This is a genomic window from Myxococcus sp. CA051A, assembly GCF_013336705.1.
GTDB classification, from domain to species: Bacteria; Myxococcota; Myxococcia; order Myxococcales; family Myxococcaceae; genus Myxococcus; species Myxococcus llanfairpwllgwyngyllgogerychwyrndrobwllllantysiliogogogochensis.
The window spans coordinates 591,038-633,352 of sequence record NZ_JABUMS010000005.1; the positions used below are offsets into that span (position 1 = coordinate 591,038).

Annotated in this window: 22 protein-coding genes; 9 read left to right on the top strand and 13 right to left on the bottom strand. The window is 68.1% G+C overall.

What is annotated here, in order from left to right:
* The 3 genes from HUA74_RS18480 to HUA74_RS18490 all read left to right on the top strand — a co-directional run.
* Window positions 1–18,023, top strand: an 18,023-nt coding sequence (locus tag HUA74_RS18480) for a non-ribosomal peptide synthetase (protein WP_174455528.1), incomplete at its 5' end; no start/stop codon positions are given.
* 303 nt (window positions 18,024–18,326) lie between these two features.
* A complete protein-coding gene (locus HUA74_RS18485) occupies window positions 18,327–19,139 on the top strand; it encodes a GNAT family N-acyltransferase (RefSeq protein ID WP_174455529.1) in 813 nt (270 codons plus the stop codon).
* 55 nt (window positions 19,140–19,194) lie between these two features.
* A complete protein-coding gene (locus tag HUA74_RS18490; RefSeq protein ID WP_174455530.1) occupies window positions 19,195–19,929 on the top strand; it encodes an iron-containing redox enzyme family protein in 735 nt (244 codons plus the stop codon).
* Window positions 19,930–19,990: 61 nt separating this feature from the next.
* On the opposite strand, the gene HUA74_RS18495 is transcribed toward HUA74_RS18490, so the two are convergent.
* Window positions 19,991–21,085, bottom strand: coding sequence for a helix-turn-helix transcriptional regulator (locus HUA74_RS18495; protein ID WP_174455531.1), 1,095 nt, complete (start codon window positions 21,083–21,085; stop codon window positions 19,991–19,993).
* Window positions 21,086–21,489: 404 nt separating this feature from the next.
* Here HUA74_RS18495 and HUA74_RS18500 point away from each other — a divergent pair, with 404 nt between their 5' ends.
* A complete protein-coding gene (locus tag HUA74_RS18500; RefSeq protein ID WP_305794690.1) occupies window positions 21,490–21,843 on the top strand; it encodes a DoxX family protein in 354 nt (117 codons plus the stop codon).
* A gap of 106 nt (window positions 21,844–21,949) precedes the next feature.
* The gene (locus tag HUA74_RS18505; protein ID WP_217443488.1) at window positions 21,950–22,858 is read left to right on the top strand and encodes an alpha/beta fold hydrolase; all 909 of its coding nucleotides are present in this window, start codon (window positions 21,950–21,952) and stop codon (window positions 22,856–22,858) included.
* Between the two features lie 170 nt (window positions 22,859–23,028).
* Here HUA74_RS18505 and HUA74_RS18510 read toward each other — a convergent pair whose 3' ends face one another.
* Window positions 23,029–23,847, bottom strand: a complete 819-nt coding sequence (locus HUA74_RS18510) for an AraC family transcriptional regulator (RefSeq protein WP_174455532.1) — start codon at window positions 23,845–23,847, stop codon at window positions 23,029–23,031.
* Between the two features lie 930 nt (window positions 23,848–24,777).
* Between HUA74_RS18510 and HUA74_RS45165 the strand changes: the two genes are divergently transcribed.
* Entirely contained in the window at window positions 24,778–26,352 is a 1,575-nt protein-coding gene (locus tag HUA74_RS45165; RefSeq protein ID WP_217443505.1) for a hypothetical protein, read from the top strand.
* Window positions 26,353–26,553: 201 nt separating this feature from the next.
* Here HUA74_RS45165 and HUA74_RS18520 read toward each other — a convergent pair whose 3' ends face one another.
* From HUA74_RS18520 to HUA74_RS18530, 3 genes are all read right to left on the bottom strand, one after another.
* Window positions 26,554–27,642 carry a hypothetical protein gene (locus HUA74_RS18520; RefSeq protein ID WP_174455533.1) on the bottom strand — a complete coding sequence of 363 codons (1,089 nt, stop codon included), beginning with the start codon at window positions 27,640–27,642 and terminating at the stop codon, window positions 26,554–26,556.
* A 201-nt stretch (window positions 27,643–27,843) separates the two neighbouring features.
* The gene (locus HUA74_RS18525; protein WP_174455534.1) at window positions 27,844–29,199 is read right to left on the bottom strand and encodes a PQQ-dependent sugar dehydrogenase; all 1,356 of its coding nucleotides are present in this window, start codon (window positions 29,197–29,199) and stop codon (window positions 27,844–27,846) included.
* Between the two features lie 368 nt (window positions 29,200–29,567).
* On the bottom strand, window positions 29,568–30,509 hold the full coding sequence (locus tag HUA74_RS18530) for a hypothetical protein (protein ID WP_174455535.1): 942 nt from the start codon (window positions 30,507–30,509) through the stop codon (window positions 29,568–29,570).
* A 424-nt stretch (window positions 30,510–30,933) separates the two neighbouring features.
* Here HUA74_RS18530 and HUA74_RS18535 point away from each other — a divergent pair, with 424 nt between their 5' ends.
* The 3 genes from HUA74_RS18535 to HUA74_RS18545 all read left to right on the top strand — a co-directional run bounded on the left by HUA74_RS18535 (window position 30,934) and on the right by HUA74_RS18545 (window position 34,949).
* Entirely contained in the window at window positions 30,934–32,352 is a 1,419-nt protein-coding gene (locus HUA74_RS18535) for a kelch repeat-containing protein (protein ID WP_174455536.1), read from the top strand.
* Between the two features lie 86 nt (window positions 32,353–32,438).
* Window positions 32,439–33,758, top strand: a complete 1,320-nt coding sequence (locus HUA74_RS18540; protein ID WP_174455537.1) for a carboxypeptidase-like regulatory domain-containing protein — start codon at window positions 32,439–32,441, stop codon at window positions 33,756–33,758.
* Window positions 33,759–34,025: 267 nt separating this feature from the next.
* Complete coding sequence (locus HUA74_RS18545) at window positions 34,026–34,949, top strand: fibrinogen-like YCDxxxxGGGW domain-containing protein (RefSeq protein ID WP_141641107.1); 924 nt, start codon at window positions 34,026–34,028, stop codon at window positions 34,947–34,949.
* A gap of 250 nt (window positions 34,950–35,199) precedes the next feature.
* On the opposite strand, the gene HUA74_RS18550 is transcribed toward HUA74_RS18545, so the two are convergent.
* The 8 genes from HUA74_RS18550 to HUA74_RS18585 all read right to left on the bottom strand — a co-directional run bounded on the left by HUA74_RS18550 (window position 35,200) and on the right by HUA74_RS18585 (window position 42,067).
* Window positions 35,200–36,525 (bottom strand): tetratricopeptide repeat protein, encoded by a 1,326-nt coding sequence (locus HUA74_RS18550; RefSeq protein WP_174455538.1) that lies wholly within the window; start codon window positions 36,523–36,525, stop codon window positions 35,200–35,202.
* 49 nt (window positions 36,526–36,574) lie between these two features.
* A complete protein-coding gene (locus HUA74_RS18555; RefSeq protein WP_174455539.1) occupies window positions 36,575–36,952 on the bottom strand; it encodes a hypothetical protein in 378 nt (125 codons plus the stop codon).
* Window positions 36,953–36,969: 17 nt separating this feature from the next.
* Complete coding sequence (locus HUA74_RS18560) at window positions 36,970–37,767, bottom strand: DUF2092 domain-containing protein (protein ID WP_174455540.1); 798 nt, start codon at window positions 37,765–37,767, stop codon at window positions 36,970–36,972.
* 172 nt (window positions 37,768–37,939) lie between these two features.
* Window positions 37,940–39,328 (bottom strand): MATE family efflux transporter, encoded by a 1,389-nt coding sequence (locus HUA74_RS18565; protein ID WP_174455541.1) that lies wholly within the window; start codon window positions 39,326–39,328, stop codon window positions 37,940–37,942.
* A gap of 154 nt (window positions 39,329–39,482) precedes the next feature.
* Entirely contained in the window at window positions 39,483–40,295 is an 813-nt protein-coding gene (locus tag HUA74_RS18570) for a DedA family protein (RefSeq protein ID WP_174455542.1), read from the bottom strand.
* 16 nt (window positions 40,296–40,311) lie between these two features.
* Complete coding sequence (locus HUA74_RS18575) at window positions 40,312–41,331, bottom strand: hypothetical protein (RefSeq protein ID WP_174455543.1); 1,020 nt, start codon at window positions 41,329–41,331, stop codon at window positions 40,312–40,314.
* 27 nt (window positions 41,332–41,358) lie between these two features.
* Window positions 41,359–41,829, bottom strand: coding sequence for a cyclic nucleotide-binding domain-containing protein (locus HUA74_RS18580; RefSeq protein ID WP_174455544.1), 471 nt, complete (start codon window positions 41,827–41,829; stop codon window positions 41,359–41,361).
* 37 nt (window positions 41,830–41,866) lie between these two features.
* A complete protein-coding gene (locus HUA74_RS18585) occupies window positions 41,867–42,067 on the bottom strand; it encodes a hypothetical protein (RefSeq protein ID WP_174455545.1) in 201 nt (66 codons plus the stop codon).
* Between the last annotated feature and the right edge of the window lie 248 nt (window positions 42,068–42,315).

A 42,315-nucleotide genomic window follows, 5' to 3' on the forward strand; every position in this document is an offset into this window, starting at 1 on the left:
GCATCGTCAACCGCCTCCTGTGGATGCAGCAGCAGTACGGCCTGTCTCCCGACGACTCCGTCCTTCAGAAGACTCCCTTCTCCTTCGACGTCTCCGTCTGGGAGTTCTTCTGGCCCCTCATGACGGGTGCTCGCCTCGTCCTCGCGAAGCCTGGCGGACACCAGGACCCCGCCTACCTCGTCCGCCTCATCTCCGAGCAGCGCATCTCCACCCTGCACTTCGTCCCCTCCATGCTCCGCGCCTTCCTGGAGGAGCCGGGACTCGAGAAGCTCTCGGGCCTGCGTCGCGTCGTGTGCAGTGGTGAGGCTCTCTCCTCGGAGTTGGTGGCTCGCGCCCACTCGCGCCTGCCGGCCTCCGCCGAAGTCCACAACCTCTACGGCCCCACCGAGGCCGCCGTCGACGTCTCCTTCTTCCACTGCGCTCGCGGTTCCTCCCGCTCCTCCGTCCCCATCGGCAGGCCCGTCGCCAACACCCGCCTCTACGTCCTCGACTCCCTCGGCCAGCCCACTCCCATCGGCGTCCCTGGTGAACTCTTCATCGGTGGCGTCCAGGTCGGTCTCGGCTACTGGCGCAAGCCCCAGCTCACCGCCGAGCGCTTCATCCCCGATGCGTTCTCCGACGCTCCCGAGGCTCGCCTCTACCGCACCGGCGACGTCGCTCGCTGGCTGCCTGACGGCACCCTGGAGTACCTCGGCCGCTCCGACTTCCAGGTCAAGCTGCGCGGCTTCCGCATCGAGCTGGGTGACATCGAAGCCGCTCTCCTTTCTCACCCCTCCGTCCGCGACGCCGTCGTCCTCGTTCGCGAGGACGTCCCCGGCGACCAGCGCCTCGTCGCCTACGTCACGGGAGACGCGGAGCCGTTGACGGTTGAATTGCTGAAGACCCATCTCCAGCCGCGCCTGCCCGAGTACATGGTGCCGTCGGCCTTCACGCATCTGGGCGTGCTGCCGCTGTCTCCGAGCGGCAAGGTGGACCGAAAAGCCCTGCCCGCTCCTGAGGCGCCCGTCGCGCAGCCCGGCAGGTACGTGGCGCCCCGGACACCGCTGGAGGAAACACTCGCCACGCTCTTCGCGCAGGTGCTCGGCATCGAGCGCATCGGGATTCACGACGGCTTCTTCGAGATGGGCGGCCACTCGCTGCTCGCCACGCAGGTGGTCGTCCGCGTCCGGGGCGCGCTGGGCCTGGAGCTGCCCCTGCGCACGCTGTTCGAGGCACCCACCGTGGCCGCGCTCGCGGCGCGTCTGGATGCCCGATCCCAGGGCACGAGCCCGAGCGGGGAGCAACCGCCCCTGGTTCGTGTGGACCGCACGGGACGACTCCCACTCTCCTTCGCGCAGCAGCGTCTGTGGTTCCTGGATCAGCTCCAGCCGGGCATGGCGCTCTACAACATGCCCGTGGCGCTGCGCCTGTCCGGACGTCTGGAGCACACCGCGTTCCAGCAGGCCGTGGACGAACTGGTGCGCCGCCACGAGTCCCTGCGCACCACGTTCCGCGTGGTGGAAGGCGAGCCTCATCAGGTCATCCACCCCGCCCTGCCCGGAAACCTCCGGGTGGTGGACCTCTCGGGCCGGTCCGCCGAGCAGCGAGCGGAAGAGACGACGCGGCTCGCGATGGAGGACGCGAGCCGTCCGTTCGACCTCGCCTCGGGTCCCCTCATGCGCACCACGTTGCTGGTTCTGGAACCGAACGAGCGCGTGCTGCTCTTGTGCATGCACCACGCCATCTCCGACGGCTGGTCCCAGACGGTGCTGGTGCGCGAGCTGGTCCAGCTCTACGAGGCTTTCCGCCAGGGCCTTCCGTCTCCGCTGCCGGAGCTGCCGATTCAGTACGCGGACTATTCCCTCTGGCAGCGCGACTGGCTCCAGGGCGCGACGCTCCAGACGCAGCTCGACTGGTGGAAAGGCCGGCTCTCGGGTGCCCCGGGCATGCTGGACTTGCTCACCGACAAGCCTCGCCCGGCGGTGCTCTCGCACCAGGGCGCCAGCATCCCCCTGAGCCTGTCACCCGCGCTCAGCAACGCGCTGGAGGCCCTCGCTCAACGTGAGCGCGTCACTCCCTTCATGCTGTTGCTGGCCGGGTTCCAAACCTTGCTGCACCGGTACTCAGGGCAGGACGACATCCTCATCGGCTCGCCCATCGCGGGTCGCCACCATGCCCGGACGGAGGGTCTTATCGGCTTCTTCGTCAACACCCTGGTGCTGCGCGCCCGCTTCACGCCGGACCTCACGTTCCGGGGCCTGCTGGCCCAGGTCCGCGACATGACGCTCGGGGCCTACGAGCACCAGGACATCCCCTTCGAGCGACTGGTGGAGGAGCTTCAGCCGACGCGTGACTTGAGCCGCACGCCGCTGTTCCAGGCCCTCTTCGCCCTCCAGAACATGCCGACCGCGGAGATGGCACTGCCGGAGCTGACGCTGCGAAGCGTGGACGTGGAACACACCGCCAGTCGCTTCGAGCTGGAGTTGGCCCTGACCCGAACGACGGAGGGCTACAGCGGAATCCTGTCCTTCAACACGGACCTGTTCGAGCGCCCCACCGCCGAGCGCTTCGTGGCGCACCTGCTGCGCCTGCTGGAAGCGGCCGTCGCGGAAGCGGACGCGCCGCTCTCCTCCCTCTCGCTGATGACGGAGGCCGAACGCCAGCGAGTCCTCGTCGAGTGGAATGACACCCGCGCGGACTACCCGTCCGAGGCCACCCTGCCCCTGCTGTTCTCCGAGCAGGTCCGGCGCACGCCCGAGGCCATCGCCCTCCAGTTCGAGGGCCAGCACCTCACCTACGCGGAGCTCGACGCCCGCTCGAATCAGCTCGCTCGACACTTGCTGTCCCTGGGCTTGGGGCAGGAGCCGCGCCTCGCCGTATGCATTCCGCGCGGCCTGGAGCTCTACGTGGCGCTGCTCGGCATCCTCAAGGCCGGCGGCTGCTACGTCCCGCTCGATGCGAGCCATCCGTCGCGGCGCATCGCGTTCATGCTCGAGGACTCCAGCGTCGCCGGTGTCCTCACCGTGAGCGCGGTCCAGGGCGTGATTCCCTCCGGGCCCTGGCCCGTGGTGGTGCTCGACACCGACTCTCCCCTCATCGCGAGTCGGTCCTCGGAGCCGCTCTCCGTACCGCTCTGCTCGGACAACCTCGCGTACGTCACGTACACGTCAGGCTCCACCGGCACACCCAAGGGCGTGGCCATCACCCATCGGGGCGTGCTGCGACTCATCTTCGGCGCGGGCTTCGCGTCTCGTGAGCCTGGCGAGGTCATCCTCCAGGTGATTCCGCTGACGTTCGACCCTTCAGCGCAGGAGATCTGGAGCGCGCTGCTTTCGGGAGCGCGGCTCGCCGTGTATCCGCCGGGGACGCCAGAGGTGACGGAGCTGGCCCGCGTCATCGACGAGCACCACGTCACCACCGCGCAGCTCGCCAGCGCCCTCTTCGACGTCATGCAGCGGCATGAACCGGAGGCCCTGTCCCGACTGCCCCGGCTGTGGGTGGGAGGCGACGTACTGCCCGTCCCCACGGCTCGCGAGCGGCTGGCTCGAGGGCTCTCGCTCACCAACGTATACGGCCCCACGGAGGCCACCGTGGTGACGACGCTGCAGGTGCTGTCACCGGGCATGCCCCTGGGCGACTCCATCCCCATCGGCCGCCCCATTCCGAACACCCAGGTCTACGTCCTCGACGCCTCGCTGCGGCCCGTCCCGGTGGGCGTGCCCGGCGAGCTGTTCATCGGAGGCCCGGGCCTGGCACGTGGCTACCAGGGACGTCCCGCGCTCACCGCCGAGCGCTTCGTGCCGCATCCCTTCTCCACCACGCCCGGTGAGCGCCTCTATCGCACGGGAGACCGCGTGTGCTGGACGCAGGACGGTGTGCTCCGCTTCCTCGGACGCATCGACCTCCAGGTGAAGTTGCGCGGCTTCCGCATCGAGCTGGGTGAAATCGAGTCCTCCCTCCGCGCGCATCCCGAGGTGCGCGAGGTGGCCGTCGTCATTCGGGAGGACGTGCCCGGCGACAAGCGCCTGGTGGCCTACGTCGCCACGACCGACGGCAACCCGCCCACCGGCGAGGACCCCAAGGCGTGGCTGCGGCAACGGCTGCCCGAGTACATGGTGCCCGCGCACGTCATGTACCTGTCCGCCCTGCCTCAGACGACGCACGGCAAGGTGGACCGCAAGGCCCTGCCGGTTCCGGAGACGTCCGTGACGACGACACCGGAGGATGCGGCACCGCGAAGCCCGCTGGAGGCCCAGCTCGCGACCATCTGGGCGGAAGTCCTGCATCGCGACACCGTGGGCCGCCACGACAACTTCTTCGAGCTGGGCGGCCACTCGCTCATGGCGACGCAGGTGGTGTCGCGCATCCGCGCCGCGCTGGGCGTGGAGCTTCCGCTGGCCAGGCTGTTCAGCGCCCCCACGGTGGTGGAGCTGGCGGCGAAGCTCGGTTCGGCCACGAAGGTGAAGGCCCCGGCCCTCACGCGCGTCCCGCGCACGGACGACCTGCCGCTGTCGTTCGCCCAACAACGCCTGTGGTTCATTGACCAGCTCGAGCCGGGGTCCACGCTGTACAACAGCCCGCTCCCCCTGCGCCTGGAAGGCACGCTGGATGAGCGCGCCCTCCGTCAAACCTTCGACGAGCTGGTCCGGCGCCACGAGTCGCTGCGCACCACGTTCAGTTCCGAGGCGGGCCAGCCCGTCCAGAAGATCAGCCCCGCGACCTTCGTGCCCGTGCAGAAGGTGGACCTGTCGGACATGGACCCGGAGGACCTGCGCACCGCGGAGGCCTACCGGCTGGTGAACGAAGAGGCCCGTCGTCCGTTCGACCTGGCACGGGGCCCGCTGCTGCGAACGCTGTTGCTGAAGCTCCGGCCCCAGGAGCACATCCTGGTCCTCCACGTGCACCACATCGTGTCGGACGGCTGGTCGCTCGGCGTGTTCGTGCGCGAGATGACGGCGCTGTACGAGGCCTTCCGTCGAGGGCTCCCGTCGCCGCTTCCTGAGCTGTCCATCCAGTACGCGGACTACGCCGTCTGGCAGCGCTCATGGTTGCGAGACGACACGCTCACGGAGCAGGTCGGCTGGTGGAAGCAGCAGTTGGAAGGAGCGCCCTTCGCGCTGGACATGCCCACGGACAAGGCGCGTCCGGCGGTGTTCAGTCACCGGGGGGCCCTCGTCGATGTGCGCCTTCCGCTGAAGCTCTCCCAGGCCGTGGAGGCGCTGGCGCACAAGGAAGGCGCCTCGCCCTTCATGGTGCTGCTGGCCGCGTTCCAGACGTTGCTCCACCGGTACTCGGGGCAGGATGACATCCTCGTCGGCTCGCCCATCGCCAACCGCAACCTGGGGGACACGGAGGGGCTGATTGGCTTCTTCGTGAACACGCTGGTGCTGCGCGCGCGCTTCGGCCCGAAGCAGGGCTTCCGCGAACTGTTGGCGCAGATGCGCGACAGGACGCTGGGTGCGTACGAGTACCAGGGCGTTCCCTTCGAGAAGATGGTCGAGGAGCTCCAGCCGCGGCGTGACGCGAGCCGCACACCGTTGTTCCAGGCCATGTTCACGCTCCAGAACGCGCCGCTGCCGGAGATCGTCCTGCCGGAGCTGTCCGTGTCTCCGGCCGACCTCGACGAAACGGGCCTCGCCCTGGTCGAGCTGGGCCTGGACCTGACCCGAACCCCCGAGGGCTTCAACGGTGCCTTCAGCTACAGCACCGACCTCTACGAGCCCGCGACGCTGGAGCGCTTCTCCCTGCACTTCCTGATGTTGCTGCGAGCCATCGTCGCGCAGCCGGAGACGCCGCTGTCGGAGCTGCCGTTGCTGTCACCGGAGGAGCGCCAGCAGTTGCTCCTGGAGTGGACGGGCGAGCGCGAGGAGCTGCCCGCCGATGCGCGCATCCACGCGCTCATCGAGGCGCAGGTGGCCAGGACTCCCGACGCGGTGGCGGTGGTGTCGGGCGAGGACTCCGTCACCTATCGCGAGCTGGAGGCCCGGGCCACGCGGCTGGCGCGGCGCCTGCGCGAGCTGGGTGTCGGACTGGAGACGCGCGTCGCCGTGTGCATGGAGCGCTCGGTGGAGTTGCTGGTGTCGCTGCTCGGTGTGCTCAAGGCCGGTGGCGCCTACGTGCCGTTGGACCCGGAGTACCCGGCGGAGCGACTGGCCTTCATGTTGGAGGACAGCGGCGCGCGCGTCGTGGTGTCGCGCGGACCAGCGCGCGAGAAGCTGGGAGACCTGGCCGGGCGCGACTGGCTGGACGTGGACACCGTGCCTCGCGAGGGTGACGTGGCGGCGCTCACGGTGGACGTGCCTCCGGAGGCGGCGGCGTACGTGCTGTACACGTCCGGTTCGACGGGGCAACCCAAGGGCGTGGTGGTGCAACACCGCTCGTTGGTGAACTTCACGCGGGCGGCGTGGAAGACCTATCCCGTGGAGCCGGGCGACCGGATGCTTCAGTTCGCGTCCATCAGTTGGGACACGAGCGCGGAGGAGATCTATCCCTGCCTCACGCGAGGCGGGACGCTGGTGCTGCGCACGCCGGACATGTTGGACGCGCCGGCGGTGTTCCTCGCGAAGTGCGAGTCGGCGGGTGTGACGCAGCTCAACCTGCCCACGGCGTTCTGGCACGAAATCACCGCGAGCCTGGAGGAGGGCCGCGCCCGTCTGCCGAAGCAGCTCAAGTGGGTGGTGATTGGCGGTGAGCGCGCGGCCCCCGAGCGATTGGCCGCATGGCGGCGCGGCGCGGGCATGGCCATTCCCCTGCGAAACACCTACGGGTTGACCGAGGTGACGGCGGTGGCCACTGCGGTGGACCTGATGGCGGTGAGCAACGACGAGGGCGCGCGGGAAGTGCCCATCGGTCGACCGCTGACGAACGTGACGACGTACGTGCTCGACAGCGCCTTCGAGCCCACACCGACGGGCGTGGTGGGCGAGCTGTACATCGGTGGCGAGGGCGTCGCGCGCGGCTACCTCGGACGCGCGGACCTGACGGCGGATCGCTTCACCCCCAATCCCTTCGGCCAGGGCGAACGGCTCTACCGCACGGGCGACAAGGCCCGCTGGAAGCGGGACGGGGGCCTGGAGTACCTCGGTCGAGGCGACACGCAGGTGAAGCTGCGCGGAGTCCGCATCGAGCTGGGTGAAATCGAAGCGGCGCTCCGCGCGGTCCCCGAGGTGCGGGACGCGGTGGCGCAGGTGCGTGAGGACGTCCCCGGCGACAAGCGCCTGGTGGCGTACGTGGTGCCCTCCGGGGCGACGCAGGACGCGGTGCCGGAGCTGGACGTGCTGGCCTTGCATGACCAGCTCCAGCGGCGGCTGCCCGCGTACATGATGCCGGCGGCCTTCGTGCCGCTCGCCGTGTTGCCGCTCACGCCCAACGGCAAGGTGGACCGCAAGGCCCTGCCCGCGCCGGATGCGAACCTCCACCGCGTCACCCGCGCGCACGAGCCACCCGCGACGCCCATGGAGGAGCGACTGGCGGAGCTGTGGCGCGAGTTGCTGCGAGTCCCCACGGTGGGCCGTCGCGACAACTTCTTCGAGCTGGGTGGCCACTCGCTGATGGCCACGCGGTTGGTGGCGCGCGTCCGCGACGAGTTCAGCGTGGAGCTGGGACTGCGGGCCTTCTTCGAGGCCCCCACGCTGGCGGGGCTCGCGGAGCGCCTCACCAGCGCGACGTCGAGCAGCTCCCTGCCGGAGCTGGGACGGCGTCGTGGACAAGGCTCCGCGCCCCTGTCCTTCGCGCAGCAGCGTCTGTGGTTCCTGGACCAGCTCCAGCCGGGTACGTCGCTCTACAACATGCCCGTGGCGCTGCGCCTGTCCGGACGTCTGGAGCACACCGCGTTCGAACGAGCCGTGGACGAACTGGTGCGCCGCCATGAGTCCCTGCGCACCACGTTCCTCGCGGTGGAAGGCGAGCCTCATCAAGTCATCCACCCCGCCCTGCCCGGAAACCTCCGGGTGGTGGACCTCACAAGCCGGTCCGCCGAACAACGGGCCGAAGAGACAACGCGGCTCGCGATGGAGGATGCGAGCCTTTCGTTCGACCTCGCCTCGGGTCCCCTCATGCGCACCACGTTGCTGGTGCTGGAGCCGAACGAGCACGTGCTGCTCTTGTGCATGCACCACACCATCTCCGACGGCTGGTCCCAGGCGGTGCTGGTGCGCGAACTGGTCCAGCTCTACGAATCGTTCCGTCAGGGCCTTCCGTCTCCGCTGCCGGAGCTGCCGATTCAGTACGCGGACTACTCCCTCTGGCAGCGCGACTGGCTCCAGGGCGCGACGCTCCAGACGCAGCTCGACTGGTGGAAGGGCCGGCTCTCGGGTGCCCCGGGCATGCTGGACCTGCTCACCGACAAGCCTCGCCCGGCGGTGCTCTCGCACCAGGGCGCGAGTGTTCCTCTGAACCTGTCACCCGCGCTCAGCAACGCGCTGGAGGCCCTCGCTCAACGTGAGCGCGTCACTCCCTTCATGCTGTTGCTGGCCGGCTTCCAGACCTTGCTGCACCGGTACTCGGGGCAGGACGACATCCTCATCGGCTCGCCCATCGCGGGTCGCCACCACGCCCGGACGGAGGGCCTCATCGGCTTCTTCGTCAACACCCTGGTGCTGCGCGCCCGCTTCGCTCCGGACCTCACGTTCCGGGGCCTGCTGGCCCAGGTGCGCGACATGACGCTCGGGGCCTACGAGCACCAGGACATCCCCTTCGAGCGGCTGGTGGAGGAGCTTCAGCCGACGCGTGACTTGAGCCGCACCCCGCTGTTCCAGGCCCTCTTCGCCCTCCAGAACACGCCAGACGCGGAGATGGCGCTGCCGGAGCTGACGCTGCGAAGCGTGGAGGTGGAATACACCGTCAGTCGCTTCGAGCTGGAGTTGGCCCTGACCCGAACGCCGGAGGGCTACAGCGGAGGACTGGCCTTCAAGACGGACCTGTTCGAGCGCTCCACCATCGACCGACTGGGGGCGCACCTGTTGCGCCTGCTGGAAGCAGCCGTCGCCGACGCGGACGCGCCGCTCTCCACCCTGTCGCTGATGACGGAGATCGAACGCCAGCGAGTCCTCGTCGAGTGGAATGACACCCGCGCGGACTACCCGTCCGAGGCCACCCTGCCCCTGCTGTTCTCCGAGCAGGTCCGGCGCACGCCCGAGGCCATCGCCATTCAGTTCGAGGGCCAGCACCTCACGTACGCGGAACTCGACGCGCGCTCGAACCAGCTCGCTCGACACTTGCTGTCCCTGGGCTTGGGGCAGGAGCCGCGCCTCGCCGTGTGCATTCCGCGGAGCCTGGAGCTCTACGTGGCGCTGCTCGGCATCCTCAAGGCCGGCGGCTGCTACGTCCCGCTCGATTCGAGCCATCCGTCGCGGCGCATCGCCTTCATGCTCGAGGACTCCAGCGTCGCAGGTGTCCTCACCGTGAGCGCGGTCCAGGGCGTGCTGCCCTCGGGTGCCTGGCCCGTGGTGGCGCTCGACACCGATGAGGTGCGCATCGCGACCCAATCCGAGGCTCCGCTCTCAGTACCGCTCTGCTCGGACAACCTCGCGTACGTCACGTACACGTCGGGCTCCACCGGCATGCCCAAGGGCGTGGCCATCACCCACCGGGGCGTGCAGCGGCTCATCGCCGGCATGGGTGTCTCGTCTCGCGAGCCCGGCGAGGTCACCCTCCAGGTGACTCCGCTGACGTTCGACCCCTCAGCACTGGAGATCTGGAGCGCGCTGCTCACGGGAGCGCGGCTCGCCGTGTACCCGCCGGGGACACCGGAGGTGGCGGAGCTAGCCCGCGTCATCGACCAGCACCACGTCACCTCCGCGGTGCTCGCCACAGCCCTCTTCGACGTCATGCAGCGGCACGAGCCGGAGGCCCTGTCCCGACTGCCTCGGCTGTTGGTGGGAGGCGACGTGCTGCCCGTCCCCACGGCTCGCGAGCGGCTGGCGCGAGGGCTTGCGCTCATCAACGCGTACGGCCCCACGGAAGCGACCGTGGCGGCGACGCTGCAGGTGCTTTCACCGGGCATGTCCCTGGGCGACTCCATCCCCATCGGCCGCCCCATTCCGAACACCCAGGTCTACGTCCTCGACGCCTCGCTGCGGCCCGTCCCGGTGGGCGTGCCCGGCGAGCTGTTCATCGGTGGCCCGGGCCTGGCACGTGGCTACCAGGGACGTCCCGCGCTCACCGCCGAGCGCTTCGTGCCGCATCCCTTCTCCACCACGCCCGGCGAGCGCCTCTATCGCACGGGAGATCGCGTGTGCTGGACGCAGGACGGTGTGCTCCGCTTCCTCGGACGCATCGACCTCCAGGTGAAGTTGCGCGGCTTCCGCATCGAGCTGGGTGAAATCGAGTCCTCCCTGCGCTCGCATCCCGAGGTGCGCGAGGTGGCCGTCGTCATTCGGGAGGATGAGCCCGGCGACAAGCGCCTGGTCGCCTACGTCGTCACGGCCGACGGCAACCCTCCCTCCGGCGAGGATCCGAGAGCGTGGCTGCGGCAACGGCTGCCTGAGTACATGGTGCCCGCGCACGTCATGTACCTGTCCGCGCTGCCGCAGACGACGCACGGCAAGGTGGACCGCAAGGCCCTGCCAGTGCCGGACGCGTCTGGCTTCGACACGGGGAGTCCGCACGAGCCGCCCGCGACGCCCATGGAGGAGCGACTGGCGGAGCTGTGGCGCGAGTTGCTGCGAGTCCCCACGGTGGGCCGTCACGACAGCTTCTTCGAGCTGGGCGGCCACTCGCTGATGGCGACCCGACTGGTGGCGCGCATCCGCGACGAGTTCAGCGTGGAGCTGGGACTGCGAGCCTTCTTCGAGGCCCCCACGCTGGCGGGGCTCGCGGAGCGCCTCACCAGCGCGACGTCGAGCAGCTCCCTGCCGGAGCTGGGAAAGCCTCGCGGCCAGGGCACCGTGCCCCTGTCCTTCGCGCAGCAGCGCCTGTGGTTCCTGGATCAGCTCCAGCCGGGCACGTCGGTCTACAACATACCCGTGGCGCTGCGCCTGTCCGGGCGCCTGGAACCCACCGCGTTCCAGCAGGCCGTCGACGAACTGGTGCGCCGCCACGCGTCGCTGCGCACCACGTTCCTCGCGGTGGAAGGCGAGCCTCATCAGGTCATCCACCCCGCCCTGCCCGGAAACCTCCGGGTAGTGGACCTCTCGAGCCGGTCCGCCGAGCAGCGGGCGGAAGAGACGACGCGGCTCGCGATGGAGGATGCGAGCCTTCCGTTCGACCTCGCCTCGGGGCCGCTCATGCGCACCACGTTGCTGGTGCTGGAGCCGAACGAGCACGTGCTGCTCTTGTGCATGCACCACGCCATCTCCGACGGCTGGTCTCAGACGGTGCTGGTGCGCGAGCTGGTCCAGCTCTACGAGTCGTTCCGCCAGGGCCTGCCGTCGCCCCTGCCGGAGCTGCCGATTCAGTACGCGGACTACGCCCTCTGGCAGCGCGACTGGCTCCAGGGCGCGACGCTCCAGACGCAGCTCGACTGGTGGAAGGGACGGCTCTCGGGAGCAGCCGGCACGCTGGACTTGCTCACCGACAAGCCTCGCCCGGCGGTGCTCTCTCACCAGGGCGCCAGCATCCCCCTGAGCCTGTCACCCGCGCTCAGCAACGCGCTGGAGGCCCTGGCTCAACGTGAGCGCGTCACGCCCTTCATGCTGTTGCTGGCCGGGTTCCAGACCTTGCTGCACCGGTACTCGGGGCAAGATGACATCCTCATCGGCTCGCCCATCGCGGGGCGCCACCATGCCCGGACGGAGGGCCTCATCGGCTTCTTCGTCAACACCCTGGTGCTGCGCGCCCGCTTCGCTCCGGACCTCACGTTCCGGAGCCTGCTGGCCCAGGTGCGCGACATGACGCTCGGGGCCTACGAGCACCAGGACATCCCCTTCGAGCGACTGGTGGAGGAGCTTCAGCCGACGCGTGACTTGAGCCGTACTCCGCTGTTCCAGGTCCTCTTCGCCCTGCAGAACACGCCAGACGCGGAGGTGGCACTGCCGGAGCTGACGCTGCGAAGCGTGGAGGTGGAATACACCGTCAGTCGCTTCGAGCTGGAGCTGGCCCTGACCCGAACGCCGGAGGGCTACAGCGGAGGACTGGCCTTCAAGACGGACCTGTTCGAGCGCTCCACCATCGAACGACTGGGGGCGCACCTGTTGCGCCTGCTGGAAGCAGCCGTCGCCGACGCGGACGCGCCGCTCTCCACCCTGTCGCTGATGACCGAGCCCGAACGCCGGCGCGTCCTCGTCGAATGGAATGACACGCGCGCGGACTACCCGTCCGAGGCCACCCTGCCCCAGCAGTTCTCTGAGCAGGTCCGGCGCACGCCCGAGGCCATCGCCCTCCAGTTCGAGGGCCAGCACCTCACCTATGCGGAACTCGACGCGCGCTCGAACCAGCTCGCTCGACACTTGCTGTCCCTCGGCTTGGGGCAGGAGCCGCGCCTCGCCGTGTGCATTCCGCGGAGCCTGGAGCTGTACGTGGCGCTGCTCGGCATCCTCAAAGCCGGCGGCTGCTACGTCCCGCTCGATTCGAGCCATCCGTCACGGCGCATCGCCTTCATGCTCAAGGACTCCAGCGTCGCCGGTGTCCTCACCGTGGGCGCGGTCCAGGGCGTGCTGCCCTCGGGTGCCTGGCCCGTGGTGGCGCTCGATACCGACGGGGGACGCATCGAGAGCCAGTCCGCGGAGCCACTCTCCGTGCCGCTGGCTTCGGACAGTCTCGCGTACGTCACGTACACGTCGGGCTCCACGGGAACGCCCAAGGGCGTGGCCATCACCCACCGGGGCGTGCTGCGCCTCGTCTCCGGTATGGGCTTCGCGTCTCGCGAGCCGGGCGAGGTCATCCTCCAGGTGGCTCCGCTGACGTTCGACCCGACGGCGCTGGAGATCTGGAGCGCGCTGCTCACGGGGGCGCGGCTCGCCGTGTACCCGCCGGTGACACCGGAGGTGACGGAGCTGGCCCGCGTCATCGACGAGCACCACGTCACCACCGCGCTGCTGGCCACCGCCCTCTTCGACGTCATGCAGCAGCATGAGCCGGAGGCCCTGTCCCGACTGCCCCGGCTGTGGGTGGGTGGCGACGTGCTGCCCGTCCCCAGGGCTCGCGAGCGATTGGCGCGTGGGCTCGCGCTCACCAACGCGTATGGCCCCACGGAAGTCACCGTGGTGACGACGCAACAGGCGCTGCCACCGGGCGAGCCCCTGGGCGACTCCGTCCCCATTGGCCGGCCCATTCCGAACACCCAGGTCTACGTCCTGGATGCGTCGCTGCGGCCCGTCCCGGTGGGCGTGCCCGGCGAGCTGTTCATCGGAGGCCCGGGCCTGGCACGTGGCTATCAGGGACGTCCGGCGCTCACCGCCGAGCGCTTCGTTCCGCATCCCTTCGCCACCACGCCGGGAGAGCGCCTCTATCGCACGGGAGACCGCGTGTGCTGGACGCAGGACGGCGCGCTCCGCTTCCTGGGACGCATCGACCTCCAGGTGAAGGTGCGTGGCTTCCGCATCGAGCTGGGTGAAGTCGAATCCGCCCTGCGCGCGCATCCCGAGGTGCGCGAGGTGGCCGTCGTCGTCCGGGAGGATGTGCCCGGCGACAAGCGCTTGGTCGCCTACGTCGTCACGGCCGACGGCAAGGCCCTCACCGGTGAGGAGCCGAGAGCGTGGCTGCGGCAACGGCTGCCTGAGTACATGGTGCCCGCGCACGTCATGTACCTGTCCGCGCTGCCGCAGACGACGCACGGCAAGGTGGACCGCAAGGCCCTGCCGGTGCCGGACGCGTCTGGCTTCGATATGGGGAGGGCGCACGAGCCGCCCGCGACCCCGTTCGAGTCGAGACTGGCGGAGCTGTGGACGGAGCTGCTCCAGGTCCCCCGCGTGGGCCGTCACGACAGCTTCTTCGAGCTGGGCGGCCACTCGCTGATGGCGACCCGACTGGTGGCGCGCATCCGCGCGGAGCTGGGCCTGGAGCTGGGCGTCCGTACACTCTTCGAGTCCCCCACGCTGGCGGGGCTCGCGGAGCATCTCCAGCGCGGGCTGTCCATGGAACGAGGGCTCGCGGTGCTGCCGCCGCTGGTGCCCGTGCCGCGAGGAGGCGCGCTCCCGCTGTCCTTCGCGCAGCAGCGATTGTGGTTCCTGGACCAGCTCCAGCCCGGACAGGCGCACTACAACATCCCCTGGGCGCTCAAGCTCCTGGGCCCGGTGAACCTGACGTCGCTCCAGCGTGCCTTCGACGCGCTGGTCCAGCGTCACGAGTCACTGCGCACGACCTTCACGATGGAGGGCGGCGAGCCGCGACAGGTCATCCATGCGACGGCAACTCCGCCGTTCAACGCGGTGGACCTGATGAAGCTGCCTCCCGAGCAGCGTGAGGCCGAAGTGCTCCGCCTCTCCACGGAGGACGCGCTCCGTCCGTTCGACCTGGCCGCGGGTCCCCTGCTGCGAGTCACCGTGCTGCACGTCACGCCGACGGAGCACGTCCTGCTCGTGTGCATGCACCACATCGTCTCGGATGGTTGGTCCATGGGCGTGCTGGTGCGTGAGCTGACCCAGCTCTACGAGGCCTTCCAGCGAGGAGCGCCGTCGCCCTTGCCGGAGCTGCCGGTGCAGTACGCCGACTACGCGGTGTGGCAGCGAGGCTGGCTCAAGGGTGAGGCCTTGAGTGAGCAGCTCGGGTGGTGGAAGCGTCACCTCGATGGCGCCGCTCCCGCGCTGGAGCTGCCCACGGACAAGCCTCGTCCGGCCGCGCTCTCGTCCCATGGCGGACTGGCGTCCCTGCGACTGTCTCCCGCACTGAGCGACGCGGTGGACGCGGCGACCCGCCGCGAGAAGGTCACGCCCTTCATGCTGCTCCTGGCCGCGTTCCAGGCCCTGCTCCAGCGGTACTCGGGACAGGACGACGTGGTGGTCGGCTCGCCCATCGCGGGCCGTCGACATGCACAGACCGAGGGCATGCTGGGTGTCTTCATCAACACCCTGGCGTTGCGCGCGCGCTTCACGCCGGAGCTGACCTTCCGAGGTCTGCTGGCCCAGGTGCGTGACACGACACTGGGCGCCTATGAGCACCAGGACCTCCCGTTCGAGCGACTGGTGGAAGAACTCCAGCCCGCGCGGGACCTGGGCCGGACGCCCCTGTTCCAGGCCATGTTCGTGCTCCAGAACGCACCGACTCCCGAAGTCGCGCTGTCGGACCTGACGCTCAAGAGCGTGGACGTGGAGCACAGCTCGACCAAGTTCGAGCTCAATCTCCACATGGTCCGAGCGACCGACGGCTACCAGGGCGGTCTCGTCTTCAGCACCGACCTGTTCGAGCCGGCCACCGCCGAGCGCCTCATGCACCACTTCCAGCACCTGCTGGAGCGCGCGCTCGCCACGCCGGATGCCCCGCTGGCCACGCTCTCGCTGCTCACGGATGACGAGCGGAAGCGACTGCTCCTGGACGCCCCCTCGGTCGAAGCGAGTGTGCAGCCGGGGCATCCCTTCCATCGCCTCTTCGAGCAGCAGGCCGCACGAACTCCCGAAGCCCCCGCGCTTCGCTGCGAGGACCAGGCGTGGAGCTACCGGCAGCTCGACCAACGCGCCAATCAGCTCGCGCATCACCTGCGCGCGTTGGGTGCCGGGCCGGATGTGCCCGTGGCCCTGTGCCTGGAGCGTGGCGTGGAGGTGGTCGCCGCGCTGCTCGCGGTCCACAAGGCGGGAGCGGCCTACGTTCCGCTGGAGCCGTCGCAGCCCGCGGCGCGCCTTCGCGGCCTCGTGGAAGAAGTGTCCGCGCCCATCGTCATCACGGAGGCGCGCCTCGCGGGTGCCTTCGACGGACTCGACGTCCGGTGCGTGCGGATGGATGAGGACGCGGCGCTGCTCGCGAACCAGCCTGTCCACGCGACGGGAGTCGAAGTCGGCCTGGAGCACCTGGCCTACGTGCTCTTCACGTCGGGCAGCACGGGTCGGCCCAAGGGCGTCGCGGTGCCGCACGGCCAGCTCATGAGCTACGTGCACGCGGCCATCGACCGGCTGCGGCTGACCGAGTGCTCGAGCTTCGCGATGGTCTCCACCTTCGCCGCGGACCTGGGCAACACGGTGCTGTTCCCCGCGCTCGTCACGGGTGGGCTGCTGCACGTGTTGACGCAGGAGCGGGCACGAAGCCCGGAAGGAGTGGCCGAGTACTTCCAGCGCCACGCGGTGGACTGCGTGAAGATCGTCCCGTCGCATCTGGCCGCGTTGCTGACGGTGCCGGAGCCGCGACGTGTCCTTCCGCGCAAGCGACTGGTGCTGGGCGGCGAGTCGTCGTCGTGGGCCCTGCTGGAGAAGGTCCACGCGCTCGCGCCGGAGTGCGAGGTCTTCAATCACTACGGGCCGACGGAGACGACGGTGGGTGTCCTCGCGGGGCGGGTGGAGCTGCCGCCCGGTGACAAGGCCCCCGCTCAGGTCCCGCTCGGTCGGGCCTTGGGACAGACACGTCTGTACGTGCTGGACGCGGGCCTGCGGCCCGTCCCCGTGGGGATGCCCGGCGAGCTGTACGTGGGTGGCCCCCAGGTGGCCCGAGGCTACTTCGGGCGTCCCGAGCTGACGGCGGAGCGCTTCCTCGCGGACCCGTTCAGCACGGCGAGCGAGGCACGCATGTACCGCACGGGAGACCGGGTCCGGTGGCTCGCGGATGGCCGCATGGAGTTCATCGGACGCATGGACTTCCAGGTGAAGGTGCGCGGCTTCCGGGTCGAACCCGGCGAGATCGCCGCGGTCTTGCGCGAGCACGAGTCCCTGCGAGACGCGGTCGTGGTGACGCGAGACGATGGCGCGGGAGACAAGAGGCTCGTGGCCTACGTCGTGGCCTCGACGCCGCCCGCGCCGGATGTGGCCACGCTGAGAACGTGGCTCCAGCAGCGCCTGCCCGAGTACATGGTGCCGTCCGCCTTCGTCGCCCTGCCCGCCCTGCCGCTGACGCTCAACGGCAAGGTGGACACGCGGGCCCTGCCGGAACCGTCCGTCGATGCGTCCGGAACGGAGTCCGCGCTGCCGCCGAGGACACCTCTGGAGCTGCGGCTGGTGCGCATCTGGGAAGAGGTGCTCGGAGTCCGCGCCGTCGGAGTCCGCGCCAACTTCTTCGAGCTGGGTGGTCACTCGCTGATGGCCGTGCGCCTCATGGCGGCGGTGAGCGAGGCGGTGGGCCGCCCGGTTCCGCTGGCCGCGCTCTTCCAGGCGCCCACGGTGGAGCAGCTCGCGGTCCTGCTCAGCGACAACGCCCCTCTCACCCCGTCCACCGTGGTGCCCTTCGGAGCCCCGCGCCCTGGCGGGAAGACGCCGTTCTTCTGCGTGCACCCCGTGGGAGGCAACGTCCTCGCCTACGCCGAACTGGCCCGTCGACTCGGAGCGGAGCGTCCCTTCATCGGCCTCCAGGCGCGGGGCGTGAACGGGGAAGCCGCACCGCGAGGCACCGTCGAGGAGATGGCCCAGGCCTATGTGACGGCGATGCGTGAGGTCCAACCCTCGGGGCCCTACCTGTTGGGAGGCTGGTCGCTCGGCGGCGTCATCGCCTACGAGATGACCCAGCAGCTCCGCGCGCAGGGGGAGCAGGTGGAGCTGCTCGCGCTCATCGACAGCTACGCCCCGGATGTGACGCGGGCCCAGGAGCCGTCGGAGTTGGATCGGTTGCAGGTGGTCGGCATGTTCGCGAGAGATTTGCTCGGGGCGTCGCTGACGAACCTCGCTCTCGACTTCGGCGCGCTCGCGGCGCTGGAGCCGGACGCGGTCCTGGAGCACCTGCTCGCGGCGGGCACCCAAGCGGGAGTCCTTCCTCCCGGAACGGACCCCGAACAACTGAAGTCCCTGCTGCGGGTGTTCGAGGCGAACCTGGGTGCCGCGCGTCGCTACGTGGCGAAGCCGCTGTCCACGCGCGCGGTGCTGTTCAAGGCCACCGAGCACGACGCGGAGCTGCCCACGGATGGCGGCTGGTCCGCGCTCATCGGTGAAGGACTGGAGCGTCACCCGGTGAAGGGAGACCACTACGGACTGCTGCGTGAGCCCGGCGTGCAAACCCTGGCCGAGCGACTGCGGGATGCGCTGAAGTCCTCGCGCTGAGCAGGCACGTGAGGTGGCTGCCGCGACTCGGACATGGAGGTCCGACGCGGCAGCCACGTGAGGACTCGCTTCCACTGCGTCATGTGCATGTTCTCCATTCGTTGTGGGCTCTGAACCCGTCAACGGCTTGGAGAGACCTGGACGCCGTTGTGATGGGGCGAACTGTTAGCCGCTGGAGCGGAGCACGTGCGCAGCGGCTCGCGAGGCCTGTCTCGGGGCCGCGGTCGAACTCGAGTCACCCGCGACGAAAGGACGTGCGAGGGCGGTGAGACACCGGCCCGCTTCGCTACCAGGAGAGTACCCATGACGTGCAGGCAATGGCGCTGGCGTGTTGCCGCGACCCAGCGGGAGCTCGATGACGTGGCTCGCATCCGCTGGGCTGTCTTCGGCGGAGAACTGGGATTGCTGCCCGAGCAGTCCGCGCTGTCTCGGCGGGAGGTGACGTGCGTCGACACGCTCGACACCACGGTGCATGTGCTCGTCCATGCCGGCGACGAGCCGGTGGCGACCATGCGAGTCGCGTTGCCCAACGCGGAGGTGGCGGCGAACCTGGGTGGGAAGGTGGGGCTCGAGCTGGAGCAGCGAGTGGACCTCTCGGGTCTGCTCCAGCCGGGAAGGCTGTTCGCGGAACCCTCGCGCTTCTGCGTGTTGCCGAAGTGGCGGCGCTCGGAGGCCGTCACGTGGCTGCAGGCGGGCATGTACGCGGAGAGCCGGCGGCGCGGAGTGACGCACTGGATTGCGTCCGCGAACCTGGAGACGGACTCGCCCGAGGACGCGCTCCTCTCCTGGCAGGTGGCGGCCCACCGGGGATGGCTGAGTCCTCACTGGCGCGTGGCCGTGACCGACCCGTGTAGGGCCCCGGTGCGGCCCCGCAGTCCCTTCTACACGCCCGAAGAACGGGCACAGGCGGCGCAGGGGCTGTTGGACGGACTGCGGCTGCCCAGGGCGCCCTCGCTCTTCGCCAGGACGATGGGGGCGCGCTTCATCGCGGAGCCGCTCTACGACACGTATTTCCAGTGGTTCACGCTGCCGCTCGTCATGGTGCTCGATGAAATTCCGGCGGACTCCGTGGCGCGCTTCCACGCGATGGAAAACGGCATGAGTCCCGCCGCCTAGACCGGGGCGGCTGTTCCCTTCCTTTCACCTTCAACACGCGGCGACCGGGAGCCCCATGGGCACCGGACAGGAGACGTACGTGCGAACACAGGCGAAGAATCACGCGGGAGCGAATTGGTTGGCGGCGCTGGACGCGGAGGCGCGAGGGCTGGTGGCGGCGGTGGATGCGCGGCCCGACGGCCACCGCCTCTTCGAGGGCTCCCTCGATGCCGCGGGCTACATCCACTACCTCGTCCAGACCTACCACTACGCCCGATGGAGCACGCCGATCCTCGGCGAGGCGGGCGAGCGGCTGAAGCGGCTGGGACGGCACCCGGAGTTGGCGCAGTTGCTGATCCAGAAGGGGGAGGAGGAGCGGGGGCACGACCGGTGGCTGTTGTCGGACCTGAAGAACCTGGGGTGCTCGGAGGAGTCCGTGGAGACGGCGGTGCGGAGTCCGGCGGTGGAGGCCTATACAGGGTGGAACTTCTTCACGTCCCGCGCGGGCGTGCCGACGGCGGTGTTGGGGACCGCGTACGTGCTGGAGTACCTGTCGCAGACGCGGGCGGGCGTGTGGGCCCGGCGACTGAAGGAGGTGTCCGCCATTCCCAACATCCACAAGTCCGTGACGTTCCTGCGCAGCCACGGGGCACTGGATGGCGACCACGTGGCGGAGATGGCGCGGCTTCTCGAGCGATTGACGGAGCCCGAGGACCAGGAGGCCATCCTCTTCTCGGCCCGCATCGCCCGGAGCGTCTACCCGTGCATCTTCCGTGAGGTCGGAGCCTCCACCCTACCCCTCGCGGGGTAGAGACAACCGCACGCAGGCTGGGGGAACCTCCCGTTCGAACCCTGGCCTTCGGGAGGACGCCTCACACGGGCCTGTTGAGGAGGGCTGCCTGGTAGAGGAAATCGGCGCGACCATCGACGCCCAGCTTGCCGAAGAGGTTACGCACGTGGGTCTTCACCGTCTGGCCCGAGATCTTGAGTTCATCGGCGATCTGCCCGTTGGACCAGTTTCGAAGCACACCCCTCGCGATGTCGAGCTCGCGGGGCGTGAGCTCGCGCTGCATGTGCAAGGGGAGCGGGATGGAGTGGGGAAACTCGGTCAGCAGGAGGGCCCATTGGCGGGGGCCGTCACTGGCGGGCAGCTCGACGAACCGGCACGTGCGGTAGCCCTCGGGATGATTGATGACCCATAAAGTCTTTCCGAGCCGCGAGTCCAAGTCCATCCGAGCCAGGGCGTCCAGTCGCTCCTTGAGGACGCGAGGGAGGCCGGAGGCGTGTACGTCCGAAGGGGTGAACCAGCGCTCCAGCAGGGCCGTGGCGTGCGGGGAGCGGAATACCTCACGCGTGGGAGGCTCCAGGATGAGGAAGGCGGAGTCCTTGCGTTGGAAGAGCTCCTGGAGCAGTTGGGTGCGGGCGGTCAGGTCCTGGTAGTCCTGGCAGTTGCCCACGGAGTTCGCCAGGTGCCTGGTGAGGCTGGAGAGCGCGGTGATGCTCTGGGAGGAGAAGGCGGACCGCGTGTGCCGGTAGAACGCGAAGGCGCCGACGACGCCGGGGCGGATGGGCACGAGGACGGCCATGATGTGCTCCAGAGGCAGCTCAAGCTCCACGCTGCGTTGGTAGACGAGGGTTCGTTCGTACTCCCCGCGGGAGAGCAGCTGCGTGTCGCAGGTGGGCACTTCGGGCTGGGCGAGGATGGGGGCCCGGAGGAAGTCATGGTCGACCAGTCCGGCGTACTCCTTGAGTATCGGGATGGGGTGGCCGGGGACGTGCCATCGGAAGTCGAGCGAAGGCGCGACGCGCATGAGGCACAGGGCCATGGAGTCGGCCTGGACGAACTCGAGAAGCGGCGCTCGAGTCGCTTCAAGGACCTCCGGAAGGGACCGCGAACCGCCCAGGGCCACGGTGACGGTGTCCCGGACCCTGAGCTCGCGAGAGTTGAAGTCCCGTGGGTTGAACATCCGCCGCTCCTTGGCAGGCAACCCCGTGAGGTATGCGGGGCTGTCCCCCGTCCTTAGGTCCGGACTGAAAATCTGTCCCTCGCCCTTCGGGGCGATTGACGGAAACCTGGCAGCGCTCCTTCCACGCACAACGCCATTCCAGTTCGGAGACCCTTCGAGTTGGAGGCGAGTGATTGAGCAGTGAAGAGAGCAGTTCAATGAATTTGTTCAAGACCCATGGCGGGCCAACGAATACTTCTTTGCGGCCAGCCGATGATTTCGGCGGGGCTGGCAAGTCCATGCATCGAGACCGATTACCCCCTCACGGAGCCCCCTTGACCGCAGTCCACGCCGCTTCGTCCTCTTCCGTTTCAACCCCCTACTCTGCCGGTCCTTCAAAGAAAGCCCTGTGGACGGGGCGCATCTTGAGCGGCCTCGCCGTCATCTTCCTGATCTTCGACGCCGTAGGCAAGGTGCTCTCCGCACCGCAGTTCGTGGAGGGCACCCTCCAGCTCGGCTATCCCGCGAGCGTCGTCGTAGGACTGGGAGTGCTCCAGCTCGTGTTCCTCGCGGTGTACCTCTTCCCGAGCACCTCGGTGCTCGGCGCGGTGCTGTGGACAGGCTACCTGGGCGGCGCCATCGCGACCCACGTTCGAGTCGAGAGCCCGCTCTTCACGCATGTGCTCTCCCCCGTCTACTTCGCGGCGTTCCTGTGGGTCGGGCTCTGGCTGCGCAATGAGCGATTGCGCTCCCTCCTCCCCTTTCGTGAGGCGCAGTGACTCGGGGGCGGCGAATGGCGCAGCCAAGGCCACTCCGAAGAACTCGCAGGCAATCGCTGGTTTTCAACTGAGACATTCAACTCCGCAGGGACTTCAAGAGAACTCCATGAAGACAATGAACAGGTTCACGCTCGCTGTGATGGCCATCCTCTGCTCGACCCTCTGGGTGACGGGATGCGACTCTGAAAACCCGCCCCCCAAGGCCCCGGAGAATCGCACCCGGGGCGCCTACGCGTCGGTGAACGGCATCAATCTGTACTACGAGCTTCATGGCACCGGCAGACCGGTGGTGATGCTCCACGGTGGATTGTCTACCATCGATACGACGGAGCCCTTTCTGTCGACGCTCGCCCGGAGCCGGCAGGTCATCGCGGTGGAGCTCCAGGCCCATGGCCGCACGGCGGACATCGATCGCCCGATGAAGTACGAGCTGATGGCGGACGACATCGCTGCGCTCATCAAGCACCTTGGGTTCGAGAGCGCGGACGTCTGCGGCTTCTCCCTTGGAGGCGGCGTCGCGATTCAGCTGGGCATCCGGCATCCGAGCGTGGTGCGCAAGCTGGTGGTCGTCTCGGCGCCCTTCAAGAGCAACGGCTGGTACCCCGAGGTCCGGGCTGGGATGGCGTACATGGACGCCGACGCGCTGGCAGGCTCTCCCCCGCACGAGGCCTATGTCAGGGTTGCGCCCAGGCCGGGAGATTGGCCCGTGCTGGTGTCCAAGCTGAGGCAGCTGCTGGCTGGGGAAGAGTATGACTGGACGGACACCCTTCGAACCATCAAGGCGCCGACGCTGATCGTGGCCGGGGACACCGACAACATGCCTCCAGCCCACCTCGTCGAGATGCTTGGAGTGCTGGGCGGCGGTAAGGCAGACGGCGCGATGGGCAACCCGCCGAGCTCCCGCCTGGCCGTGCTGCCGGGTGTGAGCCACTGGAGCATCCTGACTCGAACGGATCTCCTGGAGCCCATCGTCCCGGCGTTCCTCGACGAGCCGATGCCGGCCGCAAAGCCCTAACCTCCGGAGAATGCATGTCATTCAAAGCGTGTCTCGACTCCATCAAGGAGAAGACGGGCACTGACTGGAGGACTTCGCCAGGCTTGTCGCCAAGCAAGGACTGACCAGGCACGGAGAAATCGTGGCCTGGCTCAAGGATGTGGAGCCGGGCCCGACGCCGCCCCAACGCGTCAGTAATACTCTTCCGACTTGAAGAAGCGGTTTGGCGCGCATCCTACAGCGGCCCGAAATTCACGGTGGAAGTGAGATTGATCGCAATAGCCAGCGTCGAGGGATAGCCGCGACAGGCTCATGCCCGGTCGGTAGGAGTCGACGACCTGGCGCAACCGGATGATGGACGCAAGGTGCTTGGGTGACGTGCCGACGGTGCGGCGGAAGCGCTTCTCGAACGCGTCCTGACTGATGTGGAGTGACTTGGCGAGCGCGCCAATCCGAAGCGAGCCGTGAGCTTCGCGGATGGCGCGCACTGCCGCTGCGACAATCTGATCGGGCTCCCGAGGCCTCAACCGTGCGCACAAGAACTGCTCCACAAGCTCCGACCGCTCCGTGGCATTCTCCGAATCCGCTATCCGGGACGAGAGGCGATCCACATCTGTGCGTGGCACCAGATCGTCGAGTGCCTGAATCGTATCAAGGAACTCGTGCAAGGGCTCCGCGAAGAACTGCGCGGCCCCTGCCTCTTTGAACGTCACGAGGACGTTCCCCCCGTTCGCCGAGGCCCGTATCCGGCGCACGATGGAGCCCATGCCTGAGATGGCGCTGCTTGGGAGCTTGCGCTCGGAGCTCCCCTGAATCTGGCTCGCGGAGCCCCTGAAGGCGATGCCGAGAGCGATGCCGGGGTCGGGAAGCAACGTGCGCGTCCCTTCCTGGCCTCCCTCGAGCACAATGATCGAACGCACGAAGGGCGCCAGTTGCTCGTTAGGCGCGAACAGCCTGACAGACGGCACGAACGGCATCATTTGTTCGCTGGGAGGGAACAGCCTCGGCATGACACATGCTCATGGCACCAAGGGCGCCACGGTTCAACGAAAATGCCAAAACCCGCTCTGCTTCGCCAGCTCAGACACTGTAGTCGCCTCACCCTCGCGGTTCTCGCGCGGCAGCGTGTCTCCAGCGAGCAATTCGTGACGAAGCTGTTTTGCGTTCCTTGTCTGAGAAAGCGCAGTCCTCCATGACGATCATGAGCATGAGGTACGCCCGATGACAGACACTTCGGTCACGAAGCCGCACTGCTTGCTCGACGCCATCAGGTGTACCAGCGCGCCCGCGCCCGTCACCCCGAACGATGGAACTGCTTCCCATGGTCGGGATTGGTCTCGCTGATGTTTTGCTTGGCTTCGGAGATGATTCTGTTGCACTCCGCATTGTAGTCTTTGTGCCACCCCTTGTGCTTGGGGAGCATCAACGCATAGGCAACGTCCCGATGCAGAGCCCGGCCAGTCCCGTCACGGAGCCAAGCTCTCTGAAGCTGGCGGCAGGCACCCAGAGGGGACCCTCTCCCACGGGACGCGCGGGGCTCCGAAGCTGGATGAGCGCATGCCCCCAGTCCTGGGCCCGGTACGCATCCCCATTCAGCGCCCCCACGACGATCCTCAGGTGGGCGCCACGGTCCGCGAGTGCATCGAGAGGCCTTGCTCACGCTCTGGCTGAGCGCCCTGCCCAGCGCGGGACGTCCCCGTGTTCCTCAAGGGTGTTTCCGGGGTCCGGCGTCGCGGGTGCGCGCTGATGACTGGAGCCAGTCCCCTGATGACTGCAGTCATCGGCTGGGGGCCCAAGTGGAACGCTCCGCTCCAGTGAAGTCGCGGGGTTGCGGAGACAGGATGGCTGGCATTCGCGCTGCAATGAGGGAATGCACGGGCGAGACGACGAACTCCTCGCCGCGACGGTCCCCCATCGCTGTCCTGAAACAGGTGACGCCCATGATCAAGACCAAGCCCTCGTCTCTCTCCCCCTCCAAGCTGCGTCAGAACACGCCGGACTCCGCCTCGGTCACCCCTCCGAAGAAGACGCCCTCCGCTGTCCCCGCGCAGCAGGACGCGAAGGTTCGCAACCCCTCGGGTGCGCCCTCGCAGGCGCAGCGGCCGACGGATGGGTTCGAGGGCAGGAACCCCGCGCCCGGCGGTCGGGGCACGCGCGCGCTGGATGCGCTCTCGAATGTGTCGGGCGCCGCCCTGCCCGCGATGGAGACGCTCTCGAATGTGTCAGGCGCCGCCCTGCCCGCGATGCAGGCGTTCTCGCCCATGATGGCCGGAGGACAGCCCGCGATGCAGGCGCTCTCGCCCATGATGGCCGGAGGACTGCCGTCGATGGAGCAGCTCTCGCCCATGAACGCACCCATGCGGATGGGCGGGATGCCTGCGATGGACACCCTCTCGCCCATGAACGCGCCCATGCCGAGGGGCCTACCCTCGATGGACGGGCTCCCGCAGGGTCTCGGGCTCCCCACCGCGCCGCCGATGATGACGCCGAACATGCTGGAGGGCATGCAGGTGCCCTCGCTGCCGGGCCTCGTCGACTTCGCTCCCCGTGGGCTGCCCTCGCAACTCCAGGACTTCGCTCCTCCGCCCTCGCTCCAGGACTTCGCTCCCCCGCCCTCGCTCCAGGACTTCGCTCCCCCGCCCTCGCTCCAGGACTTCGCTCCTCCGCCCTCGCTCCAGGAGCCCGTCAACCCCGCGCCGCGCGGGCTGCCCCCGCAGTTGAGGGACTTCGCGCCGGCCCGTGAGGCCACGCCGCGCGCCGCGCCGCAGGCCGAGCCGGAGTCCTCCGGCATCCCGAGCGCCAATGACAAGCGCCCGGCCGGGGACAAGCGCTCGGCGGCGCAGATCGTCGACGACTCGCCCGCGCTGAAGAACCTGGGCCGTCAGAAGGACATCAAGTTCGACCAGCTCTGCAAGCAGACGGGCATCGACCCCAAGCTGGACCTGAAGGACGCGAAGCAGAACCCGGACGCGGTGTTCCGCCTGGCCAAGGTGCTGGAGTTCATCGACAGCGCGAAGGCGTCGACCGGTGGGGACCGGGACAGCAAGGTGAAGAACGGCAAGGGTGACGGCAACATCGAGGGCATCACGAAGAGCGGTGATGCGCGGCACGGCACCGAGGCCGGAATGGTGAAGGACTTCGCCGAGCAGGGTTACTCGTTCCTGGGCGAGCAGAAGCTGCCGACGACGAAGGACACGCACGTCAAGGCGGACGGGAGCAACAAGGACAACTTCCAGTGGGCCGCGGGTGAGGCGGGCAAGCACCTGTGGTTCCTGCCGGCGGTGAGCAACGTGCTGACGGGCATCGGCAACTCGGAGGGTGGCGCGAAGGGCGTCTTCGAGGGCGCGGCCAAGGGCTACGTCAACACGCTGAAGGGCGCCGCGGAGGGGGTCCTCGGGGCCGTCACGACGGGCCAGGTGAACCCGGCCTCGCTCCTGCTTGGTGGCGCGGCGGGCGCGCTGGCCAACACGGAGGCCGCTCCGCAGCCGGTGAAGGACATCGCCAGCATGCTGTGAGCTTGAATCGAAGTGGGTGACCCGAGCGGGGGATCTGCTCGGTAGAGGGGCCCTCGGAGCAACCTTGCGGCGGCAGGGAAGCTCCGAGGGCCTTTCTATTTCTGGGACCGCGATGCGCCGTCCTGAGTCGGCCACGCGTCTCCAAGGACGTGGCTGAGGGTTCACGTGCATTGACTGCCGGATCAGGCCGAAATCATCGGTCTATTTCCCAGGAGGAGTTTCACCCCTCAGCCACTTGACGAGCCGCGTGCGCTGCCGGCCCCTCAGGCTGCTCATGACCGACACCTGCTCGAGGTCCCAATCGCTCCGCAGCCGCTTCGCGGCCAGGGCCATCCACTCGGGGAACCGCGTGGGCTCGCAGGCCCCCAGCCCGAGCGTGTCGTTCTGGAGCCTCTCGCTGTCGAAGTCGAAGACCGGCACGATTCGCCCTGGCTCCCCGTCCGGGCCCCAGGTGGACATGGAGAAGCTGAACCAGACCGGAGCCCGGCTGTCGACCGTCAGATGACAGTGGTAGCGGTAGGTCATCGACCGCGCGTCTCCCTCTTCGCCGCCCGTCGCGTAGAGCTTGAACCAGAAGACGTCCAGTTCGCCGAACCCCAGCGCGCGCGCCAGCTCCAGCGCCGGCGAGCGGGCACGACGCGCCTGGAGCAGCGCCTCCATCCGCTCGAACAGGGCATCCAGGGCCGGCGTGGAGCGCGCGTGGGTCCGCAGGTCCTCCAGCCTGTCCAACTCCCACCCCTGAGACTGCACCGCCCGCTCGACATGGGGGATGAGCGCGTCGAGCGACGCCTCGGACGCGTCGATGGTCAGCACCGCCAGCATGTCCAGGGACACCTCCTCGCTGGCCACGACGACGGTCTGGATCGCCTGGAGCAGTACGGGGTTCTCCGCCAGCCCCTGGAGCTTCGCCTTGCGCTGCTTCGAGCCCCAGCCATACGTCACATTCAAATCCAGCATCCCCTGGAGCGCTGTCCGCCACGACGCACACAGGGCCTCGTCGGAGCCCTCCCGGTCCACGCTCTCGCGCAGGAAGAAGACCGCCGGACGCACATCCCTCGCGAGCCGCTCCAGCACCGCGCGGATGACAGGCGCGGGCAACCGCTGACAGTGCTGCCCGAAGGACCCGAAGAACGAGCGGTCCGCTGGAAGGAGCTGCAGCGCCGCCCTCGCCGCGAGCATCGGGTCCACGTCCACCGGGAGCTTCTTGAGCACCTTGATGAGGCGCTCCCAGTCCGGAGCCGGCTCCCCCAGCAGCGCGTGGAGTTCCTCCGAGGCACGTCGTCGACTCATTCCTCCACGTCTACCAGAGCCCCACCCGCACCGCCCCCCGGAGGCGCACACACCCGGGAAGGGGCTGACGCGCGAGGCCCCTGACGGCCAATCGCCAAACGACCGGTCGCCACCACGCCCCTCTCAGCGCGGCGCCGGGACGCGCTCCCCGAGGACCCAGTCACTTGGGGAGCGCGAATCCCGCCGCGGTGGGCGGAAACCTCAGCGCGGTGTGACCTTGAGCAGCTTGCCGTTGGTGGCGTCGGTCAGCAGGTAGAGGGCTCCATCGGGCCCCTGCACCACCTCGCGGATGCGCTCGTTGCGGCCCTTGAGGAGATGCTCCTCGCCCACCACGCGGTCATTGCGAATCATGAGCCGCACCAGGGCCTGACTGACCAGACCGCCCACGAAGATGTCGTTGCGCCACTCGGGGAACAGGGTCCCCGTGTAGATGGCCATCCCCGAGGGGGCAATCACCGGGTCCCAGTAGTACACGGGCTGCTCCATGCCCGGGCCCTGCGGGCTGTCGTGGATGGGCGCGCCGGAGTACTCCTCGCCATACCCGATGGTGGGCCAGCCATAGTCCTTGCCCGCCTCGGGCCGGTTGAGCTCGTCCCCTCCCTTGGGCCCCATCTCCACCGTCCACAGCCGGTTCTGGCTGTCGAGCGCCGCCGACAGGATGTTGCGGTGACCCACCGACCAGATTTCTGGCTTCGCGCCCTGGGTGTTCACGAACGGGTTGTCCTGGGGCACCGAGCCGTCTGGATGGATGCGAACCACCTTGCCGAAGTGGCTCTTCACGTCCCGAGCCTGCACCCGGCCCGCGAGGATGGAGCGCTCTCCGAGCGTGACGAACAGCTTGCCGTCGGGGGTGAACACCAGCCGGCCCCCCGAGTGCAGCGTCGACTCGAGTGTCGGCATCATTCGGAAGATGACCTGAACGTTTTCCACGCGAGGCTGCGAGCCCTCCTCCACGAGCTTCGCGCGCGCCACCGCCAGCCCGTTGCCACCCTGGCGTGGCTCGGCATAGGTCCAGTAGACGAGTTTGCTCTGCGCGTAGTCGGGACCGACCTCCACGTCGAGCAGTCCGCCCTGGCCACGGGCATCCACGGCGGGCAGCCCCGTGACAGCGGGAGACTTCGCGCCCTGCGGAGTGACGATGTAGAGCGAGCCGGTGGCCTTCTCCGTCACGAGCATGCGCTGGTCGGGCAGGAAGGCGATGGCCCAGGGGTTCCTGAAGCCAGAAGCAATCTCGGTGACCTGGATTGCCGTCTTCGATTGAATGGCCGGCGCGCGTGTCTGCTCGGGGAAGGCTCGAGAGAACTCGGGCACGTTGGGCGGCCCCTGAGGTACCTCGGGGCCGCTGGGAAGCGGATCCGGCGGGACACCCGCATCTTCCGGCGGGACACCCGCGTCTTCCGGCGGGACACCCGCGTCTTCCGGCGGGACACCCGAATCCTGTTGGGGGACACCCGAATCCTGCTGCGGGACGCCCGAGTCTTGGGGCGTGGGGTCAGGGTCCTCGCTGCAACCAGCGAGGAGGGCGGCGACGATGAGGGGCACCGAGAGGATGCGCATGCGACTCTCTCCTGGGGGGATGGGGCGGCGGGAAGGTGCTGACCTGCCTGCTGGCGCGCAAGTCTCGTGGCGGGAAGGCCGCGATTCAACCCACGGCCGTGCGGTGCCGGGCATCCGACGATGTAAAATCACCGTGTCACGGGAGGAGACGGAGGGAATGGGCCAGGGGGAGCACCTGGCACACCGGACCTCACTTCGCGCCTGGGAGTGCGGACAGCGCGGCTCCCTGCGGCGCGAGCGGAAGGGAGCATCCGGCGGACGTCACCCGTCGGTCGGACACGCTTCCGTGGCGCTCCCGCACTTCGTCTGGTGGGTCCGTGAGCGTTTGGGGCGCCACCCAGAAACCCCAGTGTCCATTCACGGTCGCTTCATTCGCAGTTCTTGCCGCAGACGCTCCCGACCTTTTCTACACAGAGGCTGTCCCAAGAAACGGAGCAGCAGAATGGATCGACCGCGCAGATCGCTGAAACGCAGTCAGCCTTCGCACTGTCACAGTGGTTCACGAGAGAGGCACCTGGCGTGCAGAGCGAATGCGCACAAGTGCCGTCCGATTCCGAGCACGTCAGGCTGCCACAGACTGTTCGGACCTCGCCCACACAACGGCTGTCCCATGAGGAACTGCAGCAGTACGCGTCGGCCGTGCAGACCGACGAGACACACGGGTCGGAAGCCGGTGACAACGGAACTCCGGACGTGCACTTGTCGTGTATGGGGGCGCGCGCCCCGATGGAGAGGGACGTTCCGCTGCTCACGATCACCGCGGTCACCGCCGTGGGGGGCGAGGCGGAAGCAAGGCCAAAGAAGAAGCTCTTTTTTCCAGTCCCGGGACTTCCTCCAGCGCAAACCGGGGTTGCGAAGGTGAAGGTGAATTCATTGCCCACCTTGTTGGCGGAGGAGAGCCCGATGGTGCCGCTCCCACCGGAAGTCACGACATAGACCTGATCGGTCGGCCCCGTGCCGTTGTACTGAAAGGAGGCCACAGGACCGAAGGAGACTCGTAGCGACTGGACGCAAGGGATGTGGGTGATGCCGGTGGCATTGGTCAGGTCGACCACGTACTCGTAGCCGTAGTACCCCTGAGCCGGGGCACCGGTCGCTCCTGTGAACGTGCGCGTCTGCAAGCGCGCGGTCCCGGAGGTTCCTGGCAGAGGGATGGTGGCGCTCGAGTCGGTGACAGACAGCGTGCAACGGGTGTCGAAGACACAGTTGATCGCTGGTGCACCGACATTGACGACGCTGAGAGCTTCGGCTGCGGCAGGCTTCGACAGTACAAGCAGCGTCAACGACACAATCAATTGGATGCGAAGCATGTCATGACCCCACGTGTATTCATTGTGTTCGACATCAGGCTGGACCTTGCTTCTTCCGCAGCTCTGCCACCCCACAACCCGGCTCGCACCTGCTCGGCAAGGCTAGACGGAGAGCGTACAAAGGAAAAGTCTCGGTGCTATGACAATCTTCGTGAAAGCAGACCACTCTCGGTGGTGGAGTGACGCAAGAGTGATGGATTACCCTCCGGGCGGCCGTTTCCGATCTCGCCGGACATGTTGGTGCTTCACGCCCACACGGTGACCCACGGGTTCCAGGATGAGACGATGTCGCTGCCTCTCAGCAACGTCATACGTGGAATCCACGATAGTAATTACCTAGCTGCAATCCAGGGATAAGTGATAATCATCGCACCGTCCGTGAACGGGGGTGCGCATGTCAGTGAATAAAGACCTTTCCAGCCGCATGGCCTTCATCATTTCCCTGCTCATCGCCAGCGTGGCGTGGAGTGGGGCCTGGGCAGCGGGTTGGTCGCCTGCGGCGCCGATGTTGGGTCTCCGGTCGCTCCACAGCGCGACCCGGCTGGCGAATGGCAATGTGCTGGTGGCGGGCGGCTTCTACATCACGACGACCTGGAACTTCCCGACCGCCGCCGAGCAGTACAACCCCTCGACCAACACGTGGACATCGGCCGGCACCCTGCTCCGTGGACGCCGGGCCCATACCGCCACCCTGTTGCAGGACGGTAGGGTGCTCGTCACGGGAGGAGAGAGCCCCACCGGCACCCTGGCCCAGGCCGAGCTGTACAACCCGGCGACCAACTCGTGGACGGACGTGGCTTCCATGATCAGCCCGCGCGCCTTCCATACGGCGGTCCGGCTGCAGAACGGGAAGGTGCTGGTCGCCGGGGGCGCTCCCGTCAATTCGTCGACGAACGCGGCCGAGCTGTACGACCCGGCGACCAACATCTGGACGGCCGTGCCTTCCATGAGCAGCGCCCGCAAGCAGCACAGCGCGGCCCTGCTGGAGGATGGAAGGGTGCTGGTGGCGGGGGGCTACAGCGGGGGGACTCCCTTCTGGTCCAGCGCCGAGGTGTACAACCCGGCGACCAACTCCTGGTCGTCCGTGGGCTCCATGAGCACGGCCCGAGTGCTGTTCCCCCTGGCGGTCCTCCCCACCGGCAAGGTGCTGGCGGTGGGGGGAAACAGCGGAACGGGCCTGCCGCCCAGTGTCGATGCATTCGACCCTGCGACCAACACCTGGGCCCCGGTGGCGCCCATGGGAATCGGTCGCTACATGCACACCGCGACGGTGCTCGCGAACGGTCAGGTCCTGGCGGCGGGGGCCTATAGCCGGGACAGCGCCGAGCTCTACGCACCGGCGACCAACACCTGGACGAGCGCCGGCGTGATGAGCAGCCCCCGCGGTGAGCACACCGCGACCCTGCTCGCCAATGGGAAGGTCCTGGTGACGGGCGGAACCGGTGGCAGCGGCCATCTCGCGACGGCCGACCTGTATTCGCCCGACGTGGGGAGCGACCTGGGGAGCAGCCTGGGCTCGGGGCTGGTGCAGGCGGACACGTGCACCGCCACCAACGATTCCACGCCCGCGTGCAGCGCCGGCAGCACCGCGCCGGACCGGAGCTTCACCTGGACGGCGCCCTCGTCCGGCACCTTCACCGTGTCGACGACGGGCTCCTCCTTCGACACCGTGCTGTCCCTCTTCGACGCGAACACCGGCGCGGCGCTCGGATGCAACGACGACGTGAACGCCAGCACGTTCCAGTCGTCCGTCGCCGTGACGCTCTCGGCGGGACGGCAGCTTCGCATCGTCGTGGATGGCTACCGGACGCGGTGCGGCACCCTCACCCTCAACATCCAGTAGTCGCGGCCAGTCAGGGCGGGGCGCCTCCGGAGACGACGGGGGCGCGGTGGATTCGTGTCTGTTCAAACCCAGCATGGAGGCTTGCCATGAATCTGAGACGTCTGTGCAGCATCTTCGTCGTGCCCGCGCTGCTTGCGACTGGCTGCGGAGCGCTGGAGGACTCGAAGGCCGTGGGCGATGAGACGCGGGAGGCTAACGCGGACCTCGCCACGTCGGCCGTCTTCTCGGGCACGGTGCGCAACTCGGCGGGCGCCGTGCAGGCGGGCGTCACGGTGGTCATCAACGGAATCTCCCGGACCACGGACACCACCGGCCGGTACTTCATGTCCGTCGTGGCGTCGGCCAACGGCTACGTCCTCACCCTCCGGAAGAACGGACTGGCCTCGGCGACCGAGTTCTATTCGGCGAGCAAGACGAGCCTCAACCACACCCTGGAGACGGGCTACGTGCAGACCGTCAGCCCGACGGTGGACAGCACGGTGACCACGCCCAGCGGCGTGAAGGTGAACCTGAAGGCGAACACGCTCGTCAACGCCAGCGGCGTGCCGGCCACGGGCCCGGTCAGCATCACCGTCGCGAGCTATGACCCGATGCGCATGCCGGGCGACTTCACGGCGGTGAACTCCAGCGGGCAGCAGGTCGCGCTCGAGTCCGTGGGCGCCGTCTTCGTGGGCGCCACGGATGCCAGCGGCGCGGCCCTCAACCTGGCGACGGGTGCCACCGCGACGGGCTTCATCCCCGTGCCCACGCAGGTGGGTAACATGCCGGCGTGTGTCTCCGACGGCACCTGTCGACTCGCGATGTGGAAGTTCAACGAGACGACGGGCAAGTGGGAGGAGAAGTCCGCCAACATGCAGTTCGGCCCAACGGGCACCACCTTCACCATGCAGGGCACGAGCAGCATCTCCGGCGCCGTCCCCATCAGCACGGGCGGGCTGGGCATGTGGAACGCGGACATCGAGAAGCGCGAGCCCGCCTGCACCATTATCGAACTCGTGGGTTTCCCGGAGACCTGCTTCGGCACGACGGGCACCGTCCAGTTCAGCCTGAAGCTGCCCAACGCGGCGGGCACGCTCATGCCGCGCACCGACACGATGTCCCAGGCGTCGCCCTTCATCGTGCTCTACAACATCCGCGCGAACGCCTTGCAGGAGGTGGGAATCACGTTCCCGGCCGGCGCTCCCACGAACTGCGCGAAGAACCTGGACATCTCCTCCACGCCGGCCGCCTCGGCCGGCTACCCGTTGTACACCACGGCGGGCGGAGTCACCCGGTTCAACTCGGGCGCTCCGTGGGGAGGCACCGGCTACCCGAAGGACCCGAGCGGCAACATGATCGACTTCGACGACGTGGCCCAGGGCACGCACCCCTGCAAGTCGCGCGTGCAGTTCACGACAGAGCTGTAGTCGCTTCCCACCGGCCTGTCCCCTCAAGTCCCGAGCGGGACAGGCCGCTCGTTGCTCGGCGACGAAGCCTCCGACCGTTCGATTCGGAGGGAAATGACTCACAGGGAATGCGGCACCCGGACGAGTAGAAATCCGATGATCAGTGATCGTGGCTGGAGAAGTGTTCTTCTTGGTGCCTGCGCTGTCCTGAGCCTGTCCTGCGGCGAAGGCCTGCTGCCCGAGGAGGAACGGGCGGGTGCTGGCATCCCGGGGAATGAGGTCGGTACCGTGGATGAGGTGGGCCAGGCGCTGACCGACGAGCTCGGCTCCGTGCTGGGCTCACCCGTCGCCACGAACAATACGTGTGCCGCGATCGATGAGCACACTCCGGCCTGCACCACCCAGACCACGGCTCCGGACCGCTCCTATTACTGGACCGCGCCCTCCACCGGCATGTTCACCTTCACCACGACGGGCGCCACCTTTGACACGGTGCTCCTGCTCCTCGATGCGTCCACCCATGCTTCGCTGGGCTGCAACGACGATGCGAGCAGCACGACGTTCCAGTCCTCGGTGACGGTGAACCTCACCGCCGGCACGCGGGTGAAGATTGTCGTCGATGGCTACAGCACCCGCTGCGGCGACTTCGCGCTCAACATCTCCGCGCCGACCTTCGCGGGCTGCGCAGCGGTGAAGGCCGCGATTCCCAGCGCTCCCGATGGGGAGTACGTCATCAACCCGACCGGCGCCCGGCCCATCTCCGCCTACTGCGACATGCGGTTGGGGGTTGAGCTCTGCACGGAAGATGTGGGCGTTCGCCGGGGACGGACGCGTGAGGGCTCGAACCTCGACTACGTCATGATGAGCCTGCTTGCTCGCACGTCCGGGCTCTGTAGCGTGTGGGCCCTCCGCGGCGCCAGCGACAATCGTCCCATCGACGCCCTCGTCGCCGCTGGGAACCCGAGCATGGGGACCTGTCAGGCCCTGGGTTTCGTGAGTGATGGGACAATCACCCTTTGTGATTTCGGTAGCGAGCGGGGGACCTGCGGCTACAACGTGAGCAGCGGCTATTATCGATATGGCAATGGCTGCATGGGTTGTTCCTTGAACGACGGCTATTACACCTCGTACAAGCTCCAGGGCCCGATGCGGATCTCCACGGTCATATCGAGCATGGACGGCAGCACCCGTTCAGTCTGCCGCACGCGCTGACGATAGGGGGCGCTCCAGTCGCCTGGACCTATTCCAGGATGCGCCCATGCTGGAGCACGGACACGATTCGCTCCTCCTGGGTGGGGGATGCGGGGTTGGCCCTGGAGAGAGGGCCAACCCACCCGTTGAATCAGTTGCGGACGATGATGTAGCTGAGCCGAAGCCAACGAAGCTCACGTCGCGCGAGACCAGCAGGTAGCTCACCTGGCCCGCGTTTACGACCGACAGGCCCTTGTTGGAATAGCGGTACTCACTTCGCGCCTGGGAGAGAGGACAGCGCGGCGCGCACCGCGTCCACCGCGTACTGGGAGAACTCCCGCTGCATCCTGGGCAGCCGCTCCGCCTCCGCGAGCGCCGTCTCCAGGTCCTTGCGCGCCTCGTCCTCGCGGCCCGCCCGCTCCAGCGTCCGCGCCCGACTCAGCCAGACCGCCAACCGTCGGCCGCCCTGGGCCCGCTTCAGCGCACGGTCCGTCGCGGCGAGCGCCTCGTCATAGCGGCCGAGCTCTCGGAGGTTCGCGGCCACCCGTGTACTGGCGGAGAAGTCGTCCGGGAGCTCGCGCTCCGTCTGGACGAAGAGTTCGAGGGTGTCCGCCAGGTGCCCGCTCAACTCGGCGGCGCTGTAGAGCTGCGAGTCCCACGCTGCCCTGCCCCGCGCGGTGGTCTCCTCGGCGCGGTACGCGAGTACCTTCGCGTAGTACTCCTCGGAGAGCTTCCGGGCGCCCTCCTTGTCGCCCCTCGCCGCGAGCAGGTCCGCCATGGAGTCGTAGAGCCAGGTCTGGCTCTTCGTGCCGTGCTTCTGGGCCTGCTCGAAGGCCTTCTCGAAGTAGACCTCCAGCGCCTTCATGGCCGGCGCGGCCCAGGGCTTGGGTTCGTTGGCGTAGCTCGCGCACGAGTAGCCGGTGCTCGCCGGGCCCGCTTGCCCCTCCTCGTCGAGGCTGGGGACGGTCCTCACCGCGTACTCCGCGCAGGCCTGGAAGGCCTCCGCGTTCCACAGCGCATTGAGCGCGGACTCCACCGCCCGGGTGCGACGGCTCCAATCCCTGGGGCCCTGCTCCACCGCCTTCTGATACTTCCGCGCGGCCAGTTCGTGCTCCCTCCGGGCATGGGCGCGGTCGCCCTCGAGCAGCAGCAGCTCCGGCCCCGACACCTGGGCGCTCAGCGCGCGCCGGGCATCGTCGAGCAGCGCCAGGACATCCTCCAGCGCCGCGCCTCCCATCCAGCGCACCGCGGGCGTCTCCGTCTCGGAGTCGAGCACCAGCAACGTGGGCAGGTTGTCCACCGGGAAGCGCTCGAGGAGCGGCTCATTGATGGGGTCATCCACGTCCACCGCGAGCAGGACATAGTCCTTCGCCTTCGCGATGAAGCCGGGCGCGGCGAAGACCTGGGCCTCCATGGTCCGACAGGGCGGACACCACACCGCGCCGAAGTCGATGAAGAGCGGCTTGCGCTCGGCGCGGGCCTGGGCGAGCGCCGCGGCGTAGTCGTTCTGGATGAACGTCGCGTATTCGGGGGGACGTGCTTTCGTGGTGGCACAGCCCACGAGGACCATGAGGCAGACGGGGAGGAGTCGCTTCATGGGAAGCGACTCTAGTCCACCGCCCTGCCCCATCCACCGGGCTCGCGGCTCACCTGGGCGGGCTCACCACGACGTAGGAGACCTCGGTACCGGAGTAGCGAGGCTGGTACCAGGTGCCTTCGCAGTTCTGGTACGTGACGCCGCTGACCACGGCCGTTGAACACGCCGGAGGAAGCGAGCGGGCCACGGAGCCAATGGCCGCCGCTGTGACAGTGGCGGTCGCCGTCACGGCGGCGGCCGTCGCGACCGGGTGATAGTTCCGGTCGACATCCACGTCGATGTCGCGGTGCACGTCGACATCCCGATTGACGTTGGAATTGACGTGAGTCCTCGTCGTGGTGCGGACCGCACGCGCCTCGGCGCTTCCTGCGAGCAGTCCGAATCCAAGGACGACCGCGAGGGACTTCAGGAATGAATGGGGGCTCATGGGTTCAGGCTCCTGGCTCACGGGCTTCTTCCGGGATTCGACGGGCCTGCATCGAATTGAATCCGGTGGGAGCCCTTCGGGGGGTTGAACGCGAACACCGCGTTGCCGACGTTGGGCTTCAGGTTCCAATCGAGGACCGCGACGTGCTGAGGCTGCGTGGGGTCCTGGGTGTTCGTGATGACGAGCTTCCGAGGCAGGGGCTTGTCCCCCTTCTCGATCCAGACCTGCCAGTCCACGCCTTGCTGCTTGAAGGCGTACTGCTCGGTCTCCACGCCGTCGATGGTGGCGGGCCCCACGTCGATAGCCGACTGGATGTCCTTGATGCCGCTCTTGTCCGTCCCCCAATAGAAGAGGTCGACCAATGGAATCTCGACACCGTAGCGATGCTCGGCGGTGGCGATGGTCTGCGCCAGCGTGGGAGGAGCATCGAACGAGGCGTAGTAACCGCCCTTCGGGCCATTCACCGTGAAGGTCTTCCCGTCATAGAAGAACTGGCGCTGCTTCCGGTCAGACTTGATGTCGACCCTGAGCTTGTCGGGGCGGCGCGCGCGGAGCTCTGCTTCCGAGGACAGCTGGATCTTCTGACCACTGTCCAGGACCTCGTCCGTGGTCGTCTCCGCCGTGATCGCGAATGCAGGCAAGCTCCTCAGGAAGCCGCCCATCTCCTCCAAGGCCTTGATGGCGTTGGGGTCGACCGCGGGCGCATCCTGGGGACCCGCGGCTGCCTGCCCTGGTGCCGCGAGCGCGGGCGACAAACCACTCACCAGTCCGCCCGCGCAGAGCACCAGCGAAAGCAGCCGCTTCTTCGAACCCATGCCTTGAAGCCCCATGCCGAACGCCTCCCCTGCGGATGTCCAGAAGTCAGCTCCGCATCAACTTGGAGATGCGTGGGGCATGAGCAAGTCCAGGCGGGCCTTGCTCACTTCATGCCACCAGGCCTGGAGCAAGCCCCCGCCGCGCACGCCAGGTCTTTGAGATGACTGACGGCTACGCGCTCACGACGGCCACCACGGCGGGCGCCTCCACCGGGTCGACCAGGGACTTCTGCTCCCACGCGCGGCTCTTCCACCGAATCCACATGGAGATGCCCCGCAGCCACTCATCGGCGGCGACGGCCAGCCACACGCCCGCGAGCCCCAGGTTCAGCTTGAAGACCAGGACGTAGCCCAGCGGCAGGCTCATGCAGACCATGGACAAGAAGCCCATGTAGACGGTGAAGGGAGCATCCCCCGCGGACCGCAGCGCGTTCACCAAGACCAGATTGAAGGAGCGCCCCGTCTCCAGCAGGAGCCCCAGGACGATGACCTGGGACGTGAGCCGGACGATGTCGCCGTCATGGGTGAACAACCCCACCAGCGGCGCGCGGACCAGGATGGCCGCCACGTCCACGACGAAGGTGATGGCCACCGCCCACTTCAGGCTCTGGAGCACCCGGCGGTACGCCTCGTCGACCTGCCCCGCGCCCACCAGCCGGCCCACGATGATGGCCGTGCCCATGCCGACAGCGAGGCTGAACAGGAAGATGTACTGGGAAATCGCATTCGCGTACTGCCGCGAGGCCAGCGCCGTGGGCCCCAGGAACGTCACGTAGTAGAGGAACACCGCCTGGCAGGACTGATACGTGCCCTGCTCCACGGCGGAGGGAATCCCCACCCGGAGGATCTTCCGGAGCGTGTCGCGAGAGAACGTCACGTAGTCGCGCGCCCGCATCTTCACGTCCATCACCCGGTACAGGAGCCAGGCGAACACGACGAGCGCCACCGCGCGGCTTCCCACCGTGGACAGGGCCGCGCCGGCCACTTCCAGCCGGGGAACGCCAAGCAGCCCGAAGATGAGCAGCGCATTGCCGCCCACGTGCAGCGCGTTCATCCCCAGCGCGATGAACATCGACTCGCGCGTGAAGCCGTAGGTGCGAATCAGGCTGGAGCAGACGTTGATGAGCGCCTGGAGGAAGATGAACCCTCCGGCGATTCCCATGTACGTGCGCGCGTGCTCCAACACGATGCCGTGCAGGTTCATCCGCAGCAGCAGCGCATCGCCGAAGAGCAAGAGCCCCGCGCTCACCGTCACGCCGAGCAGCAGGTTCAGGGTGATGGCCACGGCGGAGATGCGCGCGGCCTCCTCCGAACGTCGCGCACCCAGGTACTGGGACACCACGACGGAGGCGCCGTTGCTCACCACCTCCATGATGAGGATGCAGATGAACAGGTACTGATTGACGACGCCGACCGCGGAGACCGCGTCGTCGGACACACCGCTGAGCATCAGCGTGTCCGCCGTCCCCATCATCATGAAGAGGAGGAGCTCCAGGAAGATCGGCCAGGTCAGCCGAAACAACCCCATCCGGGTGGGGCCCTGCACAGTCGTGTCTGCCATGGTCCGCCGCGCTGAACTCGCGCGAGGGACTAACAGTCGCCGCACTGCGTCGCCAGCCCGTTCGCGCCTGCCTGCCATGGACTCAGGGAGCCTCGCGGCTCCTATGAGCTCAAATGACGAACGTGCGCACGTGACGGGCGAGTCACGCGCGTCGTCAGTGCTTCATCAGCTCGCGCGAGGAGTCCACCACCGGCGACTTCTCCGAAGAGGTGGAGCTCACCTTGAACAGCGGCTCGGAGCCGCCCTTCACGTTGTTGCGAGACGCGCTCGGGGGCGAGGACTCGTTGGAGGAGAGCGACGGAGTCGACACGGACGAGTTGGGAGCCAGGCCCTCCTGCTGCTTCTTCGCCGCCGCGCGGCTGCGTCGCCACAGGAAGTAGCCGATGCCAGCCACCGCGAGCACGCCCATGACGGCGTACTGGCCTTCCTTGAACTTGGAGATGAGCATGTCCAGCTCGCCGCCGAAGTGGAAGCCGAGCCACACGAAGATGGGCGCGGACAGGAGCGCGGCCAGCCCATCCCAGAAGATGAAGCGCCAGTAGGACATGCCCACCGAGCCCGCGGTGAAGTACGTCACCGCGCGCACGCCCGGCATGAAGCGCGCGATGCAGACAATCTTCTGTCCGTGGCGCTCGAAGAGCCCTTCCACCCGCGCGCGTTTCTCCGCCGTGACGATGCGCGCGAAGAAGCCTCCGCCCTTGCCATCGCCGTTGCGCCCCAGCTTTCCGCCCAGCCGACGGCCGGCGAAGAATATGAGGCTGTCACCCACGAGGATGCCGGCGAAGCCCACCGCCATCATCACCGGGAGGCTCGCGGCGCCCTTGTGCGCCAGGAAGCCGCCCAGGATGAGCGAGATGTCCTCCGGCAGGGGAACCCCCAGGCCGCAGGCCACGAGGATGCCAAAGACGGTGGCATAGGCGATGAAACCCTGTGAGTCGCCGAGCAGGTTGGTGAGAAGGTCTTGCACGCGTTGTCCCGTCCGTTCACTTCCGATTGGCTTGCTGGGTCACCGCCCGAGCCAGCCCATCCAGCGCCCACACATCAACCGGGCGCGTGTCCTCAAAACTCCGCGACAGGGTCTTCAAACCGAAGTACCCCTCGCGCTGGGCCGCCTCGTAGGCCCCCGCTGGTGCCCCCGTCGCCGTCAGGGCCAGCGCTCGGCTCAGCAGCGCCACCCCGTAGTCGTCGACCGTCCCCTCGCCCGCCCCTTTCGCCCGCGCGTCCTTCAGCGCCGCCGCCCCACCCGCCCAGCGAGCACCCAGGCGGCCGGCCAGTCGCGAGGACAACAGCCCCCGCGCCAGCTCGCGCACCACGGGCTCGGGCTCGGGGGCTCGCGTCGCAGGCCCCACCACAATCACCCACCCGCGCCCCGTGTCGACCGGTCGCACGCTTCCCTCGGCTTCGAGCAGATTAACCACCACCCGGGGTGCTGGCTCACCTTCCCGTAGGCCCAGAAGTCGGGCTGCTTGTTTGAACGGGCCGTCCAGCAGGGGCAACCAGGCGCGTTGCGCGGCGCGGAAGTCGGGCAGCGTCTCCGCTCGGAGCGCCGCCACGGGCCACTCACGCTCCACGCGGGCCAGCAGCGCCTCCAGTCCTACCAGGTCCCCAGGAGCGCCCGGCACATCGGGGCCTCCGAGGATGCGCGCCAGGTACACCTCCACCGGCTCCGGGTGCGCGGCGAAGTAGGCCCGCGCTTCCTCGAGCACCGACGGAGCCACTGTCGCCAGCTTCTCCCGGACGAGCGTGCGAGCGCGGCCATACCGATAGGTGGGAACGGGGTGGGCCCGCTCGACGGGGCCGGCGTCGTAGCCGGCGCGGTTCAGCAGGGCGAACAGCGTGAAGACGCGGACATCGGCGCGCACCTCCAGGCCACCCGGAGTGTACTGGCTCGCGAACCAGTCCTCCTCGGGGGCGATGGAAACCTGAGCGGTCGACCCGGCGTGCGCGGGGGCCGACGCATGGACCCCGAGCAGTAGGAGGAAGGCCAGGTGGGGGGCTCGCATACCGGCGCCCACGCTACCACGGGCCTCTCAGACGGCCGGAGCCTTTCCGATGAGGGTCCTAATCATGTCCCGGTTGTCCCGGGCCTTCTGGCCGAAGAAGCCGACGATGCCCATCAGCAGCTTCACGCAGGCCTGGGGCTTGGTGGCCAGGAGCTTCTGGAAGTCCGAGGCGCGAATCTCCAGCGCGGAGACGTCCGTGACGGCGGTGGCGGTGCACAGCCGCTCGCCCTTCTGCACCAGCGCCAGTTCTCCCAGAGGCTCGCCGGTGCCCACTTCGCCCAGCGACACGTCCTCGCCCGAGGGATTCCTGGCGCTCAGGCGCACCGTGCCCTCACCGACGATGAGGAGCGACTCCCCCGTCTTGCCTTCGGTGAACAGCGCGGTGCCCTTCGGGAAGGCACGGGGCACGGCCACACCCGCGAAGATCTGGATGCCGGTGTCGGTGAAGCCCTTGAAGAGGGGGCACGCCTTGAGGGTGTTCGCAGGCACGAGAGCCATGGGGCGGGTCCTACCACGGGGCGCGGGGGCCCGCGAGTCAGCGGCCCCTCCGCTCAGTGTGCCACCCCAGCCGCAGCCCTCCGGACTCTCCTCCGTCATTCCTCCGAAGCCCGTGGCCCCCGTCGACGAGGTGCGGGGTGAAATGAAGGCCCTGCGCGAGGCCGAGCAGCGGGGTTCGCTCACCGAGCCCCAGCGTGAGCGTCTCATCCAACTGGAGCAGGATCTCAATCGCCACCATGAGATTGTCCCGGGGGCCCCCCCGCGCAGATGGAGCGACGGCTCTTCGACCAGCGCCGTGGCGAAACGCTGGAGCAGTACCGGGCGCGAATGGCCGAGCTCGAGGACGAGGTGCTGGATTTGGTCAAGTCCCGAATCGTGTGTAGTTGGTTCGGAGGGGGAACGGGGGAGGAAGGCTCCTTGGCGGATTCATTCAGCGGTGTCTGGGTTTGAAGTCAGCAGGGCCATGTCGAGGTAGCGGCGGTCATC

Excerpts from the sequence above, each read along its gene's own strand:
- HUA74_RS18535 (WP_174455536.1), top strand. The coding sequence starts at position 30,934 with ATGGCCTTCATCATTTCCCTGCTCATCGCCAGCGTGGCGTGGAGTGGG.
- HUA74_RS18565 (WP_174455541.1), bottom strand. The coding sequence starts at position 39,328 with ATGGCAGACACGACTGTGCAGGGCCCCACCCGGATGGGGTTGTTTCGG.
- HUA74_RS18540 (WP_174455537.1), top strand. The coding sequence starts at position 32,439 with ATGAATCTGAGACGTCTGTGCAGCATCTTCGTCGTGCCCGCGCTGCTT.
- HUA74_RS18495 (WP_174455531.1), bottom strand. The coding sequence starts at position 21,085 with ATGTTCAACCCACGGGACTTCAACTCTCGCGAGCTCAGGGTCCGGGAC.
- HUA74_RS18585 (WP_174455545.1), bottom strand. The coding sequence starts at position 42,067 with ATGGTGGCGATTGAGATCCTGCTCCAGTTGGATGAGACGCTCACGCTG.
- HUA74_RS18505 (WP_217443488.1), top strand. The coding sequence starts at position 21,950 with ATGAAGACAATGAACAGGTTCACGCTCGCTGTGATGGCCATCCTCTGC.
- HUA74_RS45165 (WP_217443505.1), top strand. The coding sequence starts at position 24,778 with ATGATCAAGACCAAGCCCTCGTCTCTCTCCCCCTCCAAGCTGCGTCAG.
- HUA74_RS18490 (WP_174455530.1), top strand. The coding sequence starts at position 19,195 with ATGGGCACCGGACAGGAGACGTACGTGCGAACACAGGCGAAGAATCAC.
- HUA74_RS18510 (WP_174455532.1), bottom strand. The coding sequence starts at position 23,847 with ATGCCGAGGCTGTTCCCTCCCAGCGAACAAATGATGCCGTTCGTGCCG.
- HUA74_RS18575 (WP_174455543.1), bottom strand. The coding sequence starts at position 41,331 with ATGCGAGCCCCCCACCTGGCCTTCCTCCTACTGCTCGGGGTCCATGCG.
- HUA74_RS18530 (WP_174455535.1), bottom strand. The coding sequence starts at position 30,509 with ATGCTTCGCATCCAATTGATTGTGTCGTTGACGCTGCTTGTACTGTCG.
- HUA74_RS18520 (WP_174455533.1), bottom strand. The coding sequence starts at position 27,642 with ATGAGTCGACGACGTGCCTCGGAGGAACTCCACGCGCTGCTGGGGGAG.
- HUA74_RS18580 (WP_174455544.1), bottom strand. The coding sequence starts at position 41,829 with ATGGCTCTCGTGCCTGCGAACACCCTCAAGGCGTGCCCCCTCTTCAAG.
- HUA74_RS18560 (WP_174455540.1), bottom strand. The coding sequence starts at position 37,767 with ATGGGTTCGAAGAAGCGGCTGCTTTCGCTGGTGCTCTGCGCGGGCGGA.
- HUA74_RS18485 (WP_174455529.1), top strand. The coding sequence starts at position 18,327 with ATGACGTGCAGGCAATGGCGCTGGCGTGTTGCCGCGACCCAGCGGGAG.
- HUA74_RS18550 (WP_174455538.1), bottom strand. The coding sequence starts at position 36,525 with ATGAAGCGACTCCTCCCCGTCTGCCTCATGGTCCTCGTGGGCTGTGCC.
- HUA74_RS18555 (WP_174455539.1), bottom strand. The coding sequence starts at position 36,952 with ATGAGCCCCCATTCATTCCTGAAGTCCCTCGCGGTCGTCCTTGGATTC.
- HUA74_RS18525 (WP_174455534.1), bottom strand. The coding sequence starts at position 29,199 with ATGCGCATCCTCTCGGTGCCCCTCATCGTCGCCGCCCTCCTCGCTGGT.